The 56,938-nt window shown below is 61.6% G+C and carries 50 protein-coding genes and 5 pseudogenes (1 of these 55 only partly in view); 21 read left to right on the forward strand and 34 right to left on the reverse strand.

Features of this window, described 5'->3' with window-relative positions; translation table 11 throughout:
- Window positions 1-14: 14 nt before the first annotated feature.
- Window positions 15-719: a methyl-accepting chemotaxis protein gene (locus GN234_RS30490; RefSeq protein WP_411828796.1), complete on the forward strand. Its 705-nt coding sequence runs from the start codon at window positions 15-17 to the stop codon at window positions 717-719.
- Between the two features lie 130 nt (window positions 720-849).
- Here GN234_RS30490 and aceA read toward each other — a convergent pair whose 3' ends face one another.
- The 9 genes and pseudogenes from aceA to GN234_RS29210 all read right to left on the reverse strand — a co-directional run bounded on the left by aceA (window position 850) and on the right by GN234_RS29210 (window position 11,553).
- Complete coding sequence (gene aceA, locus GN234_RS29170; RefSeq protein ID WP_109755556.1) at window positions 850-2,175, reverse strand: isocitrate lyase; 1,326 nt, start codon at window positions 2,173-2,175, stop codon at window positions 850-852.
- A 456-nt stretch (window positions 2,176-2,631) separates the two neighbouring features.
- Window positions 2,632-3,393 (reverse strand): secretin N-terminal domain-containing protein, encoded by a 762-nt coding sequence (locus tag GN234_RS29175; RefSeq protein WP_116832849.1) that lies wholly within the window; start codon window positions 3,391-3,393, stop codon window positions 2,632-2,634.
- A 283-nt stretch (window positions 3,394-3,676) separates the two neighbouring features.
- On the reverse strand, window positions 3,677-4,102 hold the full coding sequence (locus tag GN234_RS29180; RefSeq protein WP_116832848.1) for a GNAT family N-acetyltransferase: 426 nt from the start codon (window positions 4,100-4,102) through the stop codon (window positions 3,677-3,679).
- A complete protein-coding gene (locus GN234_RS29185; protein WP_003203358.1) occupies window positions 4,095-5,261 on the reverse strand; it encodes a ribosomal protein uL16 3-hydroxylase in 1,167 nt (388 codons plus the stop codon). The genes GN234_RS29180 and GN234_RS29185 overlap by 8 nt, the downstream gene beginning before the upstream one ends.
- 84 nt (window positions 5,262-5,345) lie before the next feature.
- Window positions 5,346-6,716 (reverse strand): adenylosuccinate lyase, encoded by a 1,371-nt coding sequence (gene purB, locus GN234_RS29190; RefSeq protein WP_109755553.1) that lies wholly within the window; start codon window positions 6,714-6,716, stop codon window positions 5,346-5,348.
- A gap of 124 nt (window positions 6,717-6,840) precedes the next feature.
- On the reverse strand, window positions 6,841-7,464 hold the full coding sequence (hflD, locus tag GN234_RS29195; protein ID WP_176689467.1) for a high frequency lysogenization protein HflD: 624 nt from the start codon (window positions 7,462-7,464) through the stop codon (window positions 6,841-6,843).
- Window positions 7,461-8,585 carry a tRNA 2-thiouridine(34) synthase MnmA gene (mnmA, locus tag GN234_RS29200; protein WP_109755552.1) on the reverse strand — a complete coding sequence of 375 codons (1,125 nt, stop codon included), beginning with the start codon at window positions 8,583-8,585 and terminating at the stop codon, window positions 7,461-7,463. Before mnmA ends, hflD begins: the two co-directional genes overlap by 4 nt.
- Window positions 8,586-8,645: 60 nt before the next feature.
- Complete coding sequence (locus GN234_RS29205; RefSeq protein ID WP_176689468.1) at window positions 8,646-9,092, reverse strand: NUDIX hydrolase; 447 nt, start codon at window positions 9,090-9,092, stop codon at window positions 8,646-8,648.
- Between the two features lie 234 nt (window positions 9,093-9,326).
- A pseudogene (locus GN234_RS29210) lies at window positions 9,327-11,553 on the reverse strand (NADP-dependent isocitrate dehydrogenase).
- Between the two features lie 482 nt (window positions 11,554-12,035).
- Between GN234_RS29210 and icd the strand changes: the two are divergent.
- Complete coding sequence (gene icd, locus GN234_RS29215) at window positions 12,036-13,292, forward strand: NADP-dependent isocitrate dehydrogenase (RefSeq protein WP_024779303.1); 1,257 nt, start codon at window positions 12,036-12,038, stop codon at window positions 13,290-13,292.
- A gap of 80 nt (window positions 13,293-13,372) precedes the next feature.
- Here icd and GN234_RS29220 read toward each other — a convergent pair whose 3' ends face one another.
- On the reverse strand, window positions 13,373-13,642 hold the full coding sequence (locus tag GN234_RS29220) for a cold shock domain-containing protein (RefSeq protein WP_109755549.1): 270 nt from the start codon (window positions 13,640-13,642) through the stop codon (window positions 13,373-13,375).
- A 226-nt stretch (window positions 13,643-13,868) separates the two neighbouring features.
- Between GN234_RS29220 and clpS the strand changes: the two genes are divergently transcribed.
- Window positions 13,869-14,231 carry an ATP-dependent Clp protease adapter ClpS gene (gene clpS, locus GN234_RS29225; RefSeq protein WP_109755548.1) on the forward strand — a complete coding sequence of 121 codons (363 nt, stop codon included), beginning with the start codon at window positions 13,869-13,871 and terminating at the stop codon, window positions 14,229-14,231.
- A gap of 29 nt (window positions 14,232-14,260) precedes the next feature.
- Window positions 14,261-16,531: an ATP-dependent Clp protease ATP-binding subunit ClpA gene (gene clpA / locus GN234_RS29230; RefSeq protein WP_003203340.1), complete on the forward strand. Its 2,271-nt coding sequence runs from the start codon at window positions 14,261-14,263 to the stop codon at window positions 16,529-16,531.
- Window positions 16,532-16,810: 279 nt separating this feature from the next.
- On the opposite strand, the gene infA is transcribed toward clpA, so the two are convergent.
- From infA to trxB, 4 genes are all read right to left on the reverse strand, one after another.
- The gene (infA, locus tag GN234_RS29235) at window positions 16,811-17,029 is read right to left on the reverse strand and encodes a translation initiation factor IF-1 (protein WP_002553999.1); all 219 of its coding nucleotides are present in this window, start codon (window positions 17,027-17,029) and stop codon (window positions 16,811-16,813) included.
- 122 nt (window positions 17,030-17,151) lie between these two features.
- A complete protein-coding gene (locus GN234_RS29240) occupies window positions 17,152-17,859 on the reverse strand; it encodes an arginyltransferase (protein WP_176689469.1) in 708 nt (235 codons plus the stop codon).
- Window positions 17,860-17,916: 57 nt separating this feature from the next.
- A complete protein-coding gene (gene aat / locus GN234_RS29245) occupies window positions 17,917-18,597 on the reverse strand; it encodes a leucyl/phenylalanyl-tRNA--protein transferase (protein WP_176689470.1) in 681 nt (226 codons plus the stop codon).
- An 82-nt stretch (window positions 18,598-18,679) separates the two neighbouring features.
- Entirely contained in the window at window positions 18,680-19,639 is a 960-nt protein-coding gene (trxB, locus tag GN234_RS29250) for a thioredoxin-disulfide reductase (protein ID WP_176689471.1), read from the reverse strand.
- Between the two features lie 308 nt (window positions 19,640-19,947).
- On the opposite strand from trxB, the gene GN234_RS29255 reads away from it, so the two are divergent.
- From GN234_RS29255 to cysG, 6 genes are all read left to right on the forward strand, one after another.
- Window positions 19,948-22,353: a DNA translocase FtsK gene (locus GN234_RS29255; RefSeq protein ID WP_109755544.1), complete on the forward strand. Its 2,406-nt coding sequence runs from the start codon at window positions 19,948-19,950 to the stop codon at window positions 22,351-22,353.
- Between the two features lie 57 nt (window positions 22,354-22,410).
- Window positions 22,411-23,034 (forward strand): outer membrane lipoprotein chaperone LolA, encoded by a 624-nt coding sequence (gene lolA, locus GN234_RS29260; protein ID WP_003203330.1) that lies wholly within the window; start codon window positions 22,411-22,413, stop codon window positions 23,032-23,034.
- A gap of 242 nt (window positions 23,035-23,276) precedes the next feature.
- Window positions 23,277-24,602 carry a replication-associated recombination protein A gene (locus GN234_RS29265; protein ID WP_176689472.1) on the forward strand — a complete coding sequence of 442 codons (1,326 nt, stop codon included), beginning with the start codon at window positions 23,277-23,279 and terminating at the stop codon, window positions 24,600-24,602.
- Window positions 24,599-24,973, forward strand: a complete 375-nt coding sequence (gene crcB, locus GN234_RS29270) for a fluoride efflux transporter CrcB (protein ID WP_013693703.1) — start codon at window positions 24,599-24,601, stop codon at window positions 24,971-24,973. Before GN234_RS29265 ends, crcB begins: the two co-directional genes overlap by 4 nt.
- 15 nt (window positions 24,974-24,988) lie before the next feature.
- Window positions 24,989-26,269, forward strand: a complete 1,281-nt coding sequence (gene serS / locus GN234_RS29275; protein WP_163857948.1) for a serine--tRNA ligase — start codon at window positions 24,989-24,991, stop codon at window positions 26,267-26,269.
- Complete coding sequence (gene cysG, locus GN234_RS29280) at window positions 26,270-27,664, forward strand: siroheme synthase CysG (RefSeq protein ID WP_176689473.1); 1,395 nt, start codon at window positions 26,270-26,272, stop codon at window positions 27,662-27,664. It begins immediately after the preceding gene.
- Window positions 27,665-27,805: 141 nt separating this feature from the next.
- Here cysG and GN234_RS29285 read toward each other — a convergent pair whose 3' ends face one another.
- The 8 genes and pseudogenes from GN234_RS29285 to GN234_RS29320 form a co-directional block, all read right to left on the reverse strand.
- Complete coding sequence (locus tag GN234_RS29285) at window positions 27,806-28,810, reverse strand: glutathione S-transferase family protein (protein WP_176689474.1); 1,005 nt, start codon at window positions 28,808-28,810, stop codon at window positions 27,806-27,808.
- Between the two features lie 88 nt (window positions 28,811-28,898).
- A complete protein-coding gene (locus tag GN234_RS29290; RefSeq protein WP_176689475.1) occupies window positions 28,899-29,900 on the reverse strand; it encodes a glycosyl transferase family protein in 1,002 nt (333 codons plus the stop codon).
- Window positions 29,897-30,232: a TusE/DsrC/DsvC family sulfur relay protein gene (locus tag GN234_RS29295; RefSeq protein ID WP_116832841.1), complete on the reverse strand. Its 336-nt coding sequence runs from the start codon at window positions 30,230-30,232 to the stop codon at window positions 29,897-29,899. Before GN234_RS29295 ends, GN234_RS29290 begins: the two co-directional genes overlap by 4 nt.
- Window positions 30,229-30,522 carry a sulfurtransferase complex subunit TusB gene (gene tusB / locus GN234_RS29300; protein WP_109755536.1) on the reverse strand — a complete coding sequence of 98 codons (294 nt, stop codon included), beginning with the start codon at window positions 30,520-30,522 and terminating at the stop codon, window positions 30,229-30,231. Before tusB ends, GN234_RS29295 begins: the two co-directional genes overlap by 4 nt.
- Window positions 30,522-30,884 (reverse strand): sulfurtransferase complex subunit TusC, encoded by a 363-nt coding sequence (gene tusC, locus GN234_RS29305; protein WP_109755535.1) that lies wholly within the window; start codon window positions 30,882-30,884, stop codon window positions 30,522-30,524. The genes tusB and tusC overlap by 1 nt, the downstream gene beginning before the upstream one ends.
- A pseudogene (gene tusD / locus GN234_RS29310) lies at window positions 30,885-31,278 on the reverse strand (sulfurtransferase complex subunit TusD). It abuts the gene before it with no gap.
- A 234-nt stretch (window positions 31,279-31,512) separates the two neighbouring features.
- Complete coding sequence (locus GN234_RS29315; RefSeq protein ID WP_109755534.1) at window positions 31,513-31,848, reverse strand: DUF6388 family protein; 336 nt, start codon at window positions 31,846-31,848, stop codon at window positions 31,513-31,515.
- A 2-nt stretch (window positions 31,849-31,850) separates the two neighbouring features.
- Window positions 31,851-32,111: a hypothetical protein gene (locus GN234_RS29320; protein WP_109755533.1), complete on the reverse strand. Its 261-nt coding sequence runs from the start codon at window positions 32,109-32,111 to the stop codon at window positions 31,851-31,853.
- A gap of 142 nt (window positions 32,112-32,253) precedes the next feature.
- Between GN234_RS29320 and GN234_RS29325 the strand changes: the two genes are divergently transcribed.
- Window positions 32,254-32,604: a hypothetical protein gene (locus GN234_RS29325; RefSeq protein WP_163857952.1), complete on the forward strand. Its 351-nt coding sequence runs from the start codon at window positions 32,254-32,256 to the stop codon at window positions 32,602-32,604.
- A 58-nt stretch (window positions 32,605-32,662) separates the two neighbouring features.
- On the opposite strand, the gene GN234_RS29330 is transcribed toward GN234_RS29325, so the two are convergent.
- Window positions 32,663-33,094 (reverse strand): GNAT family N-acetyltransferase, encoded by a 432-nt coding sequence (locus tag GN234_RS29330; RefSeq protein ID WP_176689476.1) that lies wholly within the window; start codon window positions 33,092-33,094, stop codon window positions 32,663-32,665.
- A gap of 162 nt (window positions 33,095-33,256) precedes the next feature.
- Between GN234_RS29330 and ggt the strand changes: the two genes are divergently transcribed.
- Both ggt and GN234_RS29340 read left to right on the forward strand, forming a co-directional pair.
- Window positions 33,257-34,984 (forward strand): gamma-glutamyltransferase, encoded by a 1,728-nt coding sequence (gene ggt, locus GN234_RS29335; RefSeq protein WP_116832839.1) that lies wholly within the window; start codon window positions 33,257-33,259, stop codon window positions 34,982-34,984.
- Between the two features lie 39 nt (window positions 34,985-35,023).
- Entirely contained in the window at window positions 35,024-35,557 is a 534-nt protein-coding gene (locus tag GN234_RS29340; RefSeq protein ID WP_109755529.1) for a cysteine hydrolase family protein, read from the forward strand.
- A gap of 198 nt (window positions 35,558-35,755) precedes the next feature.
- Here the strand turns inward: GN234_RS29340 and GN234_RS29345 are convergent, their stop codons facing one another.
- The gene (locus GN234_RS29345; RefSeq protein ID WP_163857956.1) at window positions 35,756-36,616 is read right to left on the reverse strand and encodes a CAP domain-containing protein; all 861 of its coding nucleotides are present in this window, start codon (window positions 36,614-36,616) and stop codon (window positions 35,756-35,758) included.
- A gap of 214 nt (window positions 36,617-36,830) precedes the next feature.
- The gene (locus tag GN234_RS29350) at window positions 36,831-37,796 is read right to left on the reverse strand and encodes an EamA family transporter (protein WP_109755527.1); all 966 of its coding nucleotides are present in this window, start codon (window positions 37,794-37,796) and stop codon (window positions 36,831-36,833) included.
- A 244-nt stretch (window positions 37,797-38,040) separates the two neighbouring features.
- Between GN234_RS29350 and GN234_RS29355 the strand changes: the two genes are divergently transcribed.
- Together GN234_RS29355 and GN234_RS29360 are read left to right on the forward strand one after the other, a co-directional pair.
- Window positions 38,041-39,171 (forward strand): sensor histidine kinase, encoded by a 1,131-nt coding sequence (locus GN234_RS29355; protein WP_109755526.1) that lies wholly within the window; start codon window positions 38,041-38,043, stop codon window positions 39,169-39,171.
- A gap of 96 nt (window positions 39,172-39,267) precedes the next feature.
- A pseudogene (locus tag GN234_RS29360) lies at window positions 39,268-40,360 on the forward strand (SMP-30/gluconolactonase/LRE family protein).
- A 175-nt stretch (window positions 40,361-40,535) separates the two neighbouring features.
- Here the strand turns inward: GN234_RS29360 and GN234_RS29365 are convergent.
- Window positions 40,536-41,534, reverse strand: coding sequence for a LacI family DNA-binding transcriptional regulator (locus GN234_RS29365; protein ID WP_163857958.1), 999 nt, complete (start codon window positions 41,532-41,534; stop codon window positions 40,536-40,538).
- A 167-nt stretch (window positions 41,535-41,701) separates the two neighbouring features.
- Between GN234_RS29365 and GN234_RS29370 the strand changes: the two genes are divergently transcribed.
- From GN234_RS29370 to GN234_RS29380, 3 genes and pseudogenes are all read left to right on the forward strand, one after another.
- Window positions 41,702-42,877, forward strand: coding sequence for a Gfo/Idh/MocA family protein (locus tag GN234_RS29370; protein ID WP_163857961.1), 1,176 nt, complete (start codon window positions 41,702-41,704; stop codon window positions 42,875-42,877).
- Window positions 42,874-43,951 (forward strand): annotated as a pseudogene (locus GN234_RS29375) (sugar phosphate isomerase/epimerase family protein). The gene GN234_RS29370 and the pseudogene GN234_RS29375 overlap by 4 nt, the downstream one beginning before the upstream one ends.
- A 222-nt stretch (window positions 43,952-44,173) precedes the next feature.
- Window positions 44,174-45,406: a nucleoside permease gene (locus GN234_RS29380; RefSeq protein ID WP_109755638.1), complete on the forward strand. Its 1,233-nt coding sequence runs from the start codon at window positions 44,174-44,176 to the stop codon at window positions 45,404-45,406.
- Between the two features lie 18 nt (window positions 45,407-45,424).
- Here the strand turns inward: GN234_RS29380 and GN234_RS29385 are convergent, their stop codons facing one another.
- Window positions 45,425-46,081, reverse strand: coding sequence for a polysaccharide lyase family 7 protein (locus tag GN234_RS29385; RefSeq protein ID WP_109755521.1), 657 nt, complete (start codon window positions 46,079-46,081; stop codon window positions 45,425-45,427).
- A gap of 247 nt (window positions 46,082-46,328) precedes the next feature.
- On the opposite strand from GN234_RS29385, the gene GN234_RS29390 reads away from it, so the two are divergent.
- Window positions 46,329-46,664 carry a hypothetical protein gene (locus GN234_RS29390; RefSeq protein WP_109755520.1) on the forward strand — a complete coding sequence of 112 codons (336 nt, stop codon included), beginning with the start codon at window positions 46,329-46,331 and terminating at the stop codon, window positions 46,662-46,664.
- A 103-nt stretch (window positions 46,665-46,767) separates the two neighbouring features.
- Here the strand turns inward: GN234_RS29390 and GN234_RS29395 are convergent.
- The 5 genes and pseudogenes from GN234_RS29395 to GN234_RS29415 all read right to left on the reverse strand — a co-directional run bounded on the left by GN234_RS29395 (window position 46,768) and on the right by GN234_RS29415 (window position 52,466).
- Window positions 46,768-48,532, reverse strand: a pseudogene (locus tag GN234_RS29395) (L-lactate permease).
- A gap of 248 nt (window positions 48,533-48,780) precedes the next feature.
- Window positions 48,781-49,113: a DUF6124 family protein gene (locus GN234_RS29400; protein WP_176689477.1), complete on the reverse strand. Its 333-nt coding sequence runs from the start codon at window positions 49,111-49,113 to the stop codon at window positions 48,781-48,783.
- 535 nt (window positions 49,114-49,648) lie between these two features.
- Window positions 49,649-50,029, reverse strand: coding sequence for a RidA family protein (locus tag GN234_RS29405; RefSeq protein WP_109755517.1), 381 nt, complete (start codon window positions 50,027-50,029; stop codon window positions 49,649-49,651).
- Between the two features lie 108 nt (window positions 50,030-50,137).
- Window positions 50,138-50,818, reverse strand: a complete 681-nt coding sequence (locus GN234_RS29410; protein WP_176689478.1) for an SOS response-associated peptidase family protein — start codon at window positions 50,816-50,818, stop codon at window positions 50,138-50,140.
- Window positions 50,819-51,512: 694 nt separating this feature from the next.
- Window positions 51,513-52,466, reverse strand: a complete 954-nt coding sequence (locus GN234_RS29415; protein ID WP_176689479.1) for a LysR family transcriptional regulator — start codon at window positions 52,464-52,466, stop codon at window positions 51,513-51,515.
- A gap of 100 nt (window positions 52,467-52,566) precedes the next feature.
- On the opposite strand from GN234_RS29415, the gene GN234_RS29420 reads away from it, so the two are divergent.
- A complete protein-coding gene (locus tag GN234_RS29420) occupies window positions 52,567-53,430 on the forward strand; it encodes an aldo/keto reductase family oxidoreductase (RefSeq protein WP_176689480.1) in 864 nt (287 codons plus the stop codon).
- Here GN234_RS29420 and GN234_RS29425 read toward each other — a convergent pair.
- Entirely contained in the window at window positions 53,427-54,209 is a 783-nt protein-coding gene (locus GN234_RS29425; protein ID WP_176689481.1) for an MBL fold metallo-hydrolase, read from the reverse strand. The genes GN234_RS29420 and GN234_RS29425 overlap by 4 nt on opposite strands.
- Before the next feature lie 91 nt (window positions 54,210-54,300).
- Between GN234_RS29425 and GN234_RS29430 the strand changes: the two genes are divergently transcribed.
- Window positions 54,301-55,269, forward strand: coding sequence for a GlxA family transcriptional regulator (locus GN234_RS29430; protein WP_176689482.1), 969 nt, complete (start codon window positions 54,301-54,303; stop codon window positions 55,267-55,269).
- Window positions 55,270-55,275: 6 nt separating this feature from the next.
- Here GN234_RS29430 and kefC read toward each other — a convergent pair whose 3' ends face one another.
- On the reverse strand, window positions 55,276-56,938 hold the 3' portion of the coding sequence (kefC, locus tag GN234_RS29435; protein ID WP_109755511.1) for a glutathione-regulated potassium-efflux system protein KefC. Its footprint extends 164 nt past the window's final position; the window shows 1,663 of its 1,827 coding nt (coding positions 165-1,827); the start codon falls outside the window, past its right edge; the stop codon is at window positions 55,276-55,278.

A 56,938-nucleotide genomic window follows, 5' to 3' on the forward strand; every position in this document is an offset into this window, starting at 1 on the left:
CCGCCATGCACGAAATGTCGGTCACCGTGCATGAAGTCGCGCGTAATGCCGAACAGGCTTGCGCAGCTGCATCAGAGGCCGATGCACAAGCCCGTATTGGCGACCAAGTGGTTGCGCAGGCCATCGTTCAGATCGAGCGCTTGGCCAGTGAGGTCGGGCGCTCGGTCGAAGCCATGAACGAGCTGGAGCAAGAAAGTGGGCGCATCGGCAAGATCATGGACGTGATCAGGGCGGTGGCTGAGCAGACCAACTTGCTGGCTCTTAACGCCGCCATTGAAGCTGCTCGCGCAGGTGACGCGGGGCGCGGTTTTGCCGTGGTCGCCGACGAAGTACGTGGGCTGGCCCAGCGTACCCAGCATTCCACCGAAGAGATTGAAAGCCTGGTGGCGGGTTTGCAGAACGGCACGCGCCAGGTATCGAGTATCATGCAAAACAGCCGTGAACTGACCGACAGCAGCGTGGAGTTGGCCTCCAAGGCCGGCGCCTCCCTGGGCAATATCACCCAGGCGGTTTCTGGCATTCAGTCCATGAACCAGCAGATTGCTGCCGCCGCGGTGCAACAAAGCTCGGTGGCCGAGGAAATCAGCCGGAGTGTCCTGAACGTGCGCGATGTATCCGAACAGACCGCCTCGGCCAGCGAAGAAACCGCAGCCTCCAGCATCGAACTGGCGCGCCTGGGTAACCAGTTGCAGCAGTTGGTCAGTCACTTCAAAGTGTGAAAGCCGGGCTTGACGATCCACGTTGCCGGGGAACAGCAGGCGAAAAAAAGCCCCGAACCAGTCGGGGCGTCAGATCGTCGGCTTTGCGGTTAGCTTTTATTCGGTCCGCAAGGGCCGTTTACCGCGTGGATCAGTGGAACTGTTCTTCTTCGGTGGAACCGGTCAGTGCGGTCACCGACGAAGCGCCGCCCTGGATCACGGTGGTCATGTCGTCGAAGTAGCCGGTGCCCACTTCCTGCTGGTGCGCCACGAAGGTGTAGCCCTTGGCGGCGTCAGCGAACTCCTGCTCTTGCAGTTTCACGTAGGCGGTCATGTCGTTGCGGGCGTAGTCGTGCGCCAGGTTGAACATGCTGTGCCACATGTTGTGGATGCCGGCCAGGGTGATGAACTGGTGCTTGTAGCCCATGGCGGACAGTTCGCGCTGGAACTTGGCGATGGTCGCGTCGTCCAGGTTTTTCTTCCAGTTGAAGGAAGGCGAGCAGTTGTACGACAGGATCTGGTCCGGGTATTCCTTCTTGATCGCTTCGGCGAAGCGACGGGCTTCGTCCAGGTCTGGCTTGGCGGTTTCGCACCAGATCAGGTCAGCGTATGGCGCGTAGGCCAGGCCGCGGGCGATAGCCTGGTCGAGGCCGGCGCGCACCTTGTAGAAACCTTCCGGGGTACGGGTGCCGGTCACGAACGGTTGGTCGTACGGGTCGCAGTCGGAGGTCAGCAGGTCAGCGGCGTTGGCGTCGGTACGGGCCAGGATGATGGTCGGCACGCCAGCGACGTCGGCAGCCAGGCGAGCAGCGGTCAGCTTCTGCACGGCTTCCTGGGTAGGAACCAGTACCTTGCCGCCCATGTGGCCGCATTTCTTCACCGAAGCCAGTTGGTCTTCGAAGTGAACGCCAGCGGCGCCTGCTTCGATCATGCTCTTCATCAGCTCGTAGGCGTTCAGGACGCCGCCGAAACCGGCTTCGGCGTCAGCCACGATCGGCGCGAAGTAGTCGATGTAGCCTTCGTCGCCCGGGTTCTTGCCGGCTTTCCACTGGATCTGGTCGGCACGACGGAACGAGTTGTTGATGCGCTTGACCACGGTTGGAACCGAATCCACCGGGTACAGCGATTGGTCAGGGTACATCGACTCGGCGGAGTTGTTGTCCGCAGCCACTTGCCAGCCCGACAGGTAGATCGCCTGGATACCGGCCTTGACTTGCTGCACAGCCTGGCCGCCGGTCAGGGCGCCCATGCAGTTGACGAAATCTTTCTCGGGACGGAAGGCTGGCTTGGCGCCCTGGGTGACCAGGTTCCAGAGCTTCTCGGCGCCCATTTTCGCAAAGGTGTGCTCAGGTTGAACCGAGCCACGCAGACGGACGACGTCAGCAGCGGAATAATTGCGCTTCACGCCTTTCCAGCGCGGGTTTTCAGCCCAGTCTTTTTCAAGGGCTGCAATTTGCTGTTCGCGTGTCAGTGCCATGGAGATAAACCTCGTCGCATAGGTCTTGGTGGAAAATTCCTGCTCCTGCCGACCAGGGGTTGGCGTACAAGTCGGTTCAGGCGGGGAGGCGACGGGATGAACGATGGGCTCGAGGGGAAAGTGAGCAGGTAGGGGCGGACTGCGGGCGCATTCGGGCGTCGTGGGCCTTTAATACGAACTCAGAGTGATGCCGGGTTACCTAGTTACGCTTCCGTCCCTCGGGACAACTTCGTTCCAGTCGCAACCTCGTCAAACACACCTTGTGGGCGGTACAGACACGAATCGGCTCGCAGGGTAGTTGCAAGCGTCGACCCGAAGGCCCTTGCCAGGGCCCCTGATTAGCGGGAGCGAGGCCATCATGCCTTCGGTTTTTTTGCTCGTCAAACGTTTTGTAGTGCTTTTTTTGTAGCACTACATCTTTGGTCTAATACGACTCATCAGTCAGTTTTTGGTGCTTCAGTTCAGGGTATCGACCTTGACCCGCAAAATCATGTCATCGCGGCCCTGGGTCGAGTAGCTGCGGGTCAGACCCTGTTTGTCGGCCTGATTCTGGCGATTGACCCCGGCCAGGGTGATCCATTCGCCCAGGCGACCGCTGACGGTTGTGTCGGTACTTTGAACGTTCACTACATCGGGACGTTCCTGGCTCATGCGGTCACGGTTGGTACTGATGCTCAGATGAACGGTCTCACCGGTGACGCTGGCGGTGACATAAAAACCCTGGGTGACGTTGCGGTATTCGGTCTGGCTTTGCATGCGCCCATAGGTGTCGGTCTGGGTGCTGGTGAACGGCACGCTCTGGCCCACCTGGATCAACGCCGGTTGGCCTTCGCTGGCTTGTACCTGCTGCACGCCGCCTTCACGGCTGGCGGTGCTGCGATTGATGATGCGGGTCTGGCTGGGGGCGGCACCGTTGATCGAATAGCCCTGGTCGCCCTGCAGGTTGTTTTCGTTGGTGTCGACGGTGATCAGCAGGCGCTTGGGAGCGGTATCCAATTGGGCGAGGAATTGCCGGAGTTCTTCGATTTTGCCGGGCTCGGCATTGACGATCAGTTGGTTGCCGTAGGCGCTGACCTGGCCGTCCTTGCCGATGAAATTCTGCGCCACCGGCAGCAGGTCGGCGCTGGTGCGGTAGTTCAGCGGCACGACTTGCGTGTCGGCCATGACCGACAGGCTGCAACCGAGCAGCAGAGTGGTAAGCAGGGTGCGTAAGGACATGTCCATTTCTCCGCGAGACAAAGGCTTGATATTGCCAGTTTGTCGGCCCGGGATGGGGCAAGTTGAATGGTAGACGGCAAAACGCCCCGGCATCGGAGGATGGCGGGGCGTTTTATGGTGCTGATGATGCTTTGTGGCGAGGGGATTTATCCCCGTTGGGCTGCGAAGCAGCCCCAACAAGCTAATTGCGTCAACCTGGCACACCACAGTGACTGACTTGAGGGCTGCTGCGCAGCCCAGCGGGGCGGTGCGACGTTTCGCTAAATCCCCTCGCCACAGGGTTTCAGGTGGAATGGCGAACCATGTCCACATGGGGAATTCCGGCTTCCAGGAACTCCTCACTGACCACCGCGAAACCCAGGCGCTCATAGAACGGCGTGGCATGCACCTGGGCGCTGAGCATCTGTTGCTTGAGCCCGCGTTTCTCGGCTTCGGCGATCACGGCGTGCATCAGCGCGTCACCCACCTTCAGGCCGCGCCAGTCCTTGAGGACCGAGACGCGACCGATATGGCCGTCAGTCAACAGGCGAGCGGTGCCAATGGGGAAGTCGCCTTCAAACGCCAGAAAATGCACCGCGCCCTGGTCATCGGCATCCCATTCTAGCTCAGGCGGAACGGACTGCTCGGCAATGAACACGGTTTCACGAATGCGCCGGATCTCGGCGTTATCCTTTTGCCAGTCTGCGACACGAACGTGAATTTTATTCATCAGCGAACCCCAGGCTGCCTTGCTTGACCAGCTCGCAGACCAGGCCGCGACCGTCTTCATCGGCCAACCACGGGCCAAGGTTCTCGATGTGCAGGGCGTCGGCGGCGCAGATCATTTTCAGCAGTTCGCGCAGCTTGCCCGGCAGGTAACGGCTCTGGCCGCTGGCGAACAGCAGCAGGTCATCATCGACTTCCGACCAGGCCAGGCGCGCACTCGGATTGCGAATGATCACTGCACCTTGTTCCAGGCTGGCCAGCAGGTCGTCTTCTTCCAGCTCCGGGCCCACCACCAGTTCCGGGTAGCGTGGCTCGGTCATGAACTGGCCGAACCAGGTCAGCAGCAGCCGCTCGTCGCTCATGTGCTCGGCCAGCAGGCCCTTGAGGCGGTCGAGAGCGTCCTGCTGGATCTGGTGCGGGTCGGCTACAGGGCGTGCATCGGCGTCGGTGTAGCGTTCTTCGTCCGGCAGGAACTGGCTGAGGAAGTCGGTGAAATGGGTCAGTACTTCGGCGGCGCTAGGCGCACGGAAACCCACCGAGTAGGTCATGCAGTCATCCACGGCCACGCCGCAGTGGGCCAGGCGCGGTGGCAGGTAGAGCATGTCGCCCGGTTCCAGGGTCCACTCATCGGTGGCCTCGAATTCGGCGAGGATGCGCAGGTCGGCGTGCTGCAGCAGCGGGCTCTCGGAGTCGCACATCTGGCCGATTTTCCAGTTGCGCTGGCCATGGCCTTGCAGCAGGAACACGTCATAGTTATCGAAGTGCGGGCCCACGCTGCCACCGGGGGCGGCGAAGCTGATCATCACATCGTCGATGCGCCAGCTCGGCAGGAAGCGGAAGTTCTCCAGCAGCTCGCTGACTTCCGGTACGAACTGATCGACAGCCTGTACCAGCAGGGTCCACTCGCGCTCTGGCAACTTGCTGAATTCGTCTTCGGCGAACGGGCCGCGACGCAGTTCCCAAGGGCGCTCGCCGTGCTCGATCACCAGGCGCGATTCGACTTCTTCTTCCAGGGCCAGGCCGGCCAGTTCGTCGGCGTCGATGGGGCTTTGGAAGTCAGGAATCGCCTGACGGATCAGCAGCGGTTTTTTCTGCCAGTAGTCGCGCAGGAACTCCCGTGCCGTAATGCCGCCCAGGAGTTGCAGAGGAATATCAGGATTCATGTGTAACCTATTGAAAAAATATACTTTTCAGCCGCGAATAAAAACGCCCGGCGCGGCCGGGCGTCTCAAAGGTAAAGCCGTGGATCAGATGCGCTTGGCTTGTGCCGCTGCGTTGCCGATGTAGCTGGCCGGCGTCAGCTTTTTCAGCTCGGCGCGAGCGTCGGCAGGCATGTCCAGGCCATCGATGAAAGTCTGCAACGCTTCAGGGCTGATGCCCTTGCCACGGGTCAGTTCTTTCAGCTTTTCATACGGGTTTTCGATGTTGTAGCGACGCATCACGGTCTGGATCGGCTCGGCCAGGACTTCCCAGCAGGCGTCCAGGTCGGCGGCGATCTTCTGCTCGTTCAGTTCCAGCTTGCTGATGCCCTTGAGGCTGGCTTCGTAGGCAATGACGCTGTGGGCAAAGCCCACGCCCAGGTTGCGCAGTACGGTGGAATCGGTCAGGTCGCGCTGCCAGCGGGAGATCGGCAGTTTGCTCGCCAGGTGCTGGAACAGCGCGTTGGCGATGCCCAGGTTGCCTTCTGAGTTTTCGAAGTCGATCGGGTTGACCTTGTGCGGCATGGTCGAGGAACCGATTTCGCCGGCGATGGTGCGCTGCTTGAAGTAACCCAGGGAGATGTAGCCCCAGATGTCACGGTCGAAGTCGATCAGGATGGTGTTGAAACGGGCGATCGCGTCGAACAGCTCGGCGATGTAGTCATGCGGTTCGATCTGGGTGGTGTACGGGTTGAAGCTCAGGCCCAGCTCGTCTTCGATGAAGGCGCGGGCGTTGGCTTCCCAGTCGATGTCCGGGTAGGCCGACAAGTGGGCGTTGTAGTTGCCCACGGCACCGTTGATCTTGCCCAGCAGCGGCACGGCGGCAACCTGGGCGATCTGGCGCTCCAGGCGGTACACCACGTTCGCCAGTTCCTTGCCCAGGGTGGTCGGCGAAGCCGGTTGACCGTGGGTGCGCGACAGCATCGGCACGTCGGCGAAGCGGATCGCCAGCTCGCGGATGGCCTCGGCGGTCTGACGCATCAGCGGCAACATCACCTCATCACGGCCTTCGCGCAGCATCAGGGCGTGGGACAGGTTGTTGATGTCCTCGCTGGTGCAGGCAAAGTGGATGAACTCGCTGACGTTGGCCAGTTCTGGCAGTTTGGCCGCCTGCTCCTTGAGCAGGTATTCGATGGCCTTGACGTCGTGGTTGGTGGTGCGCTCGATCTCTTTGACGCGCTCGGCGTGCTCCAGCACAAAGTTTTCTGCCAGGGCGTTCAGCACCGCGTTGGCTTCGGCGGAAAACGCCGGCACTTCGCTGATGGCAGGATGGGCGGCCAGGCGCTGGAGCCAGCGTACTTCAACCAGGACGCGGGCACGGATCAAGCCGTACTCGCTGAAAATCGGGCGCAGGGCCTGGGTTTTGCCGGCGTAGCGGCCGTCAACAGGGGAAACCGCAGTGAGCGAAGAGAGCTGCATGGGGTGTTCTCGGACAGTCGGGCAACGAAATGGGGCGCGTATCATACATGAAAACAATCGCCGGTCCGTCGCCAACTGACCGGCGTATTACGCGTAACGAACTACAAAAACGGGTTGAGGCGACTTATTCGTTGCGCATCAACGGGTAAAGCTCTTTAAGCAATTTGCGCCGGCTGATCACCAGTTGCCAGCGATGGCCGCCCAACTGCCGCCACAGCCGTGCCGAGCGAATCCCGGCCAGCAACAGGGCGCGGATCTTCGAGGCATTGCTCGGTTGCTGCAGGTTGCGCATGTCGCCGTGCACCTGGATGCGCTGGCGCAAGGTGCTCAGGGTGTCCTGGTACAGCGCGCCGCAGGCCGCGACGACGTTTTCGTGGGACGGGCCGAAGTGCTCGACCTGGGACTGGATCTGCGGCAAGCGTTTGCCGATGGTCTCCAGCAGGTCGTCGCGCTTGGCCAGCTGGCGCTCAAGCCCCAGCATCGACAAGGCGTAGCGCAGCGGTTCGCGTTGCAGGGCGCTGGGATCGCGTTCCAGGGCGCCGATCAGGGCGCGATAGCCTTCACGCAGGTTCAGGTCGTCACCGCCGTAGACCTCCAGGGTGTCCTTGGGGTCGCGAACCAGCAGGCTGCCGAGCATGCAGGCCACGCCCGCCTCGGTGGCCTGGCCGGTCTTGGCAATCCTGTCCACCAGCACGGCGGCGAGAAACACCCCACCCAATGCTGTCAGTTGTTCCTGGATGGAGGTCATGCCTTGCTGCTCCAGGGTTCTGCGACTTCGATCACGCCGCCGCCCAGGCAGACTTCGCCGTCATAGAACACCACGGACTGGCCGGGCGTGACCGCCCGCTGCGGGTCATCGAAGGTGGCACGGTAGCCCGTGGCGGTTTTTTCCAGGGTGCAGGGCTGGTCGCTTTGGCGGTAGCGAACCTTGGCCGTCAGGCGACGTGGTTCGCTGAGGTCGATGGGGTTGACCCAATAGATGTCGGAAGCGAGCAGGGCGCGGGAAAACAACCACGGATGGTCGTTGCCCTGGCCGACGATCAGCTCGTTGTGTTCCAGGTCCTTGACCAGTACGTACCAAGGCTCTTCGCCAGCGTCTTTCAAGCCGCCGATGCCCAGGCCCTGGCGCTGGCCGATGGTGTGGTACATCAGGCCATGGTGACGGCCGATGACTTCGCCTTCGGTGGTCTTGATCTCGCCTGGCTGGGCCGGCAGGTACTGCTTGAGGAAGTCGCTGAAGCGGCGCTCACCGATGAAGCAGATCCCGGTGGAATCCTTCTTCTTGGCGGTGGCGAGCTGGTGTTTTTCGGCGATTGCGCGCACTTCGGGCTTTTCCAGTTCGCCTACCGGGAACAGGGTCTTGGCGATCTGTTCGCCGCCGACGGCATGCAGGAAGTAGCTCTGGTCCTTGTTCGGGTCCAGGCCCTTGAGCAATTCAGTACGGCCGTCGATGTCGCGGCGACGCACGTAGTGGCCGGTGGCGATCAGGTCTGCGCCGAGCATCATGGCGTAGTCGAGGAACGCCTTGAACTTGATTTCGCGGTTGCACAGGATGTCCGGGTTCGGCGTGCGGCCGGCCTTGTACTCGGCCAGGAAGTGCTCGAACACGTTGTCCCAGTACTCGGCGGCGAAGTTGGCGGTGTGCAGCTTGATGCCGATCTTGTCGCACACCGCCTGGGCATCCGCGAGGTCGTCCATGGCGGTGCAGTATTCGGTTCCGTCGTCTTCTTCCCAGTTCTTCATGAACAGGCCTTCCACCTCATAACCCTGCTCGATCAGCAGAAGGGCGGAAACGGAAGAGTCCACGCCGCCGGACATGCCGACAATGACGCGCTGCTTGGATGTGTCAGAAGGAGCTGGATCACGCATAGGAGTTTCAATGAGTGTCTTGAAAAAGGACGCGATTCTATCAGGCCCGGGCGCGCAAGGCTAAAGAGAAGGACGGATCAGCGTCAGACTGTGGCGATGGCCGGCCAGATAATCGTCGATGCAGCGGATGATCAGCTCGCTGCGCCAGTGCCCGCGCTGTTCGAGCAGCTCGTCGCGAGTCAGCCATTTGGCGCCCAGAATGCCGTCGTCCAATTGATATTCGGGGCGGTGTTTCAAGGCCTTGGCGGCGAAACAGACCCGCTGGTAGGTCACGCCATTGCTGGGGGCGGTGTACAGGTAGATGCCCACCACGCTGGTGGGTTCGACGTCCCAGCCGGTTTCTTCCAGGGTTTCGCGCACCGCGGCTTCGATCAGCGTTTCGTCCGGGTCCAGGTGACCGGCGGGCTGGTTGAGCACTGCTCGTCCGCCTTTGGATTCTTCGACCATCAGGAAACGGCCGTGGTCTTCGACGATGGTGGCGACGGTGATGTGGGGTTTCCAGTCCATGGGGTTTCCTAGATATCAATGTGCATGGAATTTCAATTTGAAAACAGGCCATTGTGGGAGCGAGCCTGCTCGCGATAGCGGTGTGTCAGTCAGCATCAGGGTTGAATGTTATACCGCTATCGCGAGCAGGCTCGCTCCCCACAGGGGGGATATGTTGTCAGGAGGGAAAGTATGGTGTGTCCGGAAACACAAACCCCGGCACCAGGCCGGGGTTCGTGATGTTCCCTTACAACCTTACACCAGCGCAGCAATTGCCGCGTTGAAGGTGGCGCTCGGGCGCATGGCCTTGCTGGTCAGCTCAGGGTTGGCGAAGTAGTAACCGCCGATATCCACTGGCTTGCCTTGAACGGCATTGAGCTCGGCAACGATTTTTTTCTTCGTTGTCGGTCAACGTCTTGGCCAGGGCAGTGAACTGAGCCTTGAGGGCTGCGTCGTCGTCCTGGGCGGCCAGTGCCTGGGCCCAGAACAGGGTCAGGTAGAAGTGGCTGCCACGGTTGTCGATGCCGCCGACCTTGCGCGAAGGCGACTTGTTGCGGTCCAGGAACTCACCGGTAGCCTGGTCGAGGGTCTTGGCCAGCACCAGCGCTTTCGGGTTGTCGTAGGTCACGCCCAGGTGTTCGAGGGAGGCGGCCAGGGCCAGGAACTCGCCCAGGGAATCCCAGCGCAGGAAGTTTTCTTCCAGCAGTTGCTGAACATGCTTGGGTGCCGAGCCGCCGGCGCCGGTTTCGAACAGACCACCGCCGTTCATCAGCGGCACGATGGAGAGCATCTTGGCGCTGGTGCCCAGTTCCATGATCGGGAACAGGTCAGTCAGGTAATCGCGCAGTACGTTGCCGGTCACCGAAATGGTGTCCTTGCCTTCGCGGGTGCGTGCCAGGGTGAACTTCATCGCGTCGACCGGCGACATGATGCGGATGTCCAGGCCGGTGGTGTCGTGGTTCTTCAGGTAGGCCTGGACTTTCTCGATCACCACGCCGTCATGGGCGCGCATCGGGTCCAGCCAGAAGATCGCCGGGGTGCTGCTGGCGCGAGCGCGGTTGACGGCCAGCTTGACCCAATCCTGGATCGGCGCGTCCTTGGTCTGGCACATGCGGAAGATGTCGCCAGCCTCGACGTTCTGCTCCAGCAGGGTGCGACCGGTGCTGTCGGAAACGCGTACCACGCCGTTGGCCTTGATCTGGAAGGTCTTGTCGTGGGAGCCGTACTCTTCGGCTTTCTTGGCCATCAGGCCGACGTTCGGCACGCTGCCCATGGTGGTTGGGTCGAAGGCGCCGTGTTGCTTGCAGTCTTCGATCACCGCCTGGTAGATGGTGGCGTAGCAGCGATCCGGGATCACGGCCTTGGTGTCGTGCAACTGACCGTCGGTGCCCCACATCTTGCCGGAGTCACGGATCATGGCCGGCATCGAGGCGTCGACGATGACGTCGCTCGGCACGTGCAGGTTGGTGATGCCTTTGTCGGAGTTGACCATCGCCAGGGATGGACGCGCTGCGTAGACCGCCTGGATGTCGGCTTCGATCTGCGCCTGCTGCTCGGCCGGCAGGGCCTTGATGCGGGCGTACAGGTCGCCGATGCCGTTGTTCAGGTTGAAGCCGATCTGCTCCAGCACTTGGGCGTGCTTGGCCAGGGCGTCTTTATAGAACTCGGCAACGATCTGGCCGAACATGATCGGGTCGGAGACCTTCATCATGGTGGCCTTGAGGTGAACCGACAGCAGGACGCCTTTTTGCTTGGCGTCTTCGATTTCAGCGGCGATGAAGTCGCGCAGGGCGTTCTTGCTCATCACGGCGCAGTCGAGGATCTCACCGGCTTGTACGGTGGTTTTTTCCTTCAGGACAGTGGCAGTGCCGTCCTGGGCGATCAGCTCGATTTTCACGCTGCCGGCAGCGTCGATCAGGGCGGCTTTTTCGCTACCGTAGAAATCGCCGGTGTTCATGTGGGCCACGTGGGACTTGGAGTCGGCTGCCCAGGCGCCCATTTTGTGCGGGTGCTTGCGTGCGTAGTTCTTGACCGACAACGGGGCGCGGCGGTCGGAGTTGCCTTCGCGCAGGACCGGGTTCACGGCGCTGCCCTTGACCTTGTCGTAGCGGGCGCGCGCGTCTTTCTCGGCGTCGCTGGTCACGGTTTCCGGGTAGTCCGGCAGCGCGTAGCCCTGGGCCTGCAATTCCTTGATCGCGGCCTGCAGTTGCGGCACCGAGGCGCTGATGTTCGGCAGCTTGATGATGTTGGCTTCAGGCGTAACGGCCAGGTCGCCCAGTTCGGCGAGGTGGTCGGCTACGTCTTTGTCGCCCAGTTGCTCGGGGAAGCTGGCCAGGATGCGCCCTGCGAGGGAGATATCGCGGGTTTCCACGGCGATATCGGCCGAAGCGGTAAAGGCTTCGACGATCGGCAGCAGCGAATAGGTGGCGAGGGCGGGAGCTTCGTCGGTGAAGGTATAGATGATCTTCGAGCGGGTGGGCATATTCGGATTAACTCTCTTCTTTGCTAAAGCATGCGCAGAAACTCGAGGGGCGCCGGGTAAGCGCGTTCGTTCAAAGTCATCCGTGAGCCGAATGTCGAGGTTTCTTCGCGGTGATGTTGGGTGCATCAGTCGAGCGTCAAGCGGTTGGGCCGCGGTAACGGTCCGGCTTTTAAATTGGCGGAAAGTCCTGTGATAGAGCCGTCAGCCGTCGTGACCCTGTGGTCAGCGGCGGCATTATACATAGGTAGCTGGCGATCTGCCGATGGTTCATAGACTTCCGTACACGTCCATTGGTCTAAACGTCGCACTACCCATGGAGCGGACTATGCTCATGTTTGGCGCTTTTCCCTTGGTTTTCAGGGTTGTACATGGCGAACTGCAACGCTTTGCCCCTGATGAGCCTAACGTAGGGTTTGCGCGCCGATTCAAGTGGGGTACGCTCGAACGCAGCCAGATGTTCAATCCAAGCAATGGAGTTCAGCATGGGGTATCAAAAGATTCAGGTTCCAGCCGTCGGTGACAAAATCACCGTCAATGCAGACCATTCTCTTAATGTTCCGGACAACCCGATCATCCCTTTCATCGAAGGCGACGGTATTGGCGTCGACATCAGTCCGGTCATGATCAAGGTGGTGGACGCAGCGGTTCAGAAGGCCTATGGCGGCAAGCGCAAGATTTCCTGGATGGAAGTCTATGCCGGCGAGAAAGCGACCCAGGTCTACGACCAGGACACCTGGTTGCCCCAGGAAACCCTGGATGCGGTCAAGGATTACGTGGTTTCCATCAAGGGCCCGCTGACCACGCCGGTGGGCGGTGGTATCCGTTCGCTGAACGTCGCCCTGCGCCAGCAGCTCGACCTGTATGTGTGCCTGCGCCCGGTGCGCTGGTTCGAAGGCGTGCCCAGCCCGGTCAAGAAACCTGGCGACGTGGACATGACGATCTTCCGTGAGAACTCCGAGGACATCTACGCTGGCATCGAGTGGAAGGCAGGTTCGGCCGAAGCCACCAAGGTCATCAAGTTCCTGAAAGAAGAAATGGGCGTGACCAAGATCCGTTTCGACGAGGACTGCGGCATCGGCGTCAAGCCGGTTTCCAAGCAGGGCACCAAGCGCCTGGCGCGCAAGGCCTTGCAATATGTTGTCGACAATGACCGCGATTCGCTGACCATCGTACACAAAGGCAACATCATGAAGTTCACCGAAGGTGCCTTCAAGGAATGGGCCTACGAAGTGGCGGCCGAGGAGTTCGGTGCGACCCTGCTCGACGGCGGGCCCTGGATGCAGTTCAAGAACCCCAAGACTGGCAAGAACGTGGTCGTCAAGGACGCCATCGCCGACGCGATGCTCCAGCAGATCCTCCTGCGTCCGGCCGAATATGACGTGATCGCCACCCTGAACCTCAACGGTGACTACCTGTCCGACGCCCTGGCGGCGGAAGTGGGCGGTATCGGTATTGCGCCGGGCGCCAACCTGTCCGACACCGTGGCGATGTTCGAAGCCACCCACGGTACCGCGCCCAAGTATGCCGGCAAGGACCAGGTCAACCCGGGATCGCTGATCCTGTCGGCGGAAATGATGCTGCGCCACATGGGTTGGACCGAAGCGGCCGACCTGATCATCAAGGGCACCAACGGCGCGATTTCGGCCAAGACCGTGACCTATGACTTCGAACGTCTGATGGAGGGTGCCAAGCTGGTGTCGTCCTCGGGCTTCGGTGATGCCCTGATTTCGCACATGTAAGCGAGTCGGCGCTCAGCGCAAATGCCCGGCTCGGGTGATCGAGCCGGGCATTTTCATTTGTCCGGGGTGGCGACTGCCGGTCAATGGGCCTCGGTGATCCTGGCATTGACAGGGGCGGGTGTCTCTTCGGCGGTGACAATCCTGATATTGACCGCGTGCAAGCCCTTGGGTCCCTGGATGACGTCGAACGTCACAGGCTGTCCGGCCTTCAAGGTCTTATAGCCTTCCATGTTGATAGCCGAGTAATGGGCGAAAAGGTCTTCATTGTCCCTGCCGGCCGCGATAATGAAGCCGTAGCCCTTTGCATTGTTGAACCATTTCACCTTGCCATTCATCTTGACGACCGACATAACCCATTTCCCTCTGCAACGCACTCCATCACTGGAGTATCATCCAGTCCATCCGCAGGCTAATCTTGAAAACAGGATAGATTCCACGGACCTTTTTAACCCACGATGGGCTCTATTGGTTGTAACACCGTTTTGCCGATAGTCAAGGTGGCCGGGTGGTCGTGGTTGAAATCGCCCACAAGCGCCCCCATCACTGTATTCGCCAACTAAACGAACCTTTCTTTCCATGCATGCAGTCAGCCAGATTCGACTAACATTCAATCAGGATCGCCCGGATCTACACGACGACGATTCCGCAGGCATTGCTGTTCAGGAGGCAAAGCCTGCATTACAGGCTCCACCGATGTACAAGGTGGTTTTGTTCAATGATGACTACACACCGATGGATTTCGTCGTCGAAGTGCTCGAGTTGTTTTTTAATCTGAACCGCGAGCTGGCGACCAAGGTCATGCTGGCTGTCCATACAGAGGGACGGGCAGTATGTGGAGTGTTTACCCGCGACATCGCCGAGACGAAGGCCATGCAGGTCAATCAGTACGCCCGGGAAAGCCAGCATCCGCTACTCTGTGAAATCGAGAAGGACGGTTAACGCCGACCACTTGGGTATGAGGTGAAGCTATGTTAAACCGCGAGCTCGAAGTCACCCTCAATCTTGCCTTCAAGGAGGCTCGTTCGAAGCGTCATGAATTCATGACCGTCGAACACCTGCTGCTGGCCCTATTGGATAACGAGGCTGCCGCCACCGTTTTGCGTGCCTGCGGCGCGAACCTCGATAAACTCAAGCATGATCTGCAGGAGTTCATCGACTCCACCACGCCACTGATCCCCGTGCATGACGAGGATCGCGAAACCCAGCCAACCCTGGGCTTCCAACGTGTCCTGCAGCGTGCTGTCTTCCATGTACAGAGCTCGGGCAAGCGTGAAGTCACCGGTGCCAACGTGTTGGTTGCCATCTTCAGCGAGCAGGAAAGCCAGGCAGTGTTCCTGCTCAAGCAGCAGAGCGTTGCGCGTATCGATGTCGTCAACTACATCGCCCATGGCATCTCCAAGGTGCCGGGGCATGGCGATCACTCCGAGGGTGAGCAGGATATGCAGGACGACGAGGGCGGTGAGTCTTCTTCTTCAGGCAACCCATTGGATGCCTATGCCAGCAACCTGAACGAACTGGCACGCCAGGGGCGCATCGATCCACTGGTCGGACGCGAGGCCGAGGTCGAGCGCGTTGCGCAGATCCTGGCCCGGCGCCGCAAGAACAACCCGCTGCTGGTGGGCGAGGCAGGCGTGGGCAAGACCGCGATTGCCGAAGGCCTGGCCAAGCGCATCGTCGACAACCAGGTGCCGGACCTGCTGGCCAACAGCGTCGTGTATTCCCTCGACCTGGGGGCCTTGCTGGCCGGTACCAAGTACCGCGGCGATTTCGAGAAGCGCTTCAAGGCGTTGCTCGGCGAGCTGAAAAAACGTCCGCAAGCGATCCTGTTCATCGATGAAATCCACACCATCATCGGTGCCGGGGCTGCTTCCGGTGGTGTCATGGATGCCTCCAACCTGCTCAAGCCGTTGCTGTCTTCGGGTGATATCCGTTGCATCGGCTCGACCACGTTCCAGGAATTCCGCGGGATCTTCGAGAAGGACCGTGCCTTGGCCCGGCGCTTCCAGAAGGTCGATGTGTCGGAGCCTTCGGTGGAGGACACCATCGGTATCCTGCGCGGCCTGAAAGGGCGCTTCGAGCTGCACCACAACATCGAGTACAGCGATGAAGCCCTGCGCGCCGCGGCGGAACTGGCCTCGCGCTACATCAATGACCGGCACATGCCGGACAAGGCCATCGACGTCATCGACGAGGCGGGTGCCTACCAGCGCCTGCAACCCGTGGAGAAACGCGTCAAGCGCATCGAAGTGCCTCAGGTCGAGGATATCGTGGCGAAAATCGCGCGTATTCCGCCCAAGCATGTCACCAGTTCCGACAAGGAGCTGCTGCGTAACCTGGAGCGTGACCTGAAGCTGACGGTGTTCGGCCAGGATGCGGCCATCGACTCGCTGTCGACCGCTATCAAGCTGTCTCGCGCCGGCCTCAAGTCGCCGGACAAGCCAGTGGGCTCGTTCCTGTTCGCAGGTCCCACCGGTGTCGGCAAGACCGAGGCAGCACGGCAATTGGCCAAGGCGATGGGTATCGAGCTGGTTCGTTTCGACATGTCCGAGTACATGGAGCGCCACACCGTATCGCGTCTGATTGGTGCGCCTCCAGGTTATGTCGGTTTCGACCAGGGCGGCCTGCTGACCGAAGCGATTACCAAGCAGCCACACTGCGTGCTGTTGCTCGATGAAATCGAGAAGGCGCATCCGGAAGTCTTCAACCTGCTGCTGCAGGTCATGGACCACGGTACGCTGACCGATAACAACGGGCGCAAGGCGGACTTCCGCAACGTGATCATTATCATGACCACGAACGCCGGTGCCGAAACCGCAGCTCGCGCTTCGATCGGTTTCACCCATCAGGACCACTCGTCCGATGCGATGGAAGTGATCAAGAAGAGCTTCACGCCTGAGTTCCGCAACCGCCTGGACACCATTATCCAGTTTGGTCGCCTCAGTCATGAAGTCATCAAGAGCGTGGTGGACAAGTTCCTTACCGAACTTCAGGCGCAGCTCGAAGACAAGCGTGTCTTGCTGGAGGTCACCGATGCGGCTCGCAGTTGGCTGGCCGAAGGTGGTTACGATGTGACGATGGGGGCACGACCAATGGCTCGCCTGATCCAGGACAAGATCAAGCGTCCGCTGGCGGAGGAAATCCTCTTTGGCGAACTGGCCGAACATGGCGGTGTGGTTCACATCGACATCAAGGACGGCGAACTGACCTTCGACTTCGAAACCACGGCCGAAATGGCCTGATCACTACCCGCAACAAAGCAAAAGGCGCCGAAAGGCGCCTTTTTTGCTATTTCAGCAATACCTAGTCCCTGTGGGGGGGCTGGATAACTGCAGGATTTGCATCCGCCACAAATCTCCTGTGGGAGCGAGCCTGCTCGCGAAAGCGGTGGGTCAGTTGGCAGTAATGCCGAATGTGCCAGCCTCATCGCGAGCAGGCTCGCTCCCACAGGGGTGTGAGGTGATCGTGGGGGCGGACAAACAAAAACGCCCGGCATCAGCCGGGCGTTTTGTATTGACTTGTTAGCGAGCGCGGTAAGTGATGCGCCCTTTGCTCAAGTCATAGGGCGTCAGCTCGACGCGCACTTTGTCACCGGTAAGAATACGAATGTAGTTCTTGCGCATCTTGCCGGAGATATGCGCGGTTACGACGTGCCCATTTTCCAACTCCACACGAAACATGGTGTTGGGCAGGGTGTCGACGACAGTGCCTTCCATTTCGAAGCTGTCTTCTTTCGACATGCAGTAAAGCCCTCGGTATCCAGTGAATGGCCCGGTGCAACTGCGCCAGGCAAAAGCGGCGTGCATTGTGCCCGAAAAAGGGGGTTCAAGCCAAGGGGTTCTAGCTTTTAAGCCGAAGGGTTCTAACTCAGGACAACCCAGCGTTGGTTTATCAGCAGTTCAATGGGGCGATATTGGGTCTTGTAGTTCATTTTCTTGCAGTTCTTGATCCAGTAGCCCAGGTATACCGCTTCCAGTCCCAGGCGCCGGGCTTCGTTGATTTGCCAGAGGATGGCAAACCGGCCAAGGCTGCGCCGTTCTTCGTCTGGCTCATAGAAGGTGTATACCGCCGAAAGGCCGTTGGGCAGCAGGTCCGTGACGGCGATGGCTACCAGCCGTCCGTCCAGGCGGAACTCATAGAAACGGGAAAACGGCAGGTCACGCACCAGGAAGGTCGCGAACTGATCCCGGCTGGGTGGGTACATGTCGCCATCGGCATGGCGTTGTTCGATGTAGCGCTGGTACAGGTCGAAATACTCCTCAGTGAACTGCGGCTTGACCGGGCGAACCTGAAGGTCGGCGTTGCGCTTGAAAATGCGTTTCTGCTGGCGATTGGGCAGAAATTGCGCGACGGGGATACGCGCCGGAACGCAGGCGTTGCAGTGTTGGCAATGGGGCCGGTAGAGGTGGTCGCCGCTACGACGAAAGCCCATTTCCGACAGGTCTGCGTAGACATGCACATCCATGGGCTGGCTAGGGTCGAGGAACAGCGTCGTGGCCTGCTCCTCGGGCAGATAACTGCAAGAGTGGGGCTGAGTGGCATAGAACTTCAAACGCGCCAACTCGGTCATGATCGACCCTCGGGATAAGCTTTGAATTTAATTGTAAGCCAGGAGCGCGAATGTCGCTCAGCAAACCCATGTCGCATGGTTGGGTTGGTCCAGATGTGCCTTTAGATAATCGGCAAATTCACTGCGTGGGATCGACCGTGCGCCGAGGCTGTGCAGGTGCTCGGTGGGCATCTGGCAGTCGATCAGTACGAAACCGGCGGCCTTGAGGTGCTGGACCAGGGTGGCGAAGCCGAATTTCGAGGCATTGTCGGCCCGGCTGAACATGGACTCGCCAAAGAACAGCTGTCCCATGGCCAGGCCATACAGGCCACCCACCAACATCCCCTGGTCCCACACTTCCACCGAATGGGCAAAACCGCGTCGGTGCAGTTCCCGATAAGCGGTTTGCATGGCGTCGGTGATCCAGGTGCCCTCGGCATAGTCCCGAGGCGCGGCGCACGCCTGGATGACCGCCGCGAAATCTCGGTCAAACGTCACTTGATAGCGCTGCTTGCGCAGCAGTTTGTCCAGGCTGCGGGATATGTGCAGTTCGTCGGGAAACAATACCGTACGTGGGTCCGGCGACCACCACAGGATCGGTTGCCCCTCGGAAAACCATGGGAAGCAGCCGTGACGATAAGCCTGGATCAGCCGGTCGGCGGAGAGATCGCCGCCGGCGGCCAATAACCCGTTGGGATCGCGCATGGCTTTTGCCAGTGGCGGGAATTCGAAGCTGTTGCGTTGTAACCAGGTCAGCATTGGTATCCGGCTTAAGTAGAAGGGGAGGGCGGCAGGCGGCGGGCCTCGCGCATCAGCGAGGACTCGCCTGGAAGGTTAACCGTCAAACGGCAGGGATGTCATCGAGATACTTCTCGGCATCGAGTGCGGCCATGCAGCCGGCGCCGGCGGAGGTGATTGCCTGGCGATAGACGTGGTCGGCCACATCGCCGGCGGCGAACACGCCTTCGATAGCGGTCGCGGTGGCGTTGCCCTCGCTGCCGCCGCGCACGATCAGGTAACCGTCACGCATCGTCAACTGGCCCTGGAACAGTTCGGTATTGGGTTTGTGGCCGATGGCTATGAACACGCCAGCCAGGGACAGCGTGCTGGTTTCGCCGGTCTCGCTGTGCCGCAAGCGTGCGCCGGTCACGCCGCTGGCGTCGCCCAGGACTTCCTCCAGGTTCTGGTTCCAGTGCAGCTTGATAGTGCCGCTGGCGGCTTTTTCGAAAAGTTTGTCCTGCAGTATTTTCTCTGAACGCAGCTTGTCGCGGCGGTGGATCAGGTGTACTTCCCTGGCGATGTTCGACAGGTACAGGGCCTCCTCGACTGCGGTATTGCCGCCGCCGACCACGGCCACCACCTGGTTGCGGTAGAAAAAGCCATCGCAGGTCGCACACGCGGAAACCCCTTTGCCAGCGAAGGTTTCCTCCGAGGGCAGGCCCAGGTACTGGGCCGAGGCACCGGTGGCAATGATCAGCGCATCACAGGTGTAGGTGCCGCTGTCGCCGATCAATTCGAACGGGCGCTGTTGCAACTTGGCGGTGTGGACATGGTCGTAGACGATCTGCGTATCGAAGCGCTCGGCGTGCCGTTGCATGCGCTCCATCAGTACCGGGCCCGTCAGGCCTTCGACATCGCCGGGCCAGTTATCGACTTCCACGGTGGTGGTGAGCTGGCCGCCGGCCTGCAGGCCGGTAATGACAACAGGTTTGAGGTTGGCGCGGGCGGCATAGACAGCAGCGCTGTACCCCGCAGGGCCGGACCCGAGAATGATCAGGCGTGAATGCTTCACTTCGCTCATAAAAAACACCTCATAAGCCTTTGTCACAAAAGAGAATGCATGGTCCAATTAGCGCGTGTGCAGCCTGAATCCGGCTATGCTGTCAGGCAATGCCTTGGCGTCGACAAACCCGTACAATGCTTGAGTTTTGAGCGCTGGATGGGCTAAAGATCAAAATCTTCGGCAACACCTGTGGTTTTCTGGATGCACCTCACAGTGGTAAAAGTAGTACCGGTTGTGCACATTCACTTTTTTACCTGCTCGTCATGGGCAGTTTTTTATAGTCATTCAACAGATGGACGCGCCGTAGGCGCAGGAAAAGAAGCGTTTTGAAGAAATCCACCGCAGCACCCAAACCAGTCGTTCCGCTCTGGCGCCAGCAATTGCACTACCGGCTCAAGGAAGGTGCGTTGATCGCCATCGGTGCCCTGTGCCTGTTCCTGATGATGGCCCTGCTGACCTACGGCAAGGACGATCCGGGCTGGAGCCATAACAGCAAGATCGACGACGTGCAGAATTTCGGCGGCCCGGCCGGTTCCTACAGCGCCGACATCCTGTTCATGGTGTTGGGCTATTTCGCCTACATCTTCCCGTTGCTGCTGGCGATCAAGGCCTACCAGATCTTCCGCCAGCGCCACGAACCGTGGCAGTGGAGCGGCTGGCTGTTCTCCTGGCGCCTGATCGGCCTGGTGTTCCTGGTGTTGTCGGGGGCCGCGCTGGCCCATATCCATTTCCATGCGCCCACCGGCTTGCCGGCCGGGGCGGGCGGTGCGCTGGGGGAAAGCCTCGGCGACCTGGCCAGGAACGCCCTGAATATCCAGGGCAGCACGCTGCTGTTCATCGCCCTGTTCCTGTTCGGCCTGACGGTGTTCACCGACTTGTCCTGGTTCAAGGTCATGGACGTCACCGGCAAGATCACCCTCGACCTGATCGAACTGATCCAGGGTGTCGTGAACCGCTGGTGGGCGGCGCGCACCGAGCGCAAGCAACTGGTGGCGCAACTGCGTGAAGTAGACGACCGGGTCCACGATGTGGTGGCCCCGACGACGCCGGACAAGCGCGAGCAGGCCAAGGTCAAGGAGCGCCTGATAGAGCGTGAGCAGGCCTTGAGCAAGCACATGTCCGAGCGCGAGAAACAGGTGCCACCGGTCATTACCATGGCCCCGGCCAAGCCGCCGGAGCAGAGCAAGCGCGTGCAGAAAGAGAAACAGGCGCCGCTGTTCGTCGACAGCGCGGTGGAAGGCACCTTGCCGCCGATCTCGATCCTGGACCCGGCCGAAAAGAAACAGCTCAACTATTCCCCCGAATCCCTGGCGGCTGTCGGCCACTTGCTGGAGATCAAGCTCAAGGAGTTCGGCGTCGAGGTTTCGGTGGATTCGATTCACCCGGGCCCGGTCATCACCCGTTACGAAATCCAGCCGGCCGCCGGCGTGAAGGTCAGCCGCATCGCCAACCTCGCCAAGGACCTGGCGCGTTCCCTGGCCGTGACCAGCGTGCGGGTGGTGGAGGTGATTCCCGGCAAGACCACCGTGGGGATCGAGATCCCCAACGAAGACCGGCAGATCGTGCGCTTCTCCGAGGTACTGTCCACGCCGGAGTACGACAACCACAAGTCGCCGGTCACCCTGGCCCTGGGCCACGACATCGGTGGCAAGCCAGTCATCACTGACCTGGCGAAAATGCCCCATTTGCTGGTGGCCGGTACCACCGGTTCCGGTAAATCGGTGGGTGTGAACGCGATGATCCTGTCGATCCTGTTCAAGTCCGGCCCGGAAGACGCCAAGCTGATCATGATCGACCCGAAAATGCTCGAGCTGTCGATCTACGAGGGCATCCCGCACCTGCTGTGCCCGGTGGTCACCGACATGAAGGACGCCGCCAATGCCTTGCGCTGGAGCGTTGCCGAGATGGAACGCCGCTACAAGCTGATGGCGAAGATGGGCGTGCGCAACCTGTCGGGCTTCAATGCCAAGGTCAAGGAAGCCGAGGAAGCCGGTACGCCGTTGAGCGACCCGCTGTATCACCGCGAGAATATCCACGACGAAGCGCCGCTGCTGCACAAGCTGCCGACCATCGTGGTGGTGGTGGACGAATTCGCCGACATGATGATGATCGTCGGCAAGAAGGTCGAAGAGCTGATCGCCCGTATCGCCCAGAAGGCCCGTGCGGCCGGTATCCACCTGATCCTCGCCACACAGCGACCGTCGGTGGACGTGATCACCGGCCTGATCAAGGCCAACATCCCGACCCGCATGGCATTCCAGGTGTCGAGCAAGATCGACTCGCGGACCATCATCGACCAGGGCGGCGCCGAGCAGTTGCTCGGCCACGGTGACATGCTCTACATGCCGCCGGGCACCAGCCTGCCGATCCGAGTGCACGGTGCGTTCGTTTCCGACGACGAAGTGCACCGCGTGGTGGAGGCCTGGAAGCTGCGCGGCGCACCTGAATACAACGACGACATCCTCAACGGTGTCGAAGAAGCCGGCAGCGGTTTCGAAGGCAGCAGTGGCGGCGGTGACGACGATGCTGAAACCGATGCGCTCTACGACGAAGCGGTGCAGTTCGTCCTGGAGAGCCGTCGGGCCTCGATTTCTGCTGTTCAGCGCAAGCTGAAGATTGGCTACAACCGTGCCGCCCGCATGATCGAAGCCATGGAAATGGCCGGGGTGGTGACGGCCATGAACACCAACGGTTCGCGCGAAGTACTGGCGCCGGGCCCGATGCGCGACTAACGACCCGGGCGGCTTGCTGACACGTCGCCCGACCCCCACGACTTCATGAGGACTCCCATGCGCCTGATTCGCATGTTGCTGTTGCCCGTATTGGCCCTGAGCACCTTGTCGGCCCACGCCGGCGAAAAGGATGTGGCCCGCCTGACCCAATTGTTGGGTGGCTCCCAGACCCTGACGGCGCGTTTCTCCCAGTTGACCCTCGATGGCAGTGGCACCCAGTTACAGGAAACCGCTGGCGACATGGCCTTGCAGCGTCCGGGCCTGTTCTACTGGCACACCGATGCGCCAGCCGAACAGCTGATGGTCTCCGACGGCAAGAAAGTCTCCCTGTGGGATCCGGATCTGGAGCAGGTGACCATCAAGACCCTCGACCAGCGCCTGACCCAGACGCCGGCGCTGTTGCTCTCCGGTGATATCTCCGAGATCAGCCAGAGCTTCGAGATCACCTCCAAGGAGGCCGGTGGCGTGATTGACTTCACCCTCAAGCCCAAGACCAAGGACAGCCTGTTCGATAGCTTGCGTTTGTCGTTCCGCAACGGCCTGGTCAACGACATGCAACTGATCGACAGTGTCGGCCAGCGCACCAATATCCTGTTCACCGGGGTCAAGGCCAACGAGCCGATCGCGGCATCCAAGTTCAAGTTCGACATCCCCAAGGGTGCCGATGTGATCCAGGAGTAAACACAAAGCCCCTGTGGGAAATGGCCTGTGGGAATGGTCTGTGGAAATTGGTCTGTGGGAGCAAGGCTTGCCCGCGATACAGACACCTCGGTGTATCTGGTAGACCGAGGCGATGCAATCGCGGGCAAGCCTTGCTCCCACAGGTCTGCTCCCACAGGTCTGCTCCCACAGGTCTGCTCCCACAGATCTGCTTCTGCAGAGAGAATCGGTATCAGGACCCAGTGGAGGTTGTATAAGTAGTGATGGACCTGTTTCGAAGCGCCCCGATTGCCCAGCCATTGGCCGCCCGCCTGCGCGCGACCAACCTGGATGAGTACGTCGGCCAGGAGCATGTGCTCGCTCGCGGCAAGCCGCTGCGCGAAGCGCTGGAGCAGGGCGCGCTGCACTCGATGATCTTCTGGGGCCCGCCGGGCGTGGGCAAGACCACCCTGGCGCGGCTGCTGGCGGAAGTCTCGGACGCGCATTTCGAAACGGTTTCGGCGGTGCTGGCCGGGGTCAAGGAAATCCGCCAGGCGGTGGAAGTGGCCAAGCAGCAGGCCGGCCAGTACGGCAAGCGCACCATCCTGTTCGTCGACGAAGTGCACCGCTTCAACAAATCCCAACAGGACGCGTTCCTGCCCTACGTGGAAGACGGCACGCTGATCTTCATCGGTGCGACCACCGAAAACCCTTCGTTCGAACTCAACAACGCGTTGCTGTCCCGGGCGCGGGTCTATGTGCTCAAGAGCCTCGACGAAGCGGCGATGCGCAAGCTGGTGCATCGGGCATTGACCGAGGAGCGCGGCCTGGGCAAGCGGCATTTGAGCCTCAGCGACGAAGGGTTCCATATCCTGTTTTCGGCCGCTGACGGTGATGGCCGGCGCTTGCTCAACCTGCTGGAAAACGCCTCGGACCTGGCTGAGGACGATAGCGAGATTGGCGTCGAGCTGTTGCAAAGCTTGCTGGGCGATACCCGGCGGCGCTTCGACAAGGGCGGCGAAGCGTTCTATGACCAGATCTCGGCGCTGCACAAATCCATCCGCGGCTCCAACCCCGATGCCGCCTTGTACTGGTTTGCGCGAATGATCGACGGCGGCTGCGATCCGCTGTACCTGGCGCGGCGCGTGGTGCGCATGGCCAGCGAAGACATCGGCAACGCCGACCCTCGCGCCCTGAGCCTGTGCCTGGCAGCCTGGGATGTGCAGGAGCGCCTGGGCAGCCCGGAAGGCGAGCTTGCCGTGGCCCAGGCGATCACCTACCTGGCCTGCGCGCCGAAAAGCAACGCCGTGTACATGGGCTTCAAGGCGGCGATGCGCAGCGCTACCGAGCATGGCTCCCTTGAAGTGCCGCTGCACCTGCGCAATGCGCCGACCAAGCTCATGAAGCAGTTGGGCTATGGCGAGGAATACCGTTACGCCCACGATGAGCCGGACGCTTATGCCGCCGGCGAAGACTATTTCCCCGATGAACTCGAACCCCAGCGCTTCTATCAGCCGGTGCCCCGTGGCCTGGAACTGAAGATCGGCGAGAAGCTCAACCACTTGGCGCAATTGGACCGCTTGAGTCCACGGCAGCGGAGAAAACCTTGATCCCCCTGATTCTTGCAGTTTCCGCAGGTGGCGTTGCCGGTACGTTGGTGCGCTTCGCGACCGGCAACTGGATCAATGCAAATTGGCCGCGGCACTTCTATACCGCGACGCTGGCCGTTAATATCGTGGGCTGTCTGCTGATCGGTGTTCTATACGGTCTGTTTTTGATGCGCCCGGAAGTGCCCATCGAGGTACGTGCGGGCCTGATCGTCGGCTTTCTTGGCGGCCTGACGACTTTTTCATCCTTTTCACTGGATACGGTGCGCTTGCTGGAAAGCGGGCAGGTGCCGCTGGCCCTGGGCTATGCGGCCATCAGCGTATTCGGCGGGCTGCTCGCCACATGGGCCGGCCTGTCCCTGACCAAACTTTGATAACGAGAGACCGACATGCTCGATTCCAAACTGTTACGTAGCAACCTTCAGGACGTAGCGGATCGCCTGGCTTCCCGTGGCTATGCCCTGGACGTCGCGCGCATCGAAGCGCTGGAAGAACAGCGCAAGACCGTCCAGACCCGCACCGAAGCCCTGCAGGCTGAACGTAACGCGCGCTCCAAGTCCATCGGCCAGGCCAAGCAGCGTGGTGAAGACATCGCGCCGCTGATGGCCGATGTCGAGCGCATGGCGGGCGAATTGAGCGCTGGCAAGGTCGAGCTGGACGCGATCCAGACCGAGTTGGATTCGATCCTGCTGGGCATCCCGAACCTGCCGCACGAATCGGTACCGGTCGGTGAAGACGAAGAGGGCAACGTCGAAGTACGTCGCTGGGGCACGCCAAAGGTCTTCGATTTCCCGGTGCAGGACCATGTGGCTCTGGGCGAGAAGTTCGGCTGGCTCGATTTCGAAACCGCCGCCAAGCTTTCCGGCGCGCGTTTTGCCCTGTTGCGTGGGCCGATTGCCCGTCTGCATCGGGCCCTGGCGCAGTTCATGATCAACCTGCACGTCACCGAACACGGTTACGAAGAAGCCTACACGCCGTATCTGGTGCAGGCGCCGGCCTTGCAGGGCACCGGCCAGTTGCCGAAGTTCGAGGAAGACCTGTTCAAGATCAGCCGCGACGGCGAGGCCGACCTGTACCTGATCCCGACCGCCGAAGTGTCGCTGACCAACATCGTCGCTGGCGAGATCGTCGATGCCAAGCAACTGCCGATCAAGTTCGTCGCCCACACGCCGTGCTTCCGCAGTGAAGCCGGGGCGTCGGGTCGCGACACCCGGGGCATGATCCGCCAGCACCAGTTCGACAAAGTCGAGATGGTCCAGATCGTCGAGCCTTCGAAGTCCATGGAGGCGCTGGAAAGCCTGACCGCCAATGCCGAGAAGGTCCTGCAACTGCTGGAACTGCCGTATCGCACCCTGGCGCTGTGTACCGGCGACATGGGCTTCAGCGCGGTCAAGACTTTCGATCTGGAGGTCTGGATCCCGAGCCAGGACAAGTACCGCGAGATTTCCTCGTGCTCCAACTGTGGCGACTTCCAGGCCCGCCGTATGCAGGCGCGTTTCCGCAACCCGGAAACCGGCAAGCCGGAACTGGTCCACACCCTTAATGGCTCCGGCCTGGCGGTGGGCCGGACCCTGGTGGCGGTGCTGGAAAACTACCAGCAGGCCGACGGTTCGATCCGTGTGCCCGAGGTGTTGAAACCGTACATGGGCGGCATCGAGGTCATCGGTTAAATGGACTATTTGCCACTGTTCCACAACCTGCGCGGCAGCCGCGTGCTGGTGGTTGGCGGCGGCGAGATTGCCTTGCGCAAGTCTCGCCTGCTGGCCGATGCCGGCGCGTTGTTGCGGGTGGTCGCACCCGATATCGAACCGCAGTTGCGGGAACTGGTCGGTGGCAGCGGCGGTGAATGCATCCTGCGTGGCTACGTGGAAGTGGACCTGGACGGCTGCGGTCTGATCATCGCTGCCACCGACGACGAATCGCTCAACGCCCAGGTGTCGGCTGATGCCCACAAGCGTTGCGTGCCGGTCAACGTGGTGGACTCGCCGGCCCTGTGCAGTGTGATTTTTCCGGCCATCGTCGACCGTTCGCCCCTGGTGATCGCGGTGTCCAGTGGCGGCGACGCGCCGGTGCTGGCGCGGTTGATCCGGGCCAAGCTGGAAACCTGGATTCCATCGACCTACGGGCAACTGGCCGGGCTGGCGGCGCGTTTTCGCAGCCAGGTCAAAGGCTTGTTTCCCGATGTGCAGCAACGTCGGGCGTTCTGGGAAGAAGTGTTCCAAGGCCCTATCGCCGACCGTCAACTGGCCGGGCAGGGTGCCGAAGCCGAGCGCCTGCTGCAGGAAAAGATCGACGGTCAGGCGCCGAACGCGCCGGGCGAAGTCTATCTGGTGGGGGCTGGGCCGGGTGATCCTGACCTGCTGACCTTCCGTGCCTTGCGCTTGATGCAGCAGGCCGACGTGGTGCTGTATGACCGCTTGGTGGCGCCGGCAATCCTGGAACTGTGCCGGCGCGACGCCGAGCGCATCTACGTTGGCAAGCGCCGCTCCGAACACGCCGTGCCCCAGGACCAGATCAACCAGCAATTGGTGGACTTGGCCCGACAAGGTAAGCGAGTGGTACGGTTGAAGGGCGGTGATCCGTTCATCTTCGGCCGTGGCGGCGAGGAGATCGAAGAGCTGGCGGCCCACGGCATCCCGTTCCAGGTTGTCCCGGGCATCACCGCCGCCAGTGGTTGTGCGGCCTACGCCGGGATCCCCCTGACCCATCGTGACTACGCCCAGTCGGTGCGGTTCATCACCGGCCATCTCAAGGACGGTACCAGCGACTTGCCATGGGCCGACCTGGTGTCCCCGGCCCAGACGCTGGTGTTCTACATGGGGTTGGTGGGATTGCCGGTGATCTGCAACGAGCTGATCAAGCATGGTCGTGCGGCGGACACACCGGCGGCGTTGATCCAGCAAGGCACGACATCCAATCAGCGAGTCTTCACCGGCACCCTGGCGGATTTGCCACGGCTGGTGGCCGAGCATGAAGTGCATGCGCCGACGCTGGTGATCGTTGGGGAAGTGGTACAACTGCGCGAGAAACTGGCGTGGTTTGAAGGGGCCCAGGGGCAGGTTTAGGAAGACCGCGTTGTCTCCAATCGCGAGCAGGCTCGCTCCCACAGTGGACCGTGTACAACCGCAGATTCATGGTTGAACGACGATCAAGTGTGGGAGCGAGCCTGCTCGCGATGGGCCTTCAGAGGCAATCAAGACCCCAGATCACTTCCCAGAACCAAGCCAAATCCCTTTCCCACTCAACCTTCCCCGATCATCGGCGACCGTAAAGTCCTGCTTCGGCCCCTTGGGCACGATCCCATTGGGGTTGATGGTCTTGTGGCTGCCGTAGTAATGGCCCTGGATGTGGGGGAAATCCACGGTCTCGGCAATGCCCGGCCACTGGTACAACTCCCGCAGCCAGTTCGACAGGTTCGGATAATCGGCGATGCGTCTCAGGTTGCACTTGAAGTGGCCGAAGTACACCGCGTCGAAGCGAATAATTGTGGTAAAGAGCCGGATATCGGCCTCGGTCAGGTATTCGCCTGCCAGGTAACGACGGGTTGCCAGCAACGCCTCCAGCCAATCCAGTTCGGCAAATAGCCGGTCGAAGGCTTCTTCATAGGCCGCTTGGGTCGTGGCGAATCCGGCGCGGTAGACACCGTTGTTCACTGCCGGGTAGATCCGCTCGTTCAAGGCGTCGATATCGCGGCGCAGGTGTTCCGGATACAAGTCCAGGTCGTTGCCGGTCAAGCCGTCGAAGGCGCTGTTGAACATGCGGATGATTTCCGCCGATTCGTTGTTGACGATGCGCTGTTGGCGTTTGTCCCACAGCACCGGCACGGTGACGCGACCGGTGTAGTCCTCGGTATCGACGGTGTAGCGCTGGTGCAGGAAGCTCAGGTTGTCGAGTTTGTCGCCCGTGGAGCCGTGGGCCTTGTCGAAGGTCCAGCCGTTTTCCAGCATCAGGTAACTGACCACCGAGACGTCGATCAGGTCTTCCAGGCCCTTGAGCTTGCGAAAGATCAGCGTGCGATGGGCCCAGGGGCAGGCCAGGGACACGTACAAATGGTAGCGCCCGGCCTCGGCGGCAAACCCGGCTTCGCCGCTGGGGCCGGCGCTGCCGTCGGTGGTCACCCAGTGACGGCGTTGCGCCTGTTCGCGCTGGAACGTGCCGTCCTTGCTTTCATACCACTGATCCTGCCAGCGGCCCTCGACTAACAAACCCATCTCGATCTCCTCGGCCAATAAACATTGGAGGGCAGTCTATGCCGATGGGTTCGAACTAAAAGCGCAAAGGTTGGGCGTTGATGATCGACTAAATCGATCGATCCCGGGCATCCCAATATTGCCGGGCCCGTTCGAAAACCTCTTCGCGCGCCAGGCCCAGGCCGCGCAAGGCCAGGGCCATGGTGGCGATCAAGGCGAGTTGCGGGTAGCTGTCTTCAACGTCGCCGCGCCAGACGGCCTTCAGGTGCTCGGGGTCGAGGCTTTCCGGCTTGACGTGGCGTTGTTCGGACAGTCGCGGCCATTCTTCATCCCAACTGGTGCCACCGGTGGTGCCGTACAAGTGACTGTCAGCGTCCGGGTTGATCTCGATCTCGCCGCCGTCGCCCTTGATCACGATGGCGGTATCACCCAGCAAACCGCTGGCATCGCGATGCACCGCCTGATAGCCCGGATGGAAGATGCTTTGCAGCCCGCAACGGGCGCCCAACGGGTTGAGAATCCGTGCCAGGGAGTGGATCGGCGAGCGCAAGCCCAAGGTGTTGCGCAGGTCGATCATCCGCTGCATTTGCGGCGCCCAGTCCACCAGTGGCATGAAGGCCAGGCCGCCGTTGTCCAGCGCGCTACCGACCTGCTGCCAATCCCGGCACAGCGGGATCTGCAGCAAGCCGAGCAATTGTTCGGTGTAGAGCCGACCTGCGGTGTGAGCACCGCCGCCGTGCATGAAAATCCGCACGCCGTTCTGCCCAAGGCACTTGGCCGCCAGCAGGTACCACGGCAAATGGCGCTTCTTGCCGGCATAGGTCGGCCAGTCGAGGTCCACCGTCAACGCCGGGACCACCAGGCGTTCGCGCAGGGCTTCGGTGAAGCCGGCCATTTCCTCGGCGCTTTCTTCCTTGTGCCGCAACAGCATCAGGAAGGCGCCAAGCTGGGTGTCCTCGACCTTTTCGTCGAGCACCATGCCCATGGCCTCGCGGGCTTCTTCGCGGGTCAGGTTGCGGGCACCGCGCTTGCCTTTGCCAAGGATGCGTACGAACTGGGCGAACGGGTGTTCGGCCGGGGTCTCAAGGGACAGCGATGGAAAGTCGGTCATAAGCAATTCGTCGGTTTGGGCAGGCCCGCCAGCTTGGCGGCGAGTTTGGCGGGAGTGCCTTTGAACAATCGGTTCAGGTGCAGGCTGTTGCCTTTGTTCGCGCCCAGTTTCAGTGCCGTGTACTTGATCAGCGGCCGGGTCGCGGGGGAAAGCTGGAATTCGTCGTAGAAACCGCGCAGCAGTTCGAGGATCTCCCAGTGTTCGGGGCCGAGCTCAATGTCTTCGGCGGTTGCCAGAGCCGTGGCCACCTCGGCCGACCAGTCATCAAGGTCGGCCAGGTAGCCGTCCTTGTCCAGCGCGATGGTGCGCTCGCCCACCTTCAGCGTCTTCATAGCCAGGTGTTGACCTTGTCGTGCTCGATCGATAGCTCGACGAAACCTGAATAGTTGATGGCTTCGGCCCAGTCTGGTGTGTCCAGGGCACGGGCCTGGAGGTCTTCGGCGAGCACGAACAGGTTCACGCCAGCGGCTTGCAGCACTTCAAACGGTGGGCTGCCCGGTTGCAACGCATACGTCGCGTCGCCACACAGCAACAGCGCATCCTGATTGCCCAGTAGCCGCAGGCAACTGGCGAGGCGGTTATCGCCGAAGGGCGAATGAGACAACACATGCAAAGTCGACATCAGAGGGTGATCACCTGGTCGTAGCGGTCGATGAGCGCGGCGATGTCCGGCGCAGTCAGTACTTTTACCTCGCCCAGTGCCAGGGCATCGGTGGCGATGCCGCGTTCGGCGGCGCTGGCGGCGCAGAGGAACAGGTCTTCGACGCCGAACATCGGCAATGCCTGCAAGTTGGCGCTCAGATCCTTTTGCTGGACCGCCTTGGCGTTTTGGCCTGACGTGAGCTGGAACACGCCGTCATCGAGAAACAGCAGGCCGATGGGCAGGTCGAACGCACCGCCGGCCAGGACGATGTCCAGCGCTTCACGGGCGCCGGGGCCGGACCATGGGGCCTGGCGGCTGATGAGCAATAACGACTTGGCCATTCACGCGCCTCCAAAGCAGATCAGACGGTCGGCGTCCTGGATCGCATCGTGCAACTGACCCAGCCCGGACAAGGCCCAGGGTGCTTCGACGCTGACCGCAGAACGCTGGTAGCGCTGGGCTTCCTCGTCGTTCAACACACCACGGCGCAACGCCGCCGCGATGCAGACCACGCCATCGAGCCGATTGTCGCTGACGAACGCGCGCCACTGCTGGGGCAGGTCCTGTTCGTCCTGGGGGGGTGACGACGCTGCTGGCGGCGTTATAAACGCCGTCCTGATAGAAAAACAACCGCACGATTTCATGCCCACTTGCCAGCGCAGCCTGGGCAAACAACAGGGCTCGGCGCGAGGAGGGCGCATGGGCGGCGGAAAACAGCGCAATGGCGAACTTCATGACAGACCCGATCAGCAAAACTGCGGCCATGATAAAGCTTTATGGGCGCAGGGGCGATTGCCAAGACGGGCGAGCGCTTTGGAGGCAAACCCTGTGGCGAGGGAGCTTGCTCCCGCTGGGCTGCGCAGCAGACCCTGGATCTGGCAACTCGGTATGTCAGGTTGATTGAGTCGCTTTTTTTGGGCCTGCTGTGCAGGCCAGCGGGAGCAAGCTCCCCTCGCCACAGGGATGTGTTCAGCCTTGGGTTTTGAGGCCATGCAGTTCGCAATACTCGGCCCACTCCATCCCCGCCATTTCCGCCACTTCCTTATGTACCTCCAGGCGCTGGGCCTGGTAGTCCTCGGGCGAGGCGGCGGTCAGTTGCAGGGTCAGTTCCCAGGCGAACAGGCCCAGGCGTTCGGCCTCGGCTTCGAAGGCTTCATGCAGCCGCTCAGCGCGGTACTGCGCAGCGGTCTCGCCCTTGGCCTGGGCCAGCAGCGGGTTGAGGTGGTCCAACTCGATGCGCAGTTCGGGACGCTCGTCGAGAAACTTTTCCAAGGCCTGTTCGTGTTGCTGTTCGGTTGCCGCCATGATCACTCCTTAGGGGATGAAGACTGCTTTTTGCTGGCCTTGGCCGCAGCCGCGAGACATTCGAGGGCGAACTGTTCGGTGTAGGTCATCTGGATCGGCGTGGTTTCGCCCTTGACGGTGCGTTCGCCGTCGAGAATGTAGCGAATCCGCTTGTCGGTGACGCCGATTCGCTTGGCGATCCAGGAAGGAGTCTGGCCGATCTGGCTGATGAGTTTGTCGGCGTATTCGGCGGTGGGTTTGTAGAACTCGGCGTTGGGGGTCATGGAGTGTTCCGCGATGGCTGGTGGCAATGGCGCGACAGGTTGCGCGAATCGCAGGCCGATGTCCCGTGTAAATTTCAGTAAAGCAGCACGAAGGCGGGGGCCGCAGTGCTACAGTCCGTTTTTTTCTTGATGAGTGAACGCAATGCGAATGTTGACGGTGGCCCTGGCCGCAACCTTGCTGGCCGGCTGCGCGGGTTCGGCGATGAACGAGGCCCGGACCCAGGCCCCATACAAGATCATGACCTCGGACAAACCCGAACAGGTCGTGGCCCAGTGCGTGCAGTTCTCCTGGCAGGACGAAGCGGTGTTCGGTGTCGATGCTGGCGCCTACCTGCAACCGGGCAAGCAGGGGGGCTCGACGGTCTACACCCGCTCCGCCGAAGCGTTTGTCGATTTGCAAACCGGTGCTGACGGTACGACGTTGAACTATTACGCCAAGCATGACGACTTCGTGGCCAAGCGCCGGTTGGCGGCGTTGGCGACTTGTCTTTAATTCTATAAGACCGAGGTGCCTGCCATCGCGAGCAGGCTCGCTCCCACAGGGCGGGGTTTCAGTCGGCGGGAGCCAGGCGCTTCTGGAGGAAGAAGTGCTGGTGGCCCGGCGGGTAGTCGTCGATCTGGCCGACTGTCGTAAAGCCGTGCCTGCGGTAGAACTCCGGCGCCTGGAAGTCGAAGGTCTCCAGCCAGATGCCCACGCAGTTTTTCTCCCGGGCCAACTCTTCGGCCATTTGCATCAGGGTCGAGCCCGTGCCCTGGCCCCGGGCCTGTTCCGGCACCACCAGCAACTCGATATACAGCCAGCGGAAAAACACTCGGCCGTAGAGCCCCCCGACAATTTCGTCGTGTTCGTCCCGCACCAGCCAAGCGACCAGCTCAGGCACCGTCCCGCCAGTCTTGGCCGTGTTATAGGCCCGTAGCGGAGCGAGAATGGCCTGACGTTCTTCGTCGGTGGGCGTGTCCGTGCGTTCGATTCGCAGCGTCATCGGTGATGTCCCTATTCAGTAAAAAATCAACGCACGAGCCTATCTCAAAGGGGATGTCGCCGTAACCCAGCCGACGGCTGACAGGCGCATTCCACAAACCGGGCCATACTGCCTAATGCTTTTGAAGCGATCCCTATCCTTAAAACAAGAAGAGACCGACTCATGAAGTTCGAATCCTTAGCCCGGACCCTCATCGCTACGTCATTGACCCTCGGTTGTTTATCGACGTTTGCTGCCTCCCAGGCGCCGGTGGCCGCCGAGAACGGCATGGTGGTCACCGCTCAGCACCTGGCGACCCATGTGGGTGTCGACGTGCTCAAGAATGGCGGCAATGCCGTGGATGCGGCGGTGGCGGTGGGATACGCCCTGGCGGTGGTGTATCCGGCAGCGGGTAACCTCGGCGGCGGTGGGTTCATGACGCTCCAATTGGCCGACGGCCGCAAGACCTTCCTGGATTTCCGCGAAAAAGCGCCCCTGGCCGCCACCGCCAACATGTACCTGGACAAGGACGGCAACGTCGTTCCTGACCTCAGCACCCGTGGGCACCTGGCCGTGGGCGTGCCCGGCACTGTCTCCGGCATGGAGCTGGCGTTGAAAAAGTATGGCAGCAAGCCTCGGGCGGAACTGATCGCCCCGGCCATCAAGTTCGCCGAGGAAGGCTTCACCCTGGAGCAGGGCGATGTCGATCTGCTGGAAACCGCCACCGATGTGTTCAAGAAGGACATGCGCGACTCCGGTGCGATTTTCCTGCATAACGGCGAACCGATGCAGGTCGGCCAGAAGCTGGTGCAGAAAGATCTCGCCAAGACCCTGCGGGAAATCTCCGCCAAGGGCGCCGATGGTTTCTATAAAGGTTGGGTGGCCGATGCCCTGGTCACGTCCAGCCAGGCCAACAAAGGCATCATCACCCAGGCCGACCTGGACAAGTACAAGACCCGCGAGCTGGCCCCGGTGGAATGCGACTATCGCGGCTACCACATCATCTCGGCGCCGCCGCCCAGTTCCGGCGGGGTGGTGCTGTGCCAGATCATGAACATCCTCGATGGTTATCCGATGAAGGACCTGGGCTTCCATTCGGCCCAGGGCATGCACTATCAGATCGAAGCCATGCGTCACGCCTACGTGGACCGCAACAGCTACCTGGGTGACCCGGACTTCGTGAAGAACCCCATCGATCATCTACTGGATAAAAACTACGCCGCCAAGCTGCGGGCGGCGATCGAGCCACAAAAGGCCGGCGACTCCCAGAAGATCAAGCCCGGCGTGGCGCCCCATGAGGGCAGCAACACCACCCATTACTCCATCGTCGACAAGTGGGGCAACGCCGTTTCGGTCACCTACACCCTTAACGATTGGTTCGGTGCCGGCGTCATGGCGAGCAAGACCGGGGTGATTCTCAATGATGAGATGGACGACTTCACCGCCAAGGTCGGCGTGCCCAATATGTATGGCCTGGTGCAGGGCGAGGCCAACGCCATCGCGCCGGGCAAGGCGCCGCTGTCATCCATGAGCCCGACCATTGTCACCAAGGACGGCAAGACGGTCATGGTGGTGGGCACCCCGGGCGGTAGCCGGATCATTACCGCGACGTTGCTGACCATCCTCAACGTGATCGACTACGGCATGAACCTCCAGGAGGCTGTCGATGCGCCGCGTTTTCACCAGCAATGGATGCCGGAGCAAACCAACCTCGAAACCTTCGCCGCCAGCCCCGATACCCAGAAACTGCTGGAAAGCTGGGGGCACAAGTTTGCCGGCCCGCAGGACCCCAACCACATTGCCGCGATTTTGGTCGGCGCGCCGTCATTGGGTGGTAAGCCAGTCGGCAAGAACCGTTTCTATGGCGCCAACGACCCCCGTCGCAACACCGGCTTATCGCTGGGCTATTGATAGCGGTTGGGATCGAGCAGCGTTTTCAAGAGGAAAGCCATGAACACCGCATTGCTGATCATCGACGTCCAGAACGCACTGTGCCGCGGCGAAGAGGAATGCTTCGACATCCAGCGCGTCATCCGGACCATCAACGACCTCGCCGCCAAGACCAGGGCCCTCGGCTTGACGGTGATCCTGGTCCAGCACGAAGAGTTGGAAGGCTCGTTGACATATGGCTCTGCCGCCTGGCAACTGGCCGACGACCTGTTGACCGCGGCCGATGACCTGCGGGTGCGCAAGACCACGCCGGACGCCTTCTACCAGACCGATCTACTGTCGCTGCTGCAAGCCCGCAGCATTGATCGCCTGGTGATCTGCGGGCTGCAAACCGACTATTGCATCAACGCCACCGTGCGCCAGGCCCATGCCTTGGGGTTCGACGTGGTCCTGGCCGCCGACGCCCACTCCACGGTGGCCAACGGCAGCATGTCCGCCGAGCAGATCATCGCCAACCACAACAACCGGCTGGGGCGGCTGAGCAGTGCGGTGTCGCGGATCGACGTGGTGCCGGCTGCTGAAGTCCGCCTCTGATCCGAAAGACAAGGTTGTCTGACCCCTGTGGCGAGGGGATTTATCCCCGTTGTGTGGGAGCAAAGCTTGCTCGCGATGCATGCGCTTCGGTTCCCAGGGAGACCGCGTTATCTTCATCGCGAGCAAGCTTTGCTCCCACAGGTGGGGATCCCCTTCGCCACAGATTCGCTGTTTGCAAGTTTGGGCGATTCTGGCTCCTCAAGGAGCGCCTAACACCATCGTCCAGTACACCCCCGCATCGCTGCGCGAGTCGCTGGCGGAAGCTGCGCCCATCTGGGTGAACATCGGGTTCATCAGGTTGGCGCAGTGCCCCGGGCTGGCGAGCCAGTCGTGCAGGGCCTGGCTCGGTGAGCGTTGGCCGGCGGCGATGTTCTCGCCCAATTTACGTCCGCGAAAGCCGGCGCTCTTGGCCCGATCGGAGGTGGAGCGACCGTCCGGATCGCGGTGGGCAAAAAAATTCTCGCGGGCCATCGACCGGCTGTGGCCTTGGGCGGCGGCTCCCAGCGCGGCGTTCCAGCTCAGCGGCCGAGCCGCCGCGAAGCGCTGGCTCCCGCACATCCGCGGCCTGGCCCTGGCGGCGTTGACTTGAGCCAGCAGTGTCTTGTCCGCCGAACCTGCATCGTCCATCCGCGTACCGCCCATGGGCTGCGCCAGCACCACGCGCCATTCATCACCGACCCGACTGACGCCGATGTCAGCGTACTGGTTGTCCAGCAGCGCTGCGCAATGTTCGTCTGCCAGCATGTCAAAGGCTTCTTCGGCGTCCCGTGCATCGGTCAGGCGGATGCTACGCACGGCCCGGGCTTGATAGCCGGCGTCTTTCAAGGTTTCCCGCAGGCCTCCACGAAAACCGATCGGCAAGCCCAGGCTCGATCGCAGCACCAGCGGCTGGGTGGCACGTACCGTGCGCCATTCACAACGGCGCGACTGGCCACGGAAGTCGTTGATGGCGTCCACCAGTTGCCTTTCGCCGCGGGCATGGGCGGGACTGGTGAGTAAAGGAAACAGGGTCAACAAGCACAGCGAAACGAAACGGCAAGAGCGAACAGGATGGCGCATGGGACGAACGGCTCAAGAGGGGGAGTTGCCATAGCGCCAGGCTTGGCGCCGATCAGCTGGAAAACGCGTCGCAGCAGGTTGGCGAGGTTTTCACGGCTGGGGTAGGACTGTGGGTTTGGGAACAAGTTTCAGGAGGCCGGAGACTCTCTGCGAGGTGGCACAACACCCTTGCGGCGAGGGGATAAATCCCTTGCCACAAAGGCATTCGGTCAGTTCAATTCGTCGCTTCAGCCACAGCCACCTTGTCCCGCTCAACCTTGCGATAGGTCAGCAACACGATGCCGGTCACCACAATCGCGCCACCCATCACCTGGCCCGGATTGAGCATCTGGTCCAGCACCAGCCAGCCGATCAGCAACGTTGCCAGCGGTTCGATGTTCATCACCGGGGCGTTGCGCGGCATGTCCAGGCGCGGCACGGATATGAACAGCACAATGAATCCGGTGCCGTAGAGCACCACCAGGGTCGCCAGGGCGAACCAGCCGGTACTGCTGGCCGGCAGGTCGAAACCGCCGGGGAGGGCGCCGGTCAGGCCGGCGAGGTTGACGCTGCTGAAGACGATGAAAATCGTCAGCAGGCTGCGTACCGAGCCACGCACCTGGGATAGCTTGTGATCGGTGATCCATAGCGCGCAGGCAAACACGCAGGCGGCGCAGAAGGCCAGGCCCACCCCAAGTAGCCATTGCGGGCCGACGTCCTGCCCGGACGATAACCGTGCCGGCACTTCCAGCACGAACACCAGGCCCACCAGGATCATGCCCATCAACGCGGCGGTGCGCGCCGTCGGGCGGGGCCCTCCCAGCGCCCAGGTCAGCAGGGCCAGCAGGATCGGAAACACGTTGCCGACCAACAATGCCAACGCCACGGGCACCCGTGCCACGGCGGAGTACAGGCACAGGCTCTGGGCGCCGATCAACAGCCCCAGGGTCAATTGCCAGCGCCACGCACCGGACGGCAGGCGCAGGCTCTGTCGCTGCCAGAGCACCAGCGCCGCCAACACCAGCAGTGTTCCGCCCGAGCGCAACAGGATTGCCAGCAGCACGCCGGCCCCGTCATCAAACGCGGCCCGCGCGGCGACATGGTTGCCGGCGAAGGCACAGCCCATGCACAGCAGGACGAGTACCGCGAGGTGGCGGGGTAATGGCGTGGGGAGGTCAGGTGCGGCGATGGGGCGATTCATGGCAGGTGTCTCGAAGGCGGCCGCCAGGGCAACAGGCCCCGGATCAGCTATTTTTGGTTATAGGTTGTCGTACAACATCAGGGTTTTTACCTCATAGGGTGGCAAGAGACAAGGTTCGTAGCCTGTTCAACGGCTACAACGGCGTGGCGACCTTGCAAGACCGCGCACATTGTCTGGCGCTTTGCTGTACAACGAACCTGGCCGCTGTGTGGTTTACAGCATTACCCTTCTTGCGGAACCACTCATGCGCCTGGCTGATTTCATTCTCGACAATATCGAGCCGATTCTTCAGGCGTGGGAAGACTTCGCCAAAACCATCACCCCCGCGTCCATTGGCATGGATTCCGTGGCCCTGCGCGACCATGCCGAGCAGATGTTGCGTACCATCGCCGCCGACTTGCGCACCTCGCAAACGCGCAAGGAACAGATTGCCAAGTCCCACGGGGAGGCGCCGGTGGCTGATGCCGAAACCGCCGCCGAAACCCATGCGGTTATCCGCCAGTCCTCGGGTTTCACCGTGGAGCAAATGGTTTCCGAATACCGGGCCCTGCGCACCAGCGTGCTCATGCTCTGGATGCCGCACACCCAGCTGGATCACAAACAGGTCATGGATGATCTGATTCGCTTCAACGAGGCCGTGGATCAGGCCTTGGCCGAGTCCGTCGTCAGTTACTCGGGGGCGGTGGATGCGTCGCGCAATATCTTTCTCGGCATTCTCGGGCATGACTTGCGCAGCCCCTTGGGCGCGATCCTGCTGAGCTCCGAAGTGCTACTGCGGGCCGGGGACCTGCCCGCCAAAGCTACCAAGATCACGTCGCGCATCTACACCAGCGTCAAGCGAGCCAACAAAATCGTCGGTGATCTGCTGGATTTCACCCGTACGCAACTGGGCTCGGGCATTCCGGTGCAACGCTTCAACGGCGATCTGGTGGCGGCCTGCGAAGGCATGGTGGAGGAGGCGCGGGCCTATCACCCGGAAAACAGAATCCTTTTTGAAACCAGCGGTCCCCTGGAAGGGCTGTTTGACCAGGCACGCATGGAACAGGTGTTCTCCAACCTGATCGGCAATGCCGTCCAGCATGGCGCCGAGGGCACGCCGATTACCGTTTCGTTGAGCGCTGAAGAGGATATGGCAGTGATTGCGATCAACAACCAGGGCAAGCCTATCGAGAAAGGTGCCATTGCGAGTATTTTCAACCCGATGATCCGGCATCTGCGCAGCGGTGAGATGCAGTACGGTTCCACGGCCGGGCTCGGACTGGGCCTGCACATCGCCTCGGCGATCGTATCGGCCCATAAGGGCACCATTGAGGTCCATTCGAAGGCGCGAGTCGGCACGACCTTTACCGTTCGCATACCGCTGCACCCGGACTGATCGATTGTTCGGACGAACGGGTGCGCATACTTGTACGATGTCTTATCACGTAGTAAAACTGTCGTCCCGTCCAATAATAATTAACGGAGACGCACGATGGATGCTTCGCAATCTGCAATTGCAACCGATCAGGGCCGCCGGGTATTCCTGAAAAGATCCCTGGTGGTCTCGGCGGCCGCCGCGACCCTCGGTAACTTGCCGGGGCTGGCTCAGGCCGAGCCTCTGAGCCAGCGTTACCCGGACCCGCTGATCAATATCCTTGACCCCAGCTTCATGGACTTGCGCATTTTCAACGCCAGTGTGGAAAAACTCGCCACCGGCCTGCGTTGGGCGGAAGGGCCGGTGTGGGTGGGCGATGGTCGTTACCTGCTGGTCAGCGACATTCCCAACAACCGCATCGTGCGCTGGGACGAAGTCACCGGTGGCCTGTCGGTGTACCGCGAGAACTCCAATTTCTCCAACGGCATGTGCCGCGATCGCCAGGGACGTTTGTTGGTGTGCGAGGGCTCCACCACCTCTAGCGAAGGTCGGCGCATCACCCGTACCGAGCACAACGGCACCATTACCGTGTTGGCAGACAGTTTCGAGGGCAAGCCGCTCAATTCGCCCAATGACATCGTGTGCAAGCGCGATGGCTCGGTCTGGTTCACCGACCCACCGTTCCAGACCGGCAACAATTACGAAGGACACAAAGTCACGCCTGCCCAGCCCCACGCGGTGTACCGCATCGACGGTGAAACCGGCAAGGTCAGCCGGGTGATCGACGACTTGGCGGGGCCGAACGGATTGTGTTTCTCCCCGGACGAGAAAATCCTCTATGTGGTCGAAGGCCGGGCCAAACCCAATCGCTTGATCTGGACGATCACTGTCAAGGACGACGGCACGCTGGGGGAGCGGCGCAAGCACATCGAAGGCCTGGATTACGCGGCTATCGATGGCATCAAATGCGATGAGAGCGGCAATCTCTGGTGTGGCTGGGGTGGCAACGGCGATCCCAAGGCCGACCTGGAAAAAACTCGATGGCGTGCGGGTATTCAACCCCGAGGGCAAAGCCATCGGGCACATTTCCCTGCCGGAGCGCTGCCCCAATGTCTGCTTTGGCGGGCGGGAAGGCAATCGGCTGTTCATGGCCGGCAGCCACTCGCTGTATTCGCTGTTCGTGAATACCCGGGGGGCGACGTTTGCCTGATGTAGCAACGGATCTTCAGGTTGTCGACCATTGTGGCGAGGGGATTTATCCCCGTTGGGCTGCGAAGCAGCCCTAAGCTCAGTCAACCTTATGAGCCTGACACACCAAGATGTCAGGTTTTAGGGCCGCTTCGCGGCCCAACGGGGATAAATCCCCCCTCGCCACAGGTTCCTTGTTAGGCCAGGGATGCCGTACTGCCACGCACCGTCAACTCAAACGGCAACACCACATGCCGTTCGGCAAGCGGCTTCTTCTCGATCAGCGCGATCAGCATCTCTACCGCTTTTTGGCCAAAGATTTCGGCAGGTTGCGAAATGGTGGTCAGTGGCGGGTCGCAATAGGCGGCGAACGGGATGTCGTCAAAACCCACCAGTGAAATATCTTCGGGCACCCGCAGGCCCATTTGCTTGATGCGCCTGAGCGCGCCGATGGCCATCTCGTCGTTCTCACAAAACAGCGCACTGGGGCGGTCGGCCAGTTCCAGCATCGCGCCGGCGCCATCGTCACCGGCCTTCAAGGTGAAGTCGCCATGGCAGATCAGGTTGGGGTCGATGGCAATACCGGCCTGGCGCAGGGCGTCCTGATAGCCGGATACGCGGTCCAGGGTCAGGGGACTGCTGCGTGGCCCCTTGATGATGCCGATGCGCCGATGGCCGAGGCCGATCAGATGCTCGGTCATGGCCTGGGCGGCGGCCCGGTTGTCGAGGCTGATGGTGGGGTAGGGGGCGCCTTTGACTACTTCGCAGGCGTTGACCAGCGGCAGGGATTCAGCGCCAGGGGGCAGCGATTCAAAAGGGTTGCTGGCGCGCAACTGAATCACGCCGTCGGCCTGGTGGGCGTAGACCAGCGCAGCGAACTCCCGTTCGATGGCTTCCCGGCCCTGGGTGTCGCACAGCAGCAACCGATAGCCCGCCGCCTGCGCGGCCTGCTGTGCGCCGCTGATGACCCGGGCGAAAAACGTGTTGGCGATGGTCGGCACCAGGATCACCAGGTTGCCGGTGCGGCGGGAACGGAACTGCACCGCCATCAGGTTCGGCCGATAGCCGGCCTGTTCCACCGCGGCGTTGACCTTGTCCCGCGTTTCGGGGAGCACCCGCTCGGGTGATTTCAGCGTTCTGGACACCGTGGCCACCGACACACCGGCCAGCCGGGCCACTTCACGAATGTTGGACAAAATCACCTCAAGGGGCAGGGGCTACGGTTGGGGAGCTTACCGCAGGTTGAGCGCCTCACAAATGTTCAGGTGCGGACAGATCGGGTTTGACACACCAGGAAACTGAGCCTAGATTTTTGCCATGATGTAACCGGTTACATCATCATGCTGACAAGAAGAGAATCGCGATGAATCCTGCAGTACGAAAAATAAGAATGGGCTTCGTCGGCGGTGGCGAGGGCGCTTTCATCGGTCAGGCCCATCGTCAGGCGGCGGGGCTGGACGGCGGTTTTGAACTGGTGTGCGGCGCGTTCAGCCGCGACCCTCACAACACTCGGCAGACCGGCGCGGCCCTGGGCCTGGCCGCGTCCCGTTGTTATCACGATTGGCAGCATATGCTCGACACCGAAGCGCTCCTGCCGCTGGATCAGCGCATGGAACTGCTGGTGATCGTCACACCCAATCATCTTCATGCACCCATTGCCAGCCAGGCATTGGAAGCGGGTTTCCATGTGTTCAGCGAGAAACCCGCCGCCCTGGACCTCAAAGAGTTGCTGGCCCTCAGGGAGGTGCTGCAAGGCAGCCGTTGCCTCTACGGCCTGGCCCACACCTACCTGGGCTATCCCATGGTTTGGCAGGCTCGGGAGATGGTGCGTTCGGGCGTGATCGGCCAGGTGCGCAAGGTGCTGGTCGAGTATCCCCAAGGCTGGCTCAGCCAGGATGTCGCCGCCCAGGGCAACAAACAGGCCGAGTGGCGCGACGACCCCTTGCAGTCCGGTTTGGGCGGTTGCATCGGTGACATTGGTACCCATGCGTTTTCCCTGGCCGAGTTCGTCGCGGACCAGCCTATCCAACAGCTATGCGCCGCGTTAGGCACGCATATACCGGGCCGGCAGTTGGATGACGACGTGGCGATGCTGTTCAAGATGGCGGACGGCGCCAGCGGCGTATTGCTCGCAAGCCAGGTCTGCACCGGTGAAGAGAACCCACTGAAAATTCGCATCTACGGCGACAAGGGTGCCTTGGAATGGCGCCAGGAAGAACCGGCGAGCCTGATCCATCGCGCCCTTGACCAACCCCTGCGCATCCTGCGTAGCGGTGTCGGCCAGCCGTGGCTGTGCGAGGCGGCCCAGCGTCGCATGCGCCTGCCGGCCGGACATCCCGAGGGCTATCTGGAGGCCATGGCCAACCTCTACGGCGATTTCGCCCAAGCCATTCGCAACCATGTCGAAGGCCCCGACATCCCCGGCGTGCCCGGCATCGAGACCGGCCTGCGTGGCATGGCGTTCATCGAGGCCGCCATCCTCAACCACCGTGGCGACGCCAAGTGGACCACCGTACAAACCGGAGCTTCCCTGTTGTGAAAACCCTCGACAAGACCCCGAGTGGCCTGCGCGGCCCAGGTATTTTCCTGGCGCAATTCATGGCCGCCGAAGCCCCGTTCGACACCCTGGCCAACATCGCCCAATGGGCGGCGTCGCAAGGCTACAAGGCCATTCAACTGCCGACGTCGGGCACGCAATACATCGACTTGGCCCGGGCCGCCGAGAGCCAGGATTATTGCGATCAGCTCAAGGCGACCTGTGCCCAGGCTGGCGTAGAGATCAGCGAGTTATCGACGCACCTGCAGGGCCAATTGGTGGCGGTGCACCCAGCTTTCGACACGCTGTTCGACGACTTCGCCCCAGCACATCTGCGCGGCCAGCCCCAGGCGCGCACCGAATGGGCGATCGAGCAACTCAAGCTGGCCGCCCGCGCCAGCCAGCGCCTGGGCCTCAAGGCCCACGCGACGTTTTCCGGTGCGTTCCTGTGGCCGTATCTCTACCCCTGGCCGCAGCGTCCGGCGGGCCTGGTGGAACAAGGTTTCGCCGAACTGGCCCGGCGCTGGCTGCCGATTCTCGACTGTTTCGACGCGGCCGGCGTGGACCTGTGCTACGAAATCCACCCCGGCGAAGACTTGCACGACGGGGCCTCGTTCGAGCGCTTCCTCGACGCGGTCGATCATCATCCACGGGCAGCGATTCTCTACGACCCGAGCCATCTGCTGCTGCAACAGATGGACTACCTGGGCTTCATCGACCGTTACCACGAACGCATCCGCATGTTCCACGTCAAGGACGCCGAATTTCGCCCCGATGCCCGTGCCGGGGTATACGGCGGTTACCAGGGCTGGGTCGATCGCCCCGGGCGGTTCCGTTCGTTGGGCGATGGCCAGATCGATTTCAAAGCGATCTTCAGCAAGCTGACTCAATACGATTTCAGCGGTTGGGCGGTCCTGGAATGGGAGTGTTGCCTGAAGGATTCGCAGCAGGGCGCCGCAGAAGGGGGCGGCGTTCATCCAGCGGCACATGATCAGCAAGACCGGCAAGGCGTTCGATGATTTTGCCAGTGTCACCGCGGATGAGGACTCCAACCGGCGGCTGTTGGGGTTGAGATAACCGGCCCAAAGCAAAAAAACCTGTGGCGAGGGAGCTTGCTCCCGCTGGGCTGCGAAGCGGCCCCAAATAGGCTGGCGCGGTTTTCCAGAAACACCCTGCCAGCCGGTTTTACGACTGCTGCGCAGCCGAGCGGGAGCAAGCTCCCCTCGCCACAAAAGCAGGCCACAAAAGCAGCGCAAGATTTTTCATTTTCACAAGAACAACAATAAAACGGTGATGGTCATGACCACGATGAACGCACGCTTGAGCGTGATGATGTTCCTGCAATTCTTTATCTGGGGTGGCTGGTTCGTCACCCTCGGCACCTTCCTCTCCAGCACCCTGGGCGCCAGCGGCGGGCAGATCGGCATGGCGTTTTCCACTCAGTCGTGGGGAGCGATTGTCGCGCCGTTCGTGATCGGCCTGATCGCCGATCGCTACTTCAACGCCGAACGGATCCTGGCGGTGTTGCACCTGCTTGGCGCGGTGTTGCTGTATCAGCTGTATTCGGCGGCGGATTTCAGCGTGTTCTACCCGTACGTGCTGGTGTACATGGTGATCTACATGCCGACGCTGGCTCTGGTCAATTCCGTGGCATTCCGGCAGATGCGCGACCCGGCGCTGGAGTTCTCCCGCATCCGGGTGTGGGGCACCATTGGCTGGATCGTCGCGGGTGTGGTGATCAGCTTCGTGTTCGCCTGGGATTCGCGCGAAGCGATCTCGGCAGGCGGCCTGCGCAATACCTTCCTGATGGCGGCCATCGCGTCCCTGGTCCTGGGGCTCTACAGCTTCACGCTGCCGGCCACGGCTCCGCTCAAGGAACAGGCGAGCACGGGGGGCATCAAGCAATTGTTGGGGCTGGACGCGTTGGGGCTGTTGAAGGATCGCAGCTACCTGGTGTTCTTCATCGCCTCGATCCTGATCTGCATTCCCTTGGCGTTCTATTACCAGAACGCCAACCCATTCCTGGCCGAAACCGGCATGACCAACCCGACGGCGAAGATGGCCATCGGGCAGGTATCGGAAGTGTTGTTCATGCTGCTGTTGCCGCTGTTCATCCAGCGCTTCGGCATCAAGCTGGCGCTGTTGGTGGGTATGTTGGCGTGGGCGTTGCGCTACGTGTTGTTCGCCTACGGCAATAACGGCGACCTGGCGTTCATGCTGTTCACCGGCATTGCCCTGCACGGTATCTGCTACGACTTCTTTTTTGTCTCGGGGCAGATCTACACCGATGCCAAGGCGCCGGAGCGTTTTCGCAGCTCGGCCCAGGGCCTGATTACCCTGGCGACCTATGGTGTGGGGATGTTGATTGGCTTCTGGGTGGCGGGGCAGGTGACCGATCGCTTTGTCGTGGCTGGCGGGCATGACTGGCAGAGCATCTGGCTGTTCCCGGCCGGGTTCGCGTTGCTGGTGCTCGTCTGTTTCCTGTTTACCTTCCGCGGCCAGCAGGCGCTCGCTACGCCGTCAAAGGCCTGAGACAGGGCTGGGCGTCAGTCATTTGTGGCTGACGTCCAGTCTGGTGTAGGTCACTTTCCCGCCTTCGTTGGAATAACCTTTGTTATCCAGCGTGTAGACGCCGGCCTTGAAATAGAAATCGTAGCCGTACCAGGACGAGTCCAGCTTCACCTGTTTGCCAACGTTGTTGATCAGCACCGAGAGCTTGCCTTGCTTGTCCATTTGCAGCGAGTAGGAGAAGGCTTTGTTCAGCGGTACGTTTGGCACGGTGTAGATCGCCGGGCTCTTCTTGTCCTTGGGTTTGACCCGGTACTCCACGTCGATATTGCCGGTGCCCTTGGCGTAGCGGTACACCAGCTTCAACAACGGCGTGGGGGCGTCTTTGGCGTGGATCTGCGCCACGACCACGCGGCCTTCGGAAGGCACCTGGTTTACGGCCAGGGTGCCCTTGAGGGTATTGATGCCGCTGTTGTAGCGCCAATTGCGCAGTTTTCCGTCTTTGCTGGTTTCCCGCAGTTCGGAGCGCGGGTATTCGCTTTTGCCGGTATGGGAGCCCGTGACCGGCGCCCAGAAGACGATCCGCTGGCCGTTATTGTCGAAATACTTGTTTTTCAGGGCCGGCATGGCTTTGGTCGCCACGACCTGCGCGGGTGTTTGCACGGGCAGGGTGATGTTCCAGACAGTCAGGTCAATCATGATCAAATGCTCCAACAGAACCGGCCATTACTCATCAGCCGGAATGGGCAAGATTACCTTCTGTGGCACAGTGTCCATGTTATCGACGAGGGCCCGTTTGGCTGCAGGGGCAACTGACGAATGGCTCTGCGCTGAGCCTCCCAGGTAGTTCTGCTAATTGCGCGGGATAATGTCAATTTGATGCTGATCGGTTAGAGTACGCGCCGCCCGAGAGACGGATCCCGGGCGTTTTCTCATGGAGTATTCAATGAACCACATCAGTAAAGTTGTCGCCTGCGCACTGTTCGGCCTGGCCCTGGCGGGTTGCACCGGCACCCCGATGAAGACCCAGCAATACGATGCCAGCCAATACACCGTTGTCGGCCACAGTGAAGCCAAGGCCACGGGCCTGCTGCTGTTCGGCGTGATCCCGATCCAGCAGAACAACCGTTTCGTGCGCGCCCAGACCGCAGCGATCAAGGCCAAGGGCGGCGATGCCATGATCAACACTCAAGTCCAGGAAAACTGGTTCTGGGCCTGGGTCCTGACCGGCTACACCACCTCGGTGTCCGGTGATGTGGTCAAGCTGAAAAGCGTTCAGTAACACCCCGCTTGAAAGTAGGTGAGCGCCGGTTGTAAAGGCGCTTACCTGTGGCGAGGGGATAAATCCCCTCGCCACAACAGCCCCGATCATGCTTGATCCTCGACTACTGTCCTCCCACCACCATATGCGTGAACGGCGCCACATACGCCTGCAACGTCACCAGCCCGCCCACCAGAATCGCCAGCACCACCGAGTGGAAAAACACGTAGCGCAGGATTTCCCCTTCATGGCCGTACCAACGGGTAGCGGTGGAGGCGACCACGATCGACTGGGCATCGACCATCTTGCCCATGACCCCGCCGGAACTGTTGGCCGCGGCCATCAGCACCGGGCTGATGCCCAACTGCTCGGATGTGACCCGTTGCAAGCCGCCAAACAACACGTTGGACGCGGTGTCCGAGCCGGTCAGCGCGACGCCGAGCCAGCCCAGCAAGGTGCCGAACATGGGGTAGAAAATGCCCGTGGCGGCGAAGGCCAGGCCCATGGTCGCGTCCAGGCCCGAATACCGCGTGAGGAACCCCAGGGCCAACATTGCCACGATGGTGATCAGCGAGTAGCGCACCACCCAGAGCGTTCGCAAGTAGTGGTGCAGCAGTTGCGGGATGGAGTAGCCCATCAGCAAGCCACCGAGAATCGCCGCCAGGAAGATACCGCTGCCGGTGGCGGTGAACCAGTTGAACTTGTAGACCGCTTCCTCGGTTTTAGGCTGGGGCACCACCGGCGGGACTTTTTCGATCTGCTGGTGGATGGTGCCGAAGGTCACCAGGGGCGAGAAGATCGGATTGGCCTCGCGCATCGGCTTGCCTTGGGGGTCGAGCTTGGCTGATTGGGTCTGCGGGTCCAGTGCCGGGCGGGTATCGAACAGGTTCTTGAAACCCTGGGTGCCCCAGGCGAACACGAATACCGTGAGGATGATCCACGGCATCCAGGCCCGGAGCACGGCGGGGCGGGTGTCGCTGGAAAATGCGGCGCTGGCGGTGGGTTGTTCATCCTCGCTGGCGTCGATCTTCGAGTTGTCGACTCGCCCGGACAGCGCGGCGGAGGTGTGCACCGTGGCTGGTTTCCAGACCTTGAGGAAGCCGGTGAGGCAAGCCATGGAAATCAGCGCAGCGATGACGTCCACCAGCATCGGCCCGTGGTAGTTCGACACTAGGAATTGCGGGATGGCGAAGCTGACGCCGGCCACCAGGATCGCCGGCCAGACCTCCAGCATCTTGCGCCATCCGGCGAAGGCCCAGATCAACCAGAACGGCACCAGCACGGAGAAAAACGGCAACTGCCGACCGACCATCATCGACAGCTCCATTTCATCCAACCCGGTGACCTTGGCCAGGGTGATGATTGGCGTGCCCAGGGCACCGAAGGCCACGGGCGCGGTGTTGGCGATCAGTGCCAGGCCTGAGGCGGCCAGGGGCGAAAAGCCCAGCCCGATGAGGATCGCCCCGGTCACCGCCACCGGCGTCCCGAAGCCCGCCGCACCCTCGAAGAACGCACCAAAGCAAAAGGCGATCAGCAGCAATTGCAGGCGTCGGTCGTCGGTAATGCGTGCGAGGGAATCCTGCAGGACCTTGAATGAGCCGTTCTCGGTGGTCAGGCGGTGCAGGAAAATGATGTTGAGGACAATCCAGCCAATGGGCAGCAGCCCGTTGGCCGCGCCATAAAGTGCCGCAGACCCGGCCATGCCGACGGGCATGCCGAAGGCGAAGATCGCGATCAGCAAGGCCGAGGCCAGGGCCAGCAACGCCGCCAGGTGCGCCTTGACATGAAAGAACGCCAGGGGAGGCCAGCATCACCACCACCGGAACCGCCGCCAGGAGCGTGGACAGCACCGCATTACCGAAGGGATCGTAGACTTGTTGCCAGACCATGTTCCACCTCTGCTTTTTATTGTTGGAAGTGCAGGCCCCAGGGGGGATTGGCAGAGAAGTATAGGCGGGGATTGGGGGAGGGGACTGCCAGGCAACCCCTGTGGCGAGGGGATTTATCCCCGCTGGACGCGCAGCAGTCCCAATGTCTGTCAACTCGGTGTGTCAGGTTGATCCCTACCTGCCTTTTTGGGGCTGCTGCGCAGCCCAGCGGGGATAAATCCCCCTCGCCACAAAGTTGATGCGCCCGGCTAGCGTGCTTCGACGTTGTCCAGCGCGCGGTTCGCTAGCAGTCCGCTCAGTTCAATCAATTGCTGGATGCCCAGGGCGATGTGGCGCCTGGGACCTTCCAGGTCGAAGGCCAGGTCACTGACCATGGCGTTGGCCGAGGCCAGGTTTTCGCTGAGGTTGGCGAGCAGGGTTTCGGTGTCGACGCCGTTGGCGACGGTGAACAGTTGGTCTGGATTGGCCTCGGGTTTGCTGGGTTTGGGCTTGAGGTAGTGGTCGAGGATGCGGTCGGCGGCTTTGTCGAACGCTTTTGAGTGGGGATCGGTGTCTGGTGGGTTGGGTGTTGGTTTGAACATAGATGAAACTCCAGATAAGAAATAGGAGCCATCACTCTCGCTACCAAACGAAGGGTGGCGGCCATACGAAGGTTGGTAGACCGGTTACCTGGCAACCCGGCGCGTCCGAGAACGCCCTGCGCATGACCACCATAAAACAGAGGACGTAGAAGTCCCTTGCATCAGGATGTATGTGCGCCAGGAAAACCGGGCTACCAAACCCGATCGCTGATTCGTCAGCGACCCGGAAACGATAGAGCCCACCCCCCTAGACGCACAAGCCGGCGGATTCTGGCGCAGTTGTAGGGAATGGCGCAAGACAACGTAGCCCGAACCCGAACGATCCTACATCGGGATAAACAAGGTCCCCTGCTGGACTGGGAGCCTGGGTTAACAAAACACCCGTGGCGAGGGAGCTTGCTCCCGCTGGGTGGCGAAGCCGCCCCAAAAAAATCTGCGTTGAAACAAAAAACCGGGGCCTGCTGCGCAGTCCAGCGGGAGCAAGCTCCCTCGCCACAAAAAGCGCTTACTCAGGCCAACAGAGCAATGTGCCTGTTCAGCCCTTCGCCGCCATCGCCGTCACTTCCACTTTCATCCCCTCGACCGCCAGCGCGGCCACGCCCACCGCTGCACGAACCGGCCAAGGCTTGGCGAAGAAGCGTTTGTAAACCTCGTTGAAAGCGGCGCGATCCGCCATGTCGGTCAGATAGATGGTCAGGTGCAGGACTCGGTCCATGGAACTGCCGGCGCGCTCCAGGGCGGTCTTGAGGGCCTGCAGTGTGCATTCGCTCTGCAGCGCGATATCGCCCAGTTCCAGGCTGCCATCGGCGTGGGTGGGGATTTGCGTGGAAACCAGCAGGCCGCCGAAGCCGGCGACGTCGGAGGAAATGGAATCCGCATCCGGATCTGGAACGAACGTGATGTCTGGGTTGCTCATGCAAAGCCTCATGCTGGAAAAGAAAAAGGAGCGCCGCAGTTTACCGTCCATTGTTGCGCCGTTCCTGCATTCCTTTATCCGTGCGCTTGCCGCCCGCTGTTCCCAGCATTAAAGCCTCTGGGCCGGACGTTGGGCTGTCACTGCCGGTTCAAGGGGTGGTTGCGCGCCGTTCAGGCGTGCGGCCAGTCGCTGTGCCTGCTCCCATCCCAGCTCGGGCGCCAGCCAGTCGAGTGCATCTTCGGCACTGAAAGCCAGTACCCGCTGCTGTTGACTGGCGATGTCGCCATACGTCACCAGGGCCAGGCCGTCACAGCCAAACGGGGTCTCGCTGGCCTGGGCCAGGGCGGCCAGGAAGATCGGGGTCGATTGCCGGTCGGTCGTGTAGGTGAGCTGTTGCGCCTGAGAGGGTGAGGCGGGGGGCTGCGACTCATACCAGCCCTCCACGGCGACCAGTACGCGGCCTTCGTGCTTGATGGGATCGAAGACTTTGGAACGCATGACCAGATGCAAGGGCAGATGCGTGAGCGGCGGCATCGTTCCCACCGACCAGATCGGCGACCAGCCCCAGCGAACCTTGATGCACTCCAAGTGCCCACCGCGCCGGCGAATGGCGCTGACCTGCATGCCTGGCTTGATCAGGGCATGCCGCTCCTGAGGCTTGGGCGGCGTTGTCACGCACAGCTCCAAGGGCGTCACGAGGGTAGCGAAACGGTTGCCGGGCGTATCTCGCTGGGCGAAATACGCCAGGGAGTCTTTTGAAGAAACGTGTTGAACAAGACCGTCACACATAACGAAAACTCCCGGCAGTGAAACGCAAAGAAGCCTTGATCTACCCGCTGTTCAAGGCATGACGTCGAAGCGCATCAGGTGGCTTTCAGCGGTGTCATGTAGGTCCGAACCGTGGCGAAACGCTTGGTTCGAAAATCCTCGCGGCGGGGAGACGAGCGGGCCATTGGGGTGAATGCACGACCGCCATCGCGAGCGGGCTCGCTCCCACAATGGATTTGTGGTGGGGCGGGATTTTCAGCTACACAGCCGAACTCTTGTGGGAGCGAGCCTGCTCGCGATAGCGGAGTGTCAGCTTGCGCAGAGGTTGGCTGTGCCGACGCCATCGCGAGCGGGCTCGCTCCCACAATGGATTGTGGTGGGGCGGGATTTTCAGCTACACAGCCGAACCCTTGTGGGAGCGAGCCTGCTCGCGATAGCGGAGTGTCAGCTTGCGCAGAGGTTGGCTGTGCCGACGCCATCGCGAGCGGGCTCGCTCCCACAATGGATTGTGGTGGGGCGGGATTTTCAGCTACACAGCCGAACTCTTGTGGGAGCGAGCCTGCTCGCGATAGCGGAGTGTCAGCTTGCGCAGAGGTTGGCTGTGCCGACGCCATCGCGAGCGGGCTCGCTCCCACAATGGATTTGTGGCGGTGCGGGATTTTCAACTACACCGCCGAACCCTTGTGGGAGCGAGCCTGCTCGCGATAGCGGTGTATCAGCTTGCGGGGCGGTTGGCCGTGCCGACGTCCTCGCGGACAGACTCGCTCCCATACCGTTGTGCATTGATGAAGTCCACGAAAGCCCTCAACGGCGAGGGCAGGTAGCGACGGCCGGGGTAGTAGAGGAATGGCCCGGTGAAGCGCTGCCACCAGGGTTCGAGTACCGGTTCGAGGGCGCCGCTGTCCAGGTAGGGCCGTAGCCAGTCCTCGAACAGGTAGACGATCCCTAACCCGTCCACTGCAGCTTGCACCGACAGGTCCACTGCGCCGCCGATCCTGACAATCAACGGACCGCTCGGGTCGACGCTGATGGTTTCGCCGTCACGTTCATACTCCCAGAGCGGCATCGCGCCACTGGGAAATTTGCCCCGCAGGCAGGCGTGCTTGAGCAGATCCCGAGGGTGTTCGGGGCGCCCCCAGGCGTCGAGGTACGCCGGGGATGCGGCTGTTGCGAAGCGCTGAAACCGTGGGCCGATGGGGAGGGCGATCATGTCCTGCTCCAGACGCTCGTCGTAGCGAATACCGGCGTCACAACCGGCGGCGAGCATGTCGACGAAGCTCTCTTCGGCGATCACCTCCAGGCGGATGTCGGGATAGCTTTGCAAAAACGGCGTGATGAGCGCCGGCAACACCAGGCGGGCGGCGCTGACCGGCACGTTCAGCCGGAGGGTGCCGGAAGGACGGTCGCGAAAATCGTTGACCACGTCCATCGCCGCCTCGACTTCGCCCAGGGCCGGGACGATGCGTTCCATCAACCGCGCACCGGCCTCGGTCGGCACCACGCTGCGGGTGGTGCGGTTGAGCAAGCGCACGCCGAGCCGGCTTTCCGTCCGGCGTACGGCATCGCTGAGGCTCGAGGCAGACTTGCCGCTCATCCGCGCGCCTTCACGAAAGCCCCCTGCATTGACCACGGCCACGAAGGCCAGCAAGTCTTGAATATCCGTCGCCATTGTTCTCTCCGCCGTACAGCCCGTGCTGATTGCACCTGATTATCAATGAAGTGGTCAACGCCTATAGTCGGCCCACTTACATTGATCCGAGGGGCACGAGATGAACATTGCAGGCAAGGCAGGCACCTTTTCACTGGGTGATCGCACGATCAATCGCATGGGCTATGGCGCGATGCAGTTGGCGGGGCCCCAGGTCTTCGGGCCGCCGAAAGATCCGGCGGCCGCCATCGCCGTGCTGCGCGAAGCAGTGGCGAACGGGGTCAACCACATCGACACCGCGGATTTCTACGGGCCCCATGTCACCAACCAGTTGATCCGCGAAGCGCTGCACCCTTACGCCAAGGATCTGGTCATCGTGACCAAGGTCGGTGCCGTTCGCGGTGCCGATGCGTCCTGGAACCCGGCCCACAGCCCCGCCGAGCTGACTCGGGCGGTCCACGACAACCTGCGCAACCTGGGCGTGGAGGTCCTGGACGTAGTCAACCTGCGGGTGTGGGGCGAGCTGCATTCGCCCTCGGAGGCTTCCATCGAGGAATCGTTCACGACACTGGCCGAGTTGCAGCGCCAGGGTCTCATCCGCCACCTGGGCCTGAGCAATGTCACGGCCGCTCAGGTCAAGCAGGCCCAGGGCATTGCCCAGGTGGTCTGCGTGCAGAACCACTACAACCTGACCCATCGCGACGACGAACAACTCATCGCTGACCTCGGTCGGCAGAGCATCGCCTACGTGCCGTTCTTCCCCCTGGGCGGCTTCACACCGCTGCAATCGGAAACCCTTTCCAGCGTGGCGGCGCGCTTGCAGGCGTCACCGCTGTGTGTGGCCCTTGCGTGGTTGCTGCAACGTGCGCCGAACATCCTGCTGATTCCCGGCACATCGTCCCTGGCGCACCTGCGGGAAAACCTCACGGCCAGTGAGCTGAAGATCCCTGCGCCGCTGCTCGCCGAGCTGGACGCACTGGTCTAGGCCGCCTGGAAAATCAATGTCTCGCCATCTTCCGGTATCAACAACCGGTCTCCGACACCGGCCCTCGCGGCGGCTTCGGCGAGGGCCTTGCGGGTCGTCGGGCAGTGGCTGATCGCTTCCAGGTGATTGGCCACCACGGTCCCGTGGGACAGGCGGGTGAATTCCAGCGTCTCGTCGATGCCCATGATGATGTCGCCGCCCACATCGAAGCGGGCCCCGCCTGCCGGGACCACGCTGACCTGCGGCTGGTGGCGCAGGATGAATTCGCACACGGTGGGGGTGAGTACGGTGTCGCCGCTGAGGTAGACGATTGGCTCCCCGGGCAGCTCGATCAGGTAGCCGACGCCGTGCTCCATCAACTTGCCCACCAGGCCCAGCCCATGGGTGCAGCGGACGGAGCGGATGGTGCCGCCCAGGAATGAGTGGGGTTGGTCATGTGCCTGGGCAAGCGCCTGGACATTCAAGCCCCGCTTGGCGAGGTACGGGGCGTCATGGGGTGTGCAGATGACCGGGATCTGTTTTTCCCTCAGCCATCGCTTGGCCGCGCCGTCCAGATGGTCGAAATGGCCTTTCTGGCAGTGGGTGATCAGGCAATGGGTGACAGCCTCAAGGTCCTTCGCTGTGCAAGCCGGAAGCTCCACCAGCGGATTGCGCTGCGTGGCACCGAACAGTCGAAGCGGCGGCAGCGTGCCCTTGGCAGCCAGCATCGGGTCGACGAGCACGCGATACGGGCCGAATTGAAGAATGATCGTGGCGTTACGGATCTGCTGGATGTTCATGAGACGTTCCTGTTGAGCGAGCGCTTCATGGTGCCGCTCCGGTTCCGTGTGCATAATGGCCGGATCTGACATCTTTGATTCGTTTCAAGCCATGACCAAAAAAATCCGAATCGGTCTGCTTCTGTTTCCCGGCTGCATGCCCGCCGGCCTGTTTGCCTTCGCCGATCTGCTGCATGCCGCCAACCGCAGAAGAGGGCTGACGTTGTTCGAGGCACGCTACATCGCGTTGCAAGCCGGGCCGGTGGTGTGTGCCCATGGCGTGACCCTGCACGCGGAAGCGGCCCTGGGCAGCATCGCGCTGGATGCTGTCCTGGTTCCCGGCTTCTGGGCCGAATCGGCCGAGCAGGTGAATGCGCTGCTGGTTGATCAAACGGCTCTCGTGAGCGCGCTGTCCAAGCTTGCCCGAACGCTGCGGCTCTGGTCCTATTGCACCGGCGTCTGCCTGCTGGCCGCCAGTGGTCGCCTGGACGGGCAGGGCGCGACGGTGACCTGGTGGCTGGCGCAAGCGATGCAGCAGCAGTATCGAAAAGTCCTTTGGCAAAGCGAGCAGAACTGCGTGTTCAACGAACGCACGGCGACCGCGTCCGGAGTGAACGGCTACCTGCCCATCGCCGAAAAACTCATCGAACGCAGCGTCAGCAGCGACGTGCTGCGGGACATTACCCGGCTCATGGTGCTGCCGCGCCCGGCCATTGCCCATGGAGCGTTCCAAGGCAGTGCGCTGATCGAGCAACCCAGCGGATGGCTGCGGCAGTTGCATGGCTTGATCGAACAGATGCCGGCCGAGCGGATCACCGTTCAGGCACTGGCAAGCGAGCTGGCGGTGTCCGAGCGTACCTTGGCACGCAAGGTCAGCCGTGAAACGGGCCAGGCGGTCGCGACCTATGCCCGGCGCATCAAGTTGAACCAGGTCAGCGAACGCCTGACGTTGACGGCGCTGCCTCTTGCCAGCATCGGCGCCGAGCTGGGTTTCAGCAGCAGCTCCAACTTGCAGCGCATGTTCAAGGCGCTGACCGGGCTGACGCCGGTGCAATACCGGCGCAAGTTCGGGCGTGTATGACGCCGGTCAACTCGGCGTCTTGTCGGTTTCGTTGCGATGATGTTCCGGCCAACTGTCGACGGGGTGGGCACGGTCTTCGTTGAACATCTCCGTGAGTAGCGCATTGGCGCGGCGGTAGGCGTCATGGCGGAACTTGAGGTCGTCTTCCGGCTGGGCGACGATTTCCTCCAGCATCTTGAGGTTCAGCCGCCGGAACTGATCCGCCCGTTCGCGCGCTTCGTAAGCCCCGACGCCCATGCGCTCCAGGGCACTGCGACCCAATGACAGCGCGCTCTCGAAAGTTTCCCGTTCGGCCGCTTCCACGCCCATCTGCCGCAGGGTAATGAGGTGTCCCATGTCCCGCGCCCGCACGATCAACTGCAATGCGGGGAAGTGCTCCTGGGCCAGCCGGGTCAGCGTCAGGTTGTCTTCCTGATTGTCGATCGCATTGATCAGCACCACCGCTTGAGCCGCGCCGGCGGCGTGCAACAGATCGAGGCGCGTGGCATCGCCATAAAAGACTTTCACGCCGAACTTGCGCAGCGTCTCGATGTTGTCAGGGTCATGATCCAGTACCACCACCTCGACGCCGCAGGACATCAGCAGGCGTCCGGCAATCTGCCCGAAGCGGCCGAACCCGGCGATGATCACCCGTGGGTTCTGCTGGTCGACGAGGTCGGATTCGCGCTGGTTTTTCCGGGTGACGGACTCGAAGCGATCCAGCAGCAGAATCAGCAAGGGCGTCAGGCACATGGACAAGGCCACCGCCAGGGTCAGGCTCTTGCCCCATTGATCGGTCAGGATGCCGGCCACGGTCGCCGCGCCAAACACGACGAAGGCGAACTCGCTGCCCTGGCCCAGCAACACCGCCTGCCAGGAGCGCTGGCCGGCGGGGACGTTGAGGAACCGGCCCGCCAGCTTGATCACCAGCAGCTTGATCAGGATGAAACCCAGGGTCAGGGTGATCACTTTGAGCGGTGCGTTGACCAGCGTGCCGAAATCGATCGACATGCCGACGCCGATGAAAAACAGACCCAACAGCAGGCCCTTGAACGGCTCGATGTCGCTTTCCAGCGCATGGCGGTATTCGGAGCTGGCCAGCAGCACCCCGGCGAGGAACGCGCCCATGGCCATCGACAACCCAGCTTCCTCCAGCAGGAAGCCGAAGCCGAACACCAGGAATAGCGCGACGGCACTGAAAATCTCCCGCAGGCCTGAGCGGGCGGCGAAGCGCAGCAGCGGTCGCGTCACGTAGCGACCCAACAGCACGACGATGGCGATGGCAGCGACGATTTTGCCAATCGATAGCAACAGCGCGGTGCCCGAAGGGGTGTCGCCGTGGGCCGACAACAGCGGAATCATCGCCACCAGCGGAATCGCAGCGATGTCCTGGAACAGCAGCACGGCAAAGCTGCTGCGCCCGACGGCGGTGGCGGTCAGGTTGCGTTCGCTCATGGCCTGCATGGCGATGGCCGTGGAGGACAGGCTCAGGGTCAGGCCGACCAGCAGCGCCGCCGTCCAGTTCAGGCCCAGGGCCGTACAGAACAAGCCAATGGCAGCGCCACAGGCGAGCATCTGCAGGGCACCGCCACCAAACACCATCCGGCGCAGGGCCCAGAGCCGTTTGGGGTCGAGTTCAAGGCCGATAATGAACAGCATCAGGACCACGCCGATTTCAGCGAACTCCAGG

This window comes from Pseudomonas bijieensis (assembly GCF_013347965.1).
Lineage (GTDB): Bacteria > Pseudomonadota > Gammaproteobacteria > Pseudomonadales > Pseudomonadaceae > Aquipseudomonas > Aquipseudomonas bijieensis.

Coding starts and splice junctions, on each gene's coding strand:
- GN234_RS30490 (WP_411828796.1), top strand. CDS start 15: ATGTCGGTCACCGTGCATGAAGTCGCGCGTAATGCCGAACAGGCTTGC.
- aceA (WP_109755556.1), bottom strand. CDS start 2,175: ATGGCACTGACACGCGAACAGCAAATTGCAGCCCTTGAAAAAGACTGG.
- GN234_RS29175 (WP_116832849.1), bottom strand. CDS start 3,393: ATGTCCTTACGCACCCTGCTTACCACTCTGCTGCTCGGTTGCAGCCTG.
- GN234_RS29180 (WP_116832848.1), bottom strand. CDS start 4,102: ATGAATAAAATTCACGTTCGTGTCGCAGACTGGCAAAAGGATAACGCC.
- GN234_RS29185 (WP_003203358.1), bottom strand. CDS start 5,261: ATGAATCCTGATATTCCTCTGCAACTCCTGGGCGGCATTACGGCACGG.
- purB (WP_109755553.1), bottom strand. CDS start 6,716: ATGCAGCTCTCTTCGCTCACTGCGGTTTCCCCTGTTGACGGCCGCTAC.
- hflD (WP_176689467.1), bottom strand. CDS start 7,464: ATGACCTCCATCCAGGAACAACTGACAGCATTGGGTGGGGTGTTTCTC.
- mnmA (WP_109755552.1), bottom strand. CDS start 8,585: ATGCGTGATCCAGCTCCTTCTGACACATCCAAGCAGCGCGTCATTGTC.
- GN234_RS29205 (WP_176689468.1), bottom strand. CDS start 9,092: ATGGACTGGAAACCCCACATCACCGTCGCCACCATCGTCGAAGACCAC.
- icd (WP_024779303.1), top strand. CDS start 12,036: ATGGGGTATCAAAAGATTCAGGTTCCAGCCGTCGGTGACAAAATCACC.
- GN234_RS29220 (WP_109755549.1), bottom strand. CDS start 13,642: ATGTCGGTCGTCAAGATGAATGGCAAGGTGAAATGGTTCAACAATGCA.
- clpS (WP_109755548.1), top strand. CDS start 13,869: ATGCATGCAGTCAGCCAGATTCGACTAACATTCAATCAGGATCGCCCG.
- clpA (WP_003203340.1), top strand. CDS start 14,261: ATGTTAAACCGCGAGCTCGAAGTCACCCTCAATCTTGCCTTCAAGGAG.
- infA (WP_002553999.1), bottom strand. CDS start 17,029: ATGTCGAAAGAAGACAGCTTCGAAATGGAAGGCACTGTCGTCGACACC.
- GN234_RS29240 (WP_176689469.1), bottom strand. CDS start 17,859: ATGACCGAGTTGGCGCGTTTGAAGTTCTATGCCACTCAGCCCCACTCT.
- aat (WP_176689470.1), bottom strand. CDS start 18,597: ATGCTGACCTGGTTACAACGCAACAGCTTCGAATTCCCGCCACTGGCA.
- trxB (WP_176689471.1), bottom strand. CDS start 19,639: ATGAGCGAAGTGAAGCATTCACGCCTGATCATTCTCGGGTCCGGCCCT.
- lolA (WP_003203330.1), top strand. CDS start 22,411: ATGCGCCTGATTCGCATGTTGCTGTTGCCCGTATTGGCCCTGAGCACC.
- GN234_RS29265 (WP_176689472.1), top strand. CDS start 23,277: ATGGACCTGTTTCGAAGCGCCCCGATTGCCCAGCCATTGGCCGCCCGC.
- serS (WP_163857948.1), top strand. CDS start 24,989: ATGCTCGATTCCAAACTGTTACGTAGCAACCTTCAGGACGTAGCGGAT.
- cysG (WP_176689473.1), top strand. CDS start 26,270: ATGGACTATTTGCCACTGTTCCACAACCTGCGCGGCAGCCGCGTGCTG.
- GN234_RS29285 (WP_176689474.1), bottom strand. CDS start 28,810: ATGGGTTTGTTAGTCGAGGGCCGCTGGCAGGATCAGTGGTATGAAAGC.
- GN234_RS29290 (WP_176689475.1), bottom strand. CDS start 29,900: ATGACCGACTTTCCATCGCTGTCCCTTGAGACCCCGGCCGAACACCCG.
- GN234_RS29295 (WP_116832841.1), bottom strand. CDS start 30,232: ATGAAGACGCTGAAGGTGGGCGAGCGCACCATCGCGCTGGACAAGGAC.
- tusB (WP_109755536.1), bottom strand. CDS start 30,522: ATGTCGACTTTGCATGTGTTGTCTCATTCGCCCTTCGGCGATAACCGC.
- tusC (WP_109755535.1), bottom strand. CDS start 30,884: ATGGCCAAGTCGTTATTGCTCATCAGCCGCCAGGCCCCATGGTCCGGC.
- GN234_RS29315 (WP_109755534.1), bottom strand. CDS start 31,848: ATGGCGGCAACCGAACAGCAACACGAACAGGCCTTGGAAAAGTTTCTC.
- GN234_RS29320 (WP_109755533.1), bottom strand. CDS start 32,111: ATGACCCCCAACGCCGAGTTCTACAAACCCACCGCCGAATACGCCGAC.
- GN234_RS29325 (WP_163857952.1), top strand. CDS start 32,254: ATGCGAATGTTGACGGTGGCCCTGGCCGCAACCTTGCTGGCCGGCTGC.
- GN234_RS29330 (WP_176689476.1), bottom strand. CDS start 33,094: ATGACGCTGCGAATCGAACGCACGGACACGCCCACCGACGAAGAACGT.
- ggt (WP_116832839.1), top strand. CDS start 33,257: ATGAAGTTCGAATCCTTAGCCCGGACCCTCATCGCTACGTCATTGACC.
- GN234_RS29340 (WP_109755529.1), top strand. CDS start 35,024: ATGAACACCGCATTGCTGATCATCGACGTCCAGAACGCACTGTGCCGC.
- GN234_RS29345 (WP_163857956.1), bottom strand. CDS start 36,616: ATGCGCCATCCTGTTCGCTCTTGCCGTTTCGTTTCGCTGTGCTTGTTG.
- GN234_RS29350 (WP_109755527.1), bottom strand. CDS start 37,796: ATGAATCGCCCCATCGCCGCACCTGACCTCCCCACGCCATTACCCCGC.
- GN234_RS29355 (WP_109755526.1), top strand. CDS start 38,041: ATGCGCCTGGCTGATTTCATTCTCGACAATATCGAGCCGATTCTTCAG.
- GN234_RS29370 (WP_163857961.1), top strand. CDS start 41,702: ATGAATCCTGCAGTACGAAAAATAAGAATGGGCTTCGTCGGCGGTGGC.
- GN234_RS29380 (WP_109755638.1), top strand. CDS start 44,174: ATGACCACGATGAACGCACGCTTGAGCGTGATGATGTTCCTGCAATTC.
- GN234_RS29385 (WP_109755521.1), bottom strand. CDS start 46,081: ATGATTGACCTGACTGTCTGGAACATCACCCTGCCCGTGCAAACACCC.
- GN234_RS29390 (WP_109755520.1), top strand. CDS start 46,329: ATGAACCACATCAGTAAAGTTGTCGCCTGCGCACTGTTCGGCCTGGCC.
- GN234_RS29400 (WP_176689477.1), bottom strand. CDS start 49,113: ATGTTCAAACCAACACCCAACCCACCAGACACCGATCCCCACTCAAAA.
- GN234_RS29405 (WP_109755517.1), bottom strand. CDS start 50,029: ATGAGCAACCCAGACATCACGTTCGTTCCAGATCCGGATGCGGATTCC.
- GN234_RS29410 (WP_176689478.1), bottom strand. CDS start 50,818: ATGTGTGACGGTCTTGTTCAACACGTTTCTTCAAAAGACTCCCTGGCG.
- GN234_RS29415 (WP_176689479.1), bottom strand. CDS start 52,466: ATGGCGACGGATATTCAAGACTTGCTGGCCTTCGTGGCCGTGGTCAAT.
- GN234_RS29420 (WP_176689480.1), top strand. CDS start 52,567: ATGAACATTGCAGGCAAGGCAGGCACCTTTTCACTGGGTGATCGCACG.
- GN234_RS29425 (WP_176689481.1), bottom strand. CDS start 54,209: ATGAACATCCAGCAGATCCGTAACGCCACGATCATTCTTCAATTCGGC.
- GN234_RS29430 (WP_176689482.1), top strand. CDS start 54,301: ATGACCAAAAAAATCCGAATCGGTCTGCTTCTGTTTCCCGGCTGCATG.